Source organism: Flavobacterium sp. R1_16 (assembly GCF_057652095.1).
The window spans coordinates 1-57,671 of the sequence record NZ_JBYFCG010000003.1; the positions used below are offsets into that span (position 1 = coordinate 1).

General features: G+C 33.5%; 49 protein-coding genes, 3 tRNA genes and 2 pseudogenes. 19 read left to right on the forward strand and 35 right to left on the reverse strand.

Translation table 11 applies throughout. From position 1 onward, the window contains the following. Window positions 1-213: 213 nt before the first annotated feature. A pseudogene (locus AC23L6_RS06145) lies at window positions 214-1,503 on the reverse strand (Sau3AI family type II restriction endonuclease); the annotation flags it as partial. A gap of 188 nt (window positions 1,504-1,691) precedes the next feature. Between AC23L6_RS06145 and AC23L6_RS06150 the strand changes: the two are divergent. Together AC23L6_RS06150 and AC23L6_RS06155 are read left to right on the forward strand one after the other, a co-directional pair. Continuing rightward, the gene (locus AC23L6_RS06150; RefSeq protein ID WP_487561593.1) at window positions 1,692-1,961 is read left to right on the forward strand and encodes a helix-turn-helix domain-containing protein; all 270 of its coding nucleotides are present in this window, start codon (window positions 1,692-1,694) and stop codon (window positions 1,959-1,961) included. After that, the gene (locus AC23L6_RS06155; protein WP_487561592.1) at window positions 1,961-2,431 is read left to right on the forward strand and encodes a hypothetical protein; all 471 of its coding nucleotides are present in this window, start codon (window positions 1,961-1,963) and stop codon (window positions 2,429-2,431) included. Before AC23L6_RS06150 ends, AC23L6_RS06155 begins: the two co-directional genes overlap by 1 nt. Here AC23L6_RS06155 and AC23L6_RS06160 read toward each other — a convergent pair. From AC23L6_RS06160 to AC23L6_RS06170, 3 genes and pseudogenes are all read right to left on the reverse strand, one after another. Continuing rightward, complete coding sequence (locus AC23L6_RS06160) at window positions 2,421-2,657, reverse strand: hypothetical protein (protein ID WP_487561591.1); 237 nt, start codon at window positions 2,655-2,657, stop codon at window positions 2,421-2,423. The genes AC23L6_RS06155 and AC23L6_RS06160 overlap by 11 nt on opposite strands. A 102-nt stretch (window positions 2,658-2,759) precedes the next feature. Beyond that, window positions 2,760-3,191 (reverse strand): annotated as a pseudogene (gene dcm, locus AC23L6_RS06165) (DNA (cytosine-5-)-methyltransferase); the annotation flags it as partial. Beyond that, on the reverse strand, window positions 3,181-3,489 hold the full coding sequence (locus AC23L6_RS06170) for a helix-turn-helix domain-containing protein (RefSeq protein ID WP_395655831.1): 309 nt from the start codon (window positions 3,487-3,489) through the stop codon (window positions 3,181-3,183). The gene AC23L6_RS06170 and the pseudogene dcm, both read right to left, overlap by 11 nt. Before the next feature lie 845 nt (window positions 3,490-4,334). Between AC23L6_RS06170 and AC23L6_RS06175 the strand changes: the two genes are divergently transcribed. The 3 genes from AC23L6_RS06175 to AC23L6_RS06185 all read left to right on the forward strand — a co-directional run bounded on the left by AC23L6_RS06175 (window position 4,335) and on the right by AC23L6_RS06185 (window position 6,212). Beyond that, entirely contained in the window at window positions 4,335-4,823 is a 489-nt protein-coding gene (locus AC23L6_RS06175) for a YdeI/OmpD-associated family protein (protein WP_487561590.1), read from the forward strand. Window positions 4,824-4,916: 93 nt separating this feature from the next. Further along, window positions 4,917-5,270, forward strand: coding sequence for an iron chaperone (locus AC23L6_RS06180; protein WP_487561589.1), 354 nt, complete (start codon window positions 4,917-4,919; stop codon window positions 5,268-5,270). A gap of 6 nt (window positions 5,271-5,276) precedes the next feature. Beyond that, window positions 5,277-6,212, forward strand: a complete 936-nt coding sequence (locus tag AC23L6_RS06185; protein ID WP_487561588.1) for a TolB-like translocation protein — start codon at window positions 5,277-5,279, stop codon at window positions 6,210-6,212. 57 nt (window positions 6,213-6,269) lie between these two features. Here AC23L6_RS06185 and AC23L6_RS06190 read toward each other — a convergent pair whose 3' ends face one another. The 9 genes from AC23L6_RS06190 to AC23L6_RS06230 form a co-directional block, all read right to left on the reverse strand. Next, window positions 6,270-6,665 carry a hypothetical protein gene (locus AC23L6_RS06190; protein ID WP_487561587.1) on the reverse strand — a complete coding sequence of 132 codons (396 nt, stop codon included), beginning with the start codon at window positions 6,663-6,665 and terminating at the stop codon, window positions 6,270-6,272. Between the two features lie 136 nt (window positions 6,666-6,801). Further along, window positions 6,802-7,572, reverse strand: coding sequence for a TerC family protein (locus AC23L6_RS06195; RefSeq protein WP_487561586.1), 771 nt, complete (start codon window positions 7,570-7,572; stop codon window positions 6,802-6,804). Between the two features lie 50 nt (window positions 7,573-7,622). Beyond that, entirely contained in the window at window positions 7,623-7,997 is a 375-nt protein-coding gene (locus AC23L6_RS06200; RefSeq protein ID WP_487561585.1) for a DNA topoisomerase IV, read from the reverse strand. Beyond that, window positions 7,994-8,572: a DUF1572 domain-containing protein gene (locus tag AC23L6_RS06205; protein WP_487561584.1), complete on the reverse strand. Its 579-nt coding sequence runs from the start codon at window positions 8,570-8,572 to the stop codon at window positions 7,994-7,996. The genes AC23L6_RS06200 and AC23L6_RS06205 overlap by 4 nt, the downstream gene beginning before the upstream one ends. 2 nt (window positions 8,573-8,574) lie before the next feature. Next, window positions 8,575-9,147: a pentapeptide repeat-containing protein gene (locus tag AC23L6_RS06210; protein ID WP_487561583.1), complete on the reverse strand. Its 573-nt coding sequence runs from the start codon at window positions 9,145-9,147 to the stop codon at window positions 8,575-8,577. Then, window positions 9,147-9,368, reverse strand: a complete 222-nt coding sequence (locus tag AC23L6_RS06215) for a DUF6095 family protein (RefSeq protein ID WP_487561582.1) — start codon at window positions 9,366-9,368, stop codon at window positions 9,147-9,149. The genes AC23L6_RS06210 and AC23L6_RS06215 overlap by 1 nt, the downstream gene beginning before the upstream one ends. A gap of 276 nt (window positions 9,369-9,644) precedes the next feature. Next, window positions 9,645-10,460, reverse strand: a complete 816-nt coding sequence (gene murQ, locus AC23L6_RS06220; protein ID WP_487561581.1) for an N-acetylmuramic acid 6-phosphate etherase — start codon at window positions 10,458-10,460, stop codon at window positions 9,645-9,647. Between the two features lie 64 nt (window positions 10,461-10,524). Then, on the reverse strand, window positions 10,525-11,193 hold the full coding sequence (locus AC23L6_RS06225) for a ZIP family metal transporter (protein ID WP_487561580.1): 669 nt from the start codon (window positions 11,191-11,193) through the stop codon (window positions 10,525-10,527). Then, the gene (locus tag AC23L6_RS06230) at window positions 11,193-11,957 is read right to left on the reverse strand and encodes a class I SAM-dependent methyltransferase (protein ID WP_487561579.1); all 765 of its coding nucleotides are present in this window, start codon (window positions 11,955-11,957) and stop codon (window positions 11,193-11,195) included. The genes AC23L6_RS06225 and AC23L6_RS06230 overlap by 1 nt, the downstream gene beginning before the upstream one ends. Before the next feature lie 139 nt (window positions 11,958-12,096). Between AC23L6_RS06230 and AC23L6_RS06235 the strand changes: the two genes are divergently transcribed. Further along, entirely contained in the window at window positions 12,097-13,263 is a 1,167-nt protein-coding gene (locus AC23L6_RS06235; protein WP_487561578.1) for a THUMP domain-containing class I SAM-dependent RNA methyltransferase, read from the forward strand. A gap of 20 nt (window positions 13,264-13,283) precedes the next feature. Beyond that, window positions 13,284-13,520 carry a hypothetical protein gene (locus AC23L6_RS06240; protein ID WP_487561577.1) on the forward strand — a complete coding sequence of 79 codons (237 nt, stop codon included), beginning with the start codon at window positions 13,284-13,286 and terminating at the stop codon, window positions 13,518-13,520. Here AC23L6_RS06240 and AC23L6_RS06245 read toward each other — a convergent pair whose 3' ends face one another. From AC23L6_RS06245 to rlmD, 3 genes are read right to left on the reverse strand one after another with little or no spacing between them, the layout of a single operon-like run. After that, on the reverse strand, window positions 13,521-14,261 hold the full coding sequence (locus AC23L6_RS06245) for a DUF6048 family protein (protein WP_487561576.1): 741 nt from the start codon (window positions 14,259-14,261) through the stop codon (window positions 13,521-13,523). It lies immediately after the preceding gene. Then, window positions 14,233-14,757 (reverse strand): DUF6452 family protein, encoded by a 525-nt coding sequence (locus tag AC23L6_RS06250; RefSeq protein WP_487561575.1) that lies wholly within the window; start codon window positions 14,755-14,757, stop codon window positions 14,233-14,235. The genes AC23L6_RS06245 and AC23L6_RS06250 overlap by 29 nt, the downstream gene beginning before the upstream one ends. 13 nt (window positions 14,758-14,770) lie before the next feature. Then, window positions 14,771-16,186 (reverse strand): 23S rRNA (uracil(1939)-C(5))-methyltransferase RlmD, encoded by a 1,416-nt coding sequence (rlmD, locus tag AC23L6_RS06255; protein ID WP_487561574.1) that lies wholly within the window; start codon window positions 16,184-16,186, stop codon window positions 14,771-14,773. 105 nt (window positions 16,187-16,291) lie between these two features. On the opposite strand from rlmD, the gene AC23L6_RS06260 reads away from it, so the two are divergent. Next, window positions 16,292-17,407 (forward strand): sensor histidine kinase, encoded by a 1,116-nt coding sequence (locus AC23L6_RS06260; protein WP_487561573.1) that lies wholly within the window; start codon window positions 16,292-16,294, stop codon window positions 17,405-17,407. On the opposite strand, the gene AC23L6_RS06265 is transcribed toward AC23L6_RS06260, so the two are convergent. Both AC23L6_RS06265 and AC23L6_RS06270 read right to left on the reverse strand, forming a co-directional pair. After that, entirely contained in the window at window positions 17,382-17,804 is a 423-nt protein-coding gene (locus tag AC23L6_RS06265) for an FKBP-type peptidyl-prolyl cis-trans isomerase (RefSeq protein WP_487561572.1), read from the reverse strand. The two genes, AC23L6_RS06260 and AC23L6_RS06265, sit on opposite strands and share 26 nt — an antisense overlap. Before the next feature lie 170 nt (window positions 17,805-17,974). Next, window positions 17,975-18,565: a hypothetical protein gene (locus AC23L6_RS06270; protein ID WP_487561571.1), complete on the reverse strand. Its 591-nt coding sequence runs from the start codon at window positions 18,563-18,565 to the stop codon at window positions 17,975-17,977. Between the two features lie 159 nt (window positions 18,566-18,724). Here AC23L6_RS06270 and AC23L6_RS06275 point away from each other — a divergent pair, with 159 nt between their 5' ends. Next, entirely contained in the window at window positions 18,725-19,591 is an 867-nt protein-coding gene (locus tag AC23L6_RS06275) for a winged helix-turn-helix domain-containing protein (protein WP_487561570.1), read from the forward strand. Window positions 19,592-19,741: 150 nt separating this feature from the next. On the opposite strand, the gene AC23L6_RS06280 is transcribed toward AC23L6_RS06275, so the two are convergent. Beyond that, the gene (locus tag AC23L6_RS06280; RefSeq protein WP_487561569.1) at window positions 19,742-20,257 is read right to left on the reverse strand and encodes a hypothetical protein; all 516 of its coding nucleotides are present in this window, start codon (window positions 20,255-20,257) and stop codon (window positions 19,742-19,744) included. A gap of 265 nt (window positions 20,258-20,522) precedes the next feature. On the opposite strand from AC23L6_RS06280, the gene AC23L6_RS06285 reads away from it, so the two are divergent. Together AC23L6_RS06285 and AC23L6_RS06290 are read left to right on the forward strand one after the other, a co-directional pair. Further along, window positions 20,523-21,371, forward strand: a complete 849-nt coding sequence (locus AC23L6_RS06285; RefSeq protein ID WP_487561568.1) for an NAD(P)H-hydrate dehydratase — start codon at window positions 20,523-20,525, stop codon at window positions 21,369-21,371. 91 nt (window positions 21,372-21,462) lie between these two features. Then, entirely contained in the window at window positions 21,463-22,254 is a 792-nt protein-coding gene (locus AC23L6_RS06290) for a hypothetical protein (RefSeq protein ID WP_487561567.1), read from the forward strand. Between the two features lie 68 nt (window positions 22,255-22,322). Here AC23L6_RS06290 and thrC read toward each other — a convergent pair whose 3' ends face one another. The 3 genes from thrC to thrA form a co-directional block, all read right to left on the reverse strand. Further along, a complete protein-coding gene (thrC, locus tag AC23L6_RS06295; protein WP_487561566.1) occupies window positions 22,323-23,609 on the reverse strand; it encodes a threonine synthase in 1,287 nt (428 codons plus the stop codon). Between the two features lie 50 nt (window positions 23,610-23,659). Beyond that, complete coding sequence (locus tag AC23L6_RS06300; protein WP_487561565.1) at window positions 23,660-24,580, reverse strand: homoserine kinase; 921 nt, start codon at window positions 24,578-24,580, stop codon at window positions 23,660-23,662. A 79-nt stretch (window positions 24,581-24,659) separates the two neighbouring features. After that, the gene (gene thrA, locus AC23L6_RS06305; RefSeq protein ID WP_487561564.1) at window positions 24,660-27,107 is read right to left on the reverse strand and encodes a bifunctional aspartate kinase/homoserine dehydrogenase I; all 2,448 of its coding nucleotides are present in this window, start codon (window positions 27,105-27,107) and stop codon (window positions 24,660-24,662) included. Window positions 27,108-27,532: 425 nt separating this feature from the next. Here thrA and hutH point away from each other — a divergent pair, with 425 nt between their 5' ends. Further along, window positions 27,533-29,038 carry a histidine ammonia-lyase gene (gene hutH / locus AC23L6_RS06310; RefSeq protein WP_487561563.1) on the forward strand — a complete coding sequence of 502 codons (1,506 nt, stop codon included), beginning with the start codon at window positions 27,533-27,535 and terminating at the stop codon, window positions 29,036-29,038. Here hutH and AC23L6_RS06315 read toward each other — a convergent pair. Further along, window positions 29,035-29,550 (reverse strand): DUF421 domain-containing protein, encoded by a 516-nt coding sequence (locus AC23L6_RS06315; RefSeq protein WP_487561562.1) that lies wholly within the window; start codon window positions 29,548-29,550, stop codon window positions 29,035-29,037. The genes hutH and AC23L6_RS06315 overlap by 4 nt on opposite strands. Before the next feature lie 35 nt (window positions 29,551-29,585). Further along, window positions 29,586-32,129 carry an ATP-dependent Clp protease ATP-binding subunit gene (locus AC23L6_RS06320; RefSeq protein WP_487561561.1) on the reverse strand — a complete coding sequence of 848 codons (2,544 nt, stop codon included), beginning with the start codon at window positions 32,127-32,129 and terminating at the stop codon, window positions 29,586-29,588. 263 nt (window positions 32,130-32,392) lie between these two features. Between AC23L6_RS06320 and gyrA the strand changes: the two genes are divergently transcribed. Together gyrA and AC23L6_RS06330 are read left to right on the forward strand one after the other, a co-directional pair. Next, on the forward strand, window positions 32,393-35,014 hold the full coding sequence (gene gyrA / locus AC23L6_RS06325) for a DNA gyrase subunit A (RefSeq protein ID WP_487561560.1): 2,622 nt from the start codon (window positions 32,393-32,395) through the stop codon (window positions 35,012-35,014). A gap of 15 nt (window positions 35,015-35,029) precedes the next feature. Further along, on the forward strand, window positions 35,030-36,313 hold the full coding sequence (locus AC23L6_RS06330) for a tetratricopeptide repeat protein (protein WP_487561559.1): 1,284 nt from the start codon (window positions 35,030-35,032) through the stop codon (window positions 36,311-36,313). Between the two features lie 52 nt (window positions 36,314-36,365). On the opposite strand, the gene AC23L6_RS06335 is transcribed toward AC23L6_RS06330, so the two are convergent. Together AC23L6_RS06335 and AC23L6_RS06340 are read right to left on the reverse strand one after the other, a co-directional pair. After that, window positions 36,366-37,127, reverse strand: coding sequence for a C40 family peptidase (locus AC23L6_RS06335; protein WP_487561558.1), 762 nt, complete (start codon window positions 37,125-37,127; stop codon window positions 36,366-36,368). 96 nt (window positions 37,128-37,223) lie between these two features. Further along, complete coding sequence (locus tag AC23L6_RS06340; RefSeq protein ID WP_487561557.1) at window positions 37,224-38,402, reverse strand: acetyl-CoA C-acyltransferase; 1,179 nt, start codon at window positions 38,400-38,402, stop codon at window positions 37,224-37,226. A 286-nt stretch (window positions 38,403-38,688) separates the two neighbouring features. Here AC23L6_RS06340 and AC23L6_RS06345 point away from each other — a divergent pair. From AC23L6_RS06345 to AC23L6_RS06355, 3 genes are all read left to right on the forward strand, one after another. Then, window positions 38,689-38,775: transfer RNA gene (locus tag AC23L6_RS06345), tRNA-Ser, on the forward strand. A gap of 14 nt (window positions 38,776-38,789) precedes the next feature. Then, window positions 38,790-38,864: transfer RNA gene (locus tag AC23L6_RS06350), tRNA-Pro, on the forward strand. 6 nt (window positions 38,865-38,870) lie between these two features. Next, window positions 38,871-38,944, forward strand: a tRNA-Arg gene (locus AC23L6_RS06355). Window positions 38,945-39,047: 103 nt separating this feature from the next. Here the strand turns inward: AC23L6_RS06355 and AC23L6_RS06360 are convergent. Further along, window positions 39,048-40,754 carry a DUF4397 domain-containing protein gene (locus AC23L6_RS06360; protein WP_487561556.1) on the reverse strand — a complete coding sequence of 569 codons (1,707 nt, stop codon included), beginning with the start codon at window positions 40,752-40,754 and terminating at the stop codon, window positions 39,048-39,050. A 324-nt stretch (window positions 40,755-41,078) separates the two neighbouring features. On the opposite strand from AC23L6_RS06360, the gene AC23L6_RS06365 reads away from it, so the two are divergent. Further along, window positions 41,079-41,816: a M15 family metallopeptidase gene (locus AC23L6_RS06365; protein WP_487561555.1), complete on the forward strand. Its 738-nt coding sequence runs from the start codon at window positions 41,079-41,081 to the stop codon at window positions 41,814-41,816. Here AC23L6_RS06365 and AC23L6_RS06370 read toward each other — a convergent pair whose 3' ends face one another. The 8 genes from AC23L6_RS06370 to tsaD form a co-directional block, all read right to left on the reverse strand. Beyond that, window positions 41,817-42,386, reverse strand: a complete 570-nt coding sequence (locus AC23L6_RS06370; RefSeq protein WP_487561554.1) for a hypothetical protein — start codon at window positions 42,384-42,386, stop codon at window positions 41,817-41,819. A 2-nt stretch (window positions 42,387-42,388) separates the two neighbouring features. Further along, window positions 42,389-43,570 (reverse strand): THUMP-like domain-containing protein, encoded by a 1,182-nt coding sequence (locus AC23L6_RS06375; RefSeq protein ID WP_487561553.1) that lies wholly within the window; start codon window positions 43,568-43,570, stop codon window positions 42,389-42,391. A gap of 33 nt (window positions 43,571-43,603) precedes the next feature. Further along, window positions 43,604-47,827, reverse strand: coding sequence for a T9SS type B sorting domain-containing protein (locus tag AC23L6_RS06380; protein ID WP_487561552.1), 4,224 nt, complete (start codon window positions 47,825-47,827; stop codon window positions 43,604-43,606). A gap of 376 nt (window positions 47,828-48,203) precedes the next feature. After that, window positions 48,204-49,295, reverse strand: coding sequence for an AI-2E family transporter (locus AC23L6_RS06385; protein WP_487561551.1), 1,092 nt, complete (start codon window positions 49,293-49,295; stop codon window positions 48,204-48,206). 74 nt (window positions 49,296-49,369) lie between these two features. Further along, window positions 49,370-50,323: a zinc metalloprotease gene (locus AC23L6_RS06390; protein WP_487561550.1), complete on the reverse strand. Its 954-nt coding sequence runs from the start codon at window positions 50,321-50,323 to the stop codon at window positions 49,370-49,372. Window positions 50,324-50,496: 173 nt separating this feature from the next. Beyond that, on the reverse strand, window positions 50,497-51,135 hold the full coding sequence (locus AC23L6_RS06395; RefSeq protein WP_487561549.1) for a DUF4159 domain-containing protein: 639 nt from the start codon (window positions 51,133-51,135) through the stop codon (window positions 50,497-50,499). Window positions 51,136-51,139: 4 nt separating this feature from the next. Next, window positions 51,140-51,847, reverse strand: a complete 708-nt coding sequence (locus AC23L6_RS06400; RefSeq protein ID WP_487561548.1) for a 16S rRNA (uracil(1498)-N(3))-methyltransferase — start codon at window positions 51,845-51,847, stop codon at window positions 51,140-51,142. A 3-nt stretch (window positions 51,848-51,850) separates the two neighbouring features. After that, window positions 51,851-52,873, reverse strand: a complete 1,023-nt coding sequence (tsaD, locus tag AC23L6_RS06405) for a tRNA (adenosine(37)-N6)-threonylcarbamoyltransferase complex transferase subunit TsaD (protein ID WP_487561547.1) — start codon at window positions 52,871-52,873, stop codon at window positions 51,851-51,853. 229 nt (window positions 52,874-53,102) lie between these two features. Here tsaD and AC23L6_RS06410 point away from each other — a divergent pair, with 229 nt between their 5' ends. Continuing rightward, window positions 53,103-57,518, forward strand: coding sequence for a translocation/assembly module TamB domain-containing protein (locus tag AC23L6_RS06410; protein WP_487561546.1), 4,416 nt, complete (start codon window positions 53,103-53,105; stop codon window positions 57,516-57,518). The last annotated feature ends 153 nt before the right edge of the window (window positions 57,519-57,671 follow it).

Consider the following 57,671-nt stretch of genomic DNA (forward strand, 5'->3'; position numbering starts at 1 on the left):
TTGCAACGGTAAACAGAGGAACACCTTATGTAGAAATGAGTAAATTTTGTGCTTAAAAATTTGGATTTGATCTTGGACGTTCCCACGCTTGGCGTCAGTTGCGAACTTCGGAACCGATTATTTTCTGTTAAAGATAATATTTCTTGCGAAACGTAAACGTGAACTTACTACAAAATTCGCAATTGCGCCAAACGTGTGTTGTGTGAAGTGCCATTATTTCAGATAAATTTCATTTTTAACATAAGTATTATTTAGCCAAAAACAATGTTTAGTATATTCATTCTGTTTTGTTACTTTATCTTTTTTTGGTAATTCATAAGTGTCAGTAGCATCTTTAGCGTGAGGACGAACGTGAGAAATAGAACTAAACTTTTTGCTAGGAAAATTCGTGAAACGAATTTCCTTGCCTTTTTTATTAGTTTTTATTTCTTTTACAATTTCTCCTTTAGCAACAATTTGCTTTGTTTTTGTCCAAACTTTTTCAACTTCGATTAAGTCTAAATATGGCATATTCCAAAATTTAACCTTTCTTAAAACAAGCTTTTCGTTTTCAAATTGGAAAAAGACAAAAAGGAATTTATGTTCCAAAATATCTTTAAAATCAGAGTTTTCCCAATCTTCACTTACAATTTCTTCATATTTGAAATTAGGAAACGAAATATCTTCTTTTGGTAAATTATTTTCTTTTAAGCGAACAGTTTTTACTAATATTTCAGCTTTCTCAAACTCTTCAATTTCTTTATCAAGTTCAATTCCAAGAATTGCTTTTGTCAAATTTGCGTAAAAACTTTTTGCTTTTGTGTTAATTTTTATGTTCAAAATTTTCACAATTTCCTCTTCAGTTTTTCCGTAAAAAGGTTTGAATTTAGAAATTACAATATCTTCAATAGTTTGCTTTTTAGCAACTTGAACGTTTGGAATTAATTTTCCATAAGTTTCTGTACTTTCATTTGCAATTGATGCAATGATATGATTTACATAGCTTTGCTTAAAAGAATATGCTCTTTGTTTTGCAGGAATTTCAGAAAAAGGTTGTTTTCTAACAGATAAAGCGTTTGCACCTTTAGTACAAGCACCAAGATAAAAAGTGTCGCCTTCCGAAAGTTCGTGAGCTTTTCCGTTTGCAATTTTCTCATTAATTGTTTGCCAATCCTTTTTAATTATTTCCAAGTCTGTTGATGGAAAACTCCATTCATCGACAAGTTTTATCAAATAATCCAAAATGTCAAAACCTGCATTATGAAGATAGAAAATTAAAAGAATGCTTGCATTCTTTTTAAAGAAATCACTATTTTCAAAATTCTGATTGACAACATTAACGTAGTTAATGATGTTTAAAACCAATCGCTCTTTAGAGCGAAATTCGTCATTTTTTAGTTGCTTTAATGGTGAGGATTTTAATTCCATTCCAATTTGTGCAAAATCTGCTTCAGAATTAGAATTAGGCTCATAACCAAAATAAAACTTTTCCAAAACTTGCCCAAAGTTTCCTTTTCCCGAATATGAATGCTTTAGTTTTTTTGGCGTTCCCTAAAGGTCGGGCTTTCCGTTCCAATCTTTTTTGGCAGAAAAAGCCAAAAAAGGATTTCCTCTTCAATCCCTAACGCAAATAATATTAATCGAGATAAGCATCTTTTTAATGATACATATTGTCGGTTGATCAAAACATACAATATGTATAGTTTTGTTTTATGATAAACGAATTTTTATTAAAAGAATTTGGAGATAGAATTAAGCAATTAAGACTTCAAAAAAACATAAGCCAAGAAAAATTATCTTTTTTAACTGGTTTCCATCGAACTTATATTGGAATGATTGAAAGAGGCGAAAGAAATATCTCAATTTCAAATATGGCAGTTTTTGCCAAAGTTTTTGAATTAAATATTTCAGAATTAATTGATTTGAAAATTGTAAATCCTAATCATAGTTATAAGAATTATGAAATAAAATCTGATAAATAATGTCAAGAAAACACTCGTTTGTTATAACAGTTTCTAATAATGTAACTGAAAAAGAAGGTGTTAATTTTTTGATAGAAAATTACACAGGTTTTTTTAAAATAGATTTAACTACAAAAAAAGAATTATTAGATTTATTAAAAATCGAACATCGATATTTACAAGCATTTGATTTAATTTATGTTCCTGAAATGGTTGGAAAGATTGCTGATGCTAAATTTATTCAAACTTTTTTAGAAGATATAATTCTTGTTGAATTAAAAACTACAAAAAAATATTTGCCTGAAAATCCCAAAGGTTTCTTTTTTGGAGCAACAGAAAATGAATTTAATTTTGGTAAAATTCTTGGTTCAAGATTTAGATTTTGTTTTGTTAGTTTAAATGAAAAAGGTTCTTCTTATGCATTTCTAACTTTAGAAGAATTAGAAGAAAGAATTAAAAACAGAAGAATTCAATATCAAATTAATTTATAAATTCTTCAATTTTATAGTTTGAACCTACAAATTCTGAAAGTAATTCGGATTCAGTGTAGCAATATTCTTTTGTAAACTCAATTTTTTGATTAATATCGAAATAGTAGTATTTGTCTTTTCGTTTATAAATTAACCAAGTTGATTTTAAAACACCATTCTGTTTTTCAATTTGCATACCGATTGAATTACTTTTTTGTAAATTTTCAATTATAAGTTGAATGTTCATATTTATCACGGTTTTGCGTTAGGGATTGAAGAGGAAATCCTTTTGTTTTTTTCTTAAAAAAACAAAAGATTGGAACGGAAAGCCCGACCTTTAGGTAACGCCCAAATTATCTACATTTTCTAAAAATAGATATTTTGGTTTGTTTTCTTTTTCACTTAATATTTTGTGAATTGACCACCACAAAACTCCTTTTTTTCCGATTAATCCTTTTGAGTTTTTCAAAGTTGTTGCTACAGAATAATCTTGGCAAGGAAAACCTCCAACCAATAAATCGTGATCTGGAATTTCAGAAATTTCTACACTTGAAATATCGTTATTTGAATGTTTTGAATTTTTCCAACGGCTTTCATAAACCATTGAAGCGTGTTGAACTTTGGTTGATGGTTCCCATTGATTGCTCCAAACTACTTCGTATGGACTTTCAAAATCTTCTTTGTAATTTGATGATGCGGATTTATTGTTCCAACCTTCTAAACCAAGTCTGAAACCTCCGACACCTGCAAATAATTCTACAACTTTTATTTTATTTTCCATCGTGAATAGTTTTTAAGTAAATTGCTTTTTCTTCTGCTACTTTTAGAACTTCTCCGATATTTTCTTCATAAAGAATTGTATTTGCAATTTGATCGCTTAACCAACTTGTAATCAATTTATTTTTGTCTAAATCGTAAAATTCAGCAAATTTTTCAACTTGTTCTTTTGATGGTTTTCTTTCTCCACGTTCAAATTTACTTACAATAGCTTGATCAATGTCAAGTGCAGAAGCAACTTGTCGTAATATTAAGCCTTTGCTTTCTCTTTTGTTTTTAATAATATCTCCAAATGTTTCCATAAGACAAAATTTGTTTTGACAAAAATAGTCAAATTAATTTTAGAAACAATTTTTTTAAGAAATATTTTCTTAAGTGCAGTTTTTTCAGCGTCTCGCAAGGCATTTCACACAATGGGGCGCGCGCTTGACGAAGTCGCTTGATTTCTTCAAGCGTCGAGTTAGCGGAAGGGCGCGCCCCATTAGCGTAAAGGCGCACAGCACCTTTACGCTAACTAGTTTATATAAGCATAAAATCGACTACTTTTATACCTATTTGGCATGTTATGCGCAAGTTTTGGCTAATTTTCTTGCGACAATATTTAGTCTTGTTTTAGCGTAATGTTCTCAAATATACTATTTTTTCTCAATTCCTCAAAAGCACTTAATTACAACTAGCCATTACCCATCAACCACTAACAAAGAGGTGCTGAATAAAGCCTGAAACTATTGTATATCCAATAAAATCAAGCATTTTCGCGTTTTTTTCAGTAAAAAAAGATTGCTGCCAGGATGCTCCCCCAAGCTTTCGGGGAGCACCCCAGAACTCTCGGGGTCAATCCCCAAGCCTTCGGGCTGTACCCCAGAACTCTCGGGTTCAATCCCCAAACTCTCGGGCTGTACCCCGTAACTCTTGGGTTCAATCCCCAAGTTCTCGGGGAGTATCCCCAAGCTTTTGGGGTGAATACCCAAACTCTTGGTATCAATACCCAAACCCTTGGTATGAATACCCAAACTCATGGTAAGAATACCTAAACCATGGGTAGACAGCACTATCCTATACTTTCTTTTGTATATTTGAATGGTGATTAGGAGCGCAAAATGGTTTACAAACAAATCGTTTGGTCTCGTTAATGGATGTTTTGGCAATGAAAAAACCTTTAGTACAAGACGAATTTTTGTTACAAAAAATGCCAGGCAAAGGCGGTTGGACTTTTGTTTTGTTATCTGGTATTGTCATCGATAGCAAGAAACCCTCACTTTGGACCAATGTTACAGGAACTATTGACCACCATCCATTTGAAGGGCTTAGTTTGGCAAAAACGGCAAACGGAAATTACTTTTTTCCTATTAAGGCAGCCATTCGAAAACAAATCCAAAAACAGGCTGGCGATTATGTGCATCTTGTTCTTTATGAAGACCACTCGCTATTTACCATTCCTGAGGAACTTTTAGATTGTCTCAAAATAGAGCCAGAAGCCCATCAAAAGTTTCTGCAATTGAAGGAAAACCATCAAAAGGAATTTGTACATTGGATTTATGCCGCCAAACGAGAGGAAACCAAAGCGCAACGCATCAATAGCACTATTGATAAGGTGTTGAGAGGAGAAAGAGTACATCTGAAAATAGAAGAATAGGGAAAACAAGACATTATAGTACCAATGACACTCAATCCCCAAATACGATAGCATTTGTAATTAGTATGTCGATTTTTTTAAAACAATGAGGCTATGGATACAAAAGAAGCAACAGTAGAAGAATACATTTCGCGTTTTCCTAAAGAGGTTCAGGATAGGCTGCGGTTAATTCGTAATGTCATTAAAGAAAATGCTCCTGATGCCATGGAAACAATCTCTTATGGAATGCCAGGATACAAGTTGAATAAAAAGCCGTTGGTGTATTTTGCAGGCTATGCTAAGCACATTGGCTTGTATGCTACACCATCTGGGCATGAACACTTAAAACAAGAATTATCGGTGTACAAACAAGGAAAAGGGTCGGTACAGTTTCCTTTAGACCAGCCTTTGCCTGTAGATTTAATTGCTAAAATAGTACGATTTAGAGTGTTAGAAAACACAAAATAATTTCAAATGAAACAAGTTATTAGATTGCTTATCGCCTTGGCGTTTGCCCATGCATCCTTGGGTCAGCATGCGCCAAAAGTGGAACTTGCCCATGAAAAGTTTAGTCATTTTCTGAACCTTAGAGATTTCTGTATTTCAAAAAACAATGATGAAATCTATTTTACAGCTCAAAGTCCGTCGCAGGAAATTTCACAAATTTTATACATGAAAAAAGTAAAAGGCAAGTGGTCTGAACCTGAATTGATGCCCTTTTCAAATGTGTATTCTGATTTGGAACCCTTTCTGTCCTATGATCAAAATACGCTATATTTTGCTTCTAATAGACCAACAACAGCAGCGTCAGAATCAAAAAAAGATTTTGATATTTGGTTTGTTAACCGACAGAATAAAAATGTCGATTGGTCTAAGCCTCAAAATATGGGCGCGCCCGTTAATTCTGAAAACAATGAATTTTATCCCTCACTTTCTAAGAATAACAACCTCTATTTTACTTCAGATGCCACGACGGCTACAACCAAGGACGATATCTATTTTTGCACTTATGAAAATGGTAGGTATCAATCACCCAAGCCATTAGGTGCGACTATCAATAGCACTGGATATGAGTTTAACGCTTTTATTTCTCCAAATGAAGATTTTCTATTATTCACCAAGTACAACAGTGAAGATGGTTTAGGGAGCGGGGATTTGTACATTAGTTACAGCGATAAACAAGGGAATTGGGGTGCGGCTAAAAATCTGGGAATACCTGTTAATACTAAATTTATGGAGTATTGCCCTTTTTATGATGAAACTAACGAGACCTTGTATTTTACAAGTAGGAGAGACAATTTAGTAGCTAAAAAATTCAACAATGTTACCGACTTTAATCACTATATCTCAGGAAGCGAAAACGGATTGAGTAAGATTTATGCGATTAGGTTAAAGTTGCCAACACCGTAAAAAAATAAAAAACCACGAGTGGCGACTACTCGTGGTTTTTGACCAAAATTATATAATTCACTTCATTTTTCCATTCACGACTGCTACAACAGCTCCCACAACAGAAGCAATAACTATTGAAGCAATTACGTCTATTGCCAGTAGTTTTACATCGATGATTTCTTTGTACATATTATAAAAGAAATTATTCGATAAGGCTAAAAATAGTGCTATTCCTGCAGCCATTTTAATGCCAGGCACGCATTTAGAAACGCCATCACCATGCGAAAAAACATAAGCGATTAAAAAACCAAATGTCATGCAACCCAAGAAAATAAAAGTCAGATTTTCAGCACCCGCACCCTCAGGTTTAGGAAAAGTGTCTTTGAGTAGCATACCGTACACAAGCCATCCCATTAAGAAATCGACTAGACCACCTACAATACCAGAAACTAAAAAGTTTTTTACATTCATAGTTTAATAATTTAATTGGTTAATGTGTTAAAATTATTAAATTATTGAGAATGTGTTAATTATTTAAAATTATAGTTATTAACTTTTTAATAAACATGTTTTTTATTGCTATTTTGATAAAAATAGACAACTGGTTTTACTTCTTTCTTGACATTTTCATGTTCAAAACTTCCACCAAAAGAGAAAAGGAAATGGCAAAATACAAATAGCCTTTAGGCACTACATCTACATGATTGCCAAAGAAGGAAGCTTGAGCCAAATGAGCACTTTCAGTGACTAGCATAAAGCCAATTAGGATTAGAAAGGACAATCCTAAAATTTGTATAGAAGGATGTTTGTTGACAAATGTACCTACAGGAACTGCAAATTGCATCATGATTAATACCGAAACAATAACAGCGGTAATCATTATATATAAGGCACCTTCAACGCCATTAGTCATACCAACGGCAGTTAAAATACTATCAAAAGAGAAAACCAAATCGATTAAAATAATCTGAAAAATAACATTGCTAAATGATTTGGTTGCAGCATGTTTTATTTCTTTTTCTTCTTCGCCTTTTTGATCTACTTTTTCATGAATTTCTTTGGTGCTTTTGTAGATTAAAAAAATACCTCCTAGTAATAATATAATACTTTGTCCTGATACCTGCGCTGTGAGCCAATCTAGGTTGATACTAAACCAAGGTTCTTTCATGGCTATTAAAACGCTAATACCTAGAAGAAGTGCTATACGCATAAACATAGCGAGGAACATTCCGATTTTGGTTGCTTTTTTGCGTTTTTCTTCAGGTAGTTTCCCTGTAGCGATTGAAATAAAGATGATGTTGTCTATACCTAAAACAATTTCTAAAAAAGTTAAGGTTAAAAGGGCAATCCAAGCATTCGGGTTTAAAAAAACTTCCATTTGATTCAGGTACTAGGTTTTTAATTTTTAAAAGTGTGTTTTGAAATGAGTTAGAGTTTATAGGCTATCCCTTTTTGTTTTTCAGGACTTCCTACCACTCCAAATTCAAAGGTATAGGAATTTTTTGAGGTAGTCAAAATTTTAATATCAATGGCTTTCTTCTCAGCCATACTTTTGGGATTTACTTTTTGTAGCACGTATTCACAATCGTTAATCCAACGAATAGTAGCCGTATCTGTTTTTCCTTCATAGGTTTCAATTACAATAGAATCGGTCCGTATGGAGATGGTTTGTTTCTTTATTCCATTGATGGTGATTTCAGATTTAAATTTCCCTGTTTTAAAATCGCTGCAATTCTTTTCTGCTTGGTAACAAGAGACGAGTACGAATAGAAAGGGTAGTAGGAGTGCTTTTTTTAAGTTCATTTTTTTAATCGCTTTAGTTCTTCATCAGTAAAATTCCGAATGCCTTTTTCTTGCGCAAATTTTGTGGCATTATAGCTGTTGGATTTATTTTTGGGTATCGATAAACTTTCCCACTCATTGTTTTTTAATTGTTTCGCATAAAAAACAATTTGTCCAATATGATAGGGGTAATGTGCCAACTGTCTATTGATGGCTTCTACAACAGTATGTCCTTCGTTTCGTATGTAAATAATTGTTGAAAGTTGCTCCGGTTGAAGTGCATCAAGAGCATCCAGAAAGCATTTCCAACCTTTATTCCATAAAGCCAATACTTCTTCTTTAGATTGTAAATCATTTTCAAATTCACCATCGCGATTGCGCCATTCTTTTTCACCATCGGTGGTTAAAAAATCTGTCCAGCGCGAAAGCATGTTACCAGATAAATGCTTCACAATTGTAGCAATGCTATTGGTATCCTCATTTACAGCAACAAAAAGTTGTTCTGGTTGTAGTTGTTCCATTGCCTTTTCGCCCAGTGTTTTGTAATATACAAATTGCTTTTTGACGCTTTCTAAATAGTGTTTGTTGATTTCCATAACTATTCAATTTTAATATCGTATTTGTTCAAAAGTCCTAGAATTCCTTGAGTTGAAAATTGTGCTTTTTTCATGGGATTGAATTCAGGGTCAATCGTATAATTGTAAGCCGTTCTAAAATCGGCAGCCGCCAATTGAGTATCATTAAAAATGGCATTCATCAAATTACAATTCTCAAAAACAACATTCGAAAGTTGTGAACCAATAAATGAAACTTCTTTCAAGGAACAAGAATTGAACTTGGTTTTCGGCATTTTTTTATTGGCAAACGATGAATAATCTAAGGTACATTCTTGAAAATCAACATGGAATAAAAAATCGTCACAGCTATGAAATTGAATTCCCAATAATTTGCAATTGGTAAACTCTACTGTTTTTAGACCCGTTTTTATCAATTGAATCATTGACAGATTACAATTTATAAATTCACAATCTGTAAATGTGTTGTTTGAAAAATCACTGCTAGAGAAATCACAGTTTTTAAAAATACAACCGTCAAATTCTCGATGGTTGATTTTTGTATCGATTAGGATAACTTTTTCAAAGGTTTTATGAATGTGAATGAGGTCTTCCATTAGTTATCAAATAAACTACTCATTATAATTTTTAGCCCCATGAACATCAAGTAAACTGCTCCAAAACAAGCTAGGATTCCTATGGCTAAAACCAAATAATGCCAAACGTTTTGTTTGTTAATGAATGCATTATAAATTACAGATGGACCAATAAACAGTAGGGGTAGAGCCCATGCTAAATAACGAACTCCTTTAGAGAGTACTTTGCGGTTTGTTGCCATTTTTAGATAACTTAGATTTGTAATATAAGGCAAAAATAAAATTTGCTAACGTATGAAATAATAGTATAAAGATAAACAAAAATACCTTTTTCAGACCAAGCTGATCGTACTCAAAAAAAGTAATGTTGGAGAAAAGAACAAGGTAGAAGTAGACCAAAAAAACAAGAAGATGAACACCAAAATACCGAAAGTTTCCTTTCCACTTTCGGAGAAGATAAACGCTAATTATCCATAAAATAGGGATGCTAGCGGCTATGCCATACAAAATAAATTCTCTCATGATGCGTTGAAACTATCAACAGCCTTTCTCACACTTCCGAATTTTTTTAATAGAGCCGAACCTTCTTCATAGGTAACAGGAATTTCACTCATAATCATTTTCACGCCTCGGTCAACTAATTTGTTGTTGCTCAGTTGCATATCAACCATTTTATTCCCTTTCACTTTACCCAATTGAATCATTGTGGCTGTCGAAATCATATTCAGTACCAATTTTTGTGCTGTGCCCGCTTTCATTCGAGAACTACCTGTTACAAATTCAGGTCCTACGACTACAACTACAGGAAATTTAGCTGTCAAGGCTAATGGACTACCTTCGTTACAAGTGATGCAACCTGTACTAATGTTTTTTTTATGGCAAGCTTCCAATCCGCCTATTACGTATGGAGTAGTACCAGAGGCCGCGATACCAATCACCACATCATTTTCGTTGATATCATGTTCAGATAAATCTTCCCAAGCTTGAGTGGCATTGTCTTCTGCATTTTCTACCGCCCTGCGAATCGCTTTATCACCACCGGCAATGATTCCGTTTACTAAATCGAATGGAACACCAAAGGTTGGCGGACATTCGGAAGCATCAACAATTCCCAAGCGGCCAGAAGTCCCAGCACCAATGTAGAACAATCGGCCTCCCAATTTCATTTTAGCTACGATTTCAGTAACAAGAGTTTCAATTTGAGGTAAGGCTTTTTCAACAGCTAATGGAACGGTTTTGTCTTCTCTATTGATATTGGATAACAATTCCTGCACCGACATTTTTTCTAAATGTTCGTATTTGGAGGATTGTTCAGTGGTTTTGGTGAAAGTCATTTTGTGAGTTGCATGGATTTAGTGGTTCAAAGTTATAAAGTTTTCTTTGTATGATTGCTTTCAATTACATAAAATACGCCAACCCAATTCCCAAAATAATCATCGAAACCTTGGCAATGTTGAATTTGTGTCCTTCGCTACTTTCAAAAATAATGGTGGACGATATGTGAAACAAAATCCCAATGACTACGGCAGTAATCTCCGTGTAATATACATTCAGAATTTGAAGGTGATTGGCTAACAATGTTCCAAGAGGAGTCATGATTGCAAAAACAAGCATAAAGAAGAAAATCGCTTTTTTATTCAATTGGGCATTGATAAAAAAAGTAGTCAAGATAATTGCAATTGGCAAATGATGTACGGCAATTCCTAAAGCTAATCCTTTGTGATGGCTCACAGGAAGTCCTTCTAAAAGCGCATGAATACAAAGACTAATGAATAGAAGCCAAGGAATGTGAGTTAGGGTATCATGACCGTGAACATGACCGTGTTCGGCTCCTTTAGAGAAAAATTCTAAAACAATTTGGAATAAAATTCCCAGCATAATGAATATCCCAATAGTACTATTGTGGCTTTCATACACTTCAGGTAATAAATGAATCACGGTTAGTGACAACAAGAATGAACCGCTAAAAGCCAATAGCAACTTGAGATTGCTCTTTTTTTTTGGCTTTAGTATCAAGGCAATTCCATATCCAAGAAGTACTGAAAGTAAGGGTAAAATATAATTCATTATTTGAAAAATAGAATTAGGCGTTCACTGTCGGTTTTATGGAATTTTTTCAATTTATAATCCCCAAAAACTTCAAGAAGATAAATTCTAGCTTCGGTCATTAATGCTTCAAAATCGGGAAGGGTTAGGGCACGTACTTTTTCTACAAAGTGATATTTTTCTCCTTGGTCTTCAAAATCAATTTCTTTGAAGATATGATCGTCAATATAATATCGCTTGATGTGAAAATCGATTCCATCGATTGTTTTCGTTTCTTCAGGAACCAAATTAGTAATGACCTGATTTACGTTCATAAAATCGATGACACCAAAACCATGCTCAGTAAGACTTTCTTTCATGGCTTTTAATGTTTTTAAATTATCTTCATCATTTTCAAAATAGCCAAAACTAGTAAACAAATTAAAGATAGCGTCAAATTTCTCTTCAAATGGTTCTCTCATATCATGCACCTTAAAGTGCAAGGTGTCATTGCTGTTTTTGCTGGCAATAGCGATACTATTTTCAGATAAATCAGCTCCAATAACATCAAAACCCAATTGGTTCAAATAAATGGAATGCCTGCCTTTACCACAAGCTAAATCAAGAACTTTTGCTTTTTCGGGCAAATTCAAATAATGGGTTAAATTATCCATGAAAATTTGAGCTTCACGATAATTTCTGTCTTTGTATAAAATATGATAATAAGGGGTATCAAACCAAGAAGCGAACCAGTTTTCAGATTTACAATCTGTTTTTTGGGATTTGAGATTTCTAATTTCTGACATTAATTCTTTGACATTAATTCTGAACGTGCAAATTTAATGTATTTTTGTCGATGTATTTCAATTTCTCAATTGGAAATACTACTTTTTAATGAATTGTAAAAATTGTAAATGTCTGTTGTAATTGACATTTTTATCAAGAATGGAAGATAATTTTAAAATGATTGCCAAAACCTTCTATGGTTTTGAAGAGATATTAGCCAAAGAGTTGCAAACACTTGGAGCACAAAATGTAGAACAAGGGGTGCGAATGGTAAGTTTTAAAGGTGACAAAGGGTTTATGTACAAAGCGAATTTGTCTTTGCGCACCGCTCTCAAAATTCTAAAACCAATTTATTCGTTTAGAGCCAATACTGTTCAGGCATTGTACAAAGGAATTTCAGGAGTAAATTGGTCTAAATATATGAATGCCAACCAAACTTTTGTTATTGATACTACGGTACACTCGGAGTATTTCAATCATTCAGAGTTTGTTTCACAAAAGTGTAAGGATGCTATCGTGGATCAATTTAGAGAACGAACGGGCTCAAGACCTAGTATAGACAAGGCTTTTCCTGATTTACGAATCAATATTCATATTGACAAAGATCAAGTATCTGTGGCTTTAGACACTTCAGGGAATGCTCTAAATCAAAGAGGATATCGCACGGCTACTAATATTGCACCTATCAATGAAGTGTTGGCGGCAGGAATTTTGTTGTTGTCAGGTTGGGAAGGACAAGGGCATTTTTTAGACCCTATGTGTGGTTCTGGAACGTTCCTTGCCGAAGCAGCCATGATTGCCTGTAACATCCCAGCAAATATCAATAGAAGAGAGTTTGCTTTTGAAAAATGGAACGATTGGGACAACGAATTGTTTGACCAAATTATGAATAGCTTATTGAAAAAAGTAACAGAGTTTCGCTATTCTATAAAAGGTTATGATAAAGCTCCAAGTGCTGTGCTGAAGGCGAAAGCCAACATTAAAAATGCCAATTTAGAAGAGTACATTACCATTGAAGAGCAAAACTTTTTTGATACTGAAAAGGAGACTGAAGGGAAGTTGCACATGGTTTTCAATCCGCCCTATGACGAACGTTTGGACATTCATATGGAGGCATTTTATAAAAATATTGGAGATACATTAAAGAAAAATTATCCAGGAACAGACGCTTGGTTCATCACCGCCAATCTTGATGCATTGAAATTTGTTGGATTAAAACCTTCCAGAAAAATTAAACTTTTCAACGGAAGTTTAGAAGCTCGACTAGTAAAATATGAGATGTATGAAGGAAGCAAGAGAACAAAGTTCAATCCAACTAATGGTTAAATTACCGAAACAGTAGCATTATGACTAAATTACAATTACGCGCTTTTATATTCAATCTGCTTTCATTTGTTGTATTGTTTGTAGGTTTCCGCATTCTGGTGGAAAAATATACCAATCTAACAGGAATATGGATTTCCTTGACCGCTTTTGTGATAGGAACTATTTTAGCTCCAAAATTCCAAGCAGTGAAAACCAAAGACGGAGAAAAACTGTTTATGAAATGGTTGTTTATAAAAGGAATTAGAGAAATAGAATAGTTAGTTCTTTTTATTCTCTTTTTTTATTGGAGCAGTTTCAATTTTTTTCTTGTAAAGTGGGAAAAAATAGGAAAGGGTGTAATTAAAACCTGCACCAAAATTTCCATCATAGGTTCTATTAAAACCCGGAATATAGAGGTTGTCAAACGTATTGGGCTTCTTATTCGAGATGAGATGATTGGCTCTAAAACTAAATCCTACATAAAAGTTATTCAACACTTTGGCATTAATACCTACCACAACTTCTGCCCATTGTGCAGACAATCCGCTGAATTTTTCACCTGATGCAATAACAGGAGTATCTGGAAAATAGGGATGCGCATTATAAATTTTATAACTGTTTAAAGTTTGGCTAAAAGTACTTACTCCATATCGCAAACCGATATAAATAAGATTCTCCATATCGAGCCAGTTGTCATAAATATTGTAATTAAAACCCGCTTTGAAATAGCTTCCTTTAGTAGTAAAATTCAATTGGTCGTCGTTGACAGTTTTGTTTTCATTTCCTAATTCGCCTGCCAAATAATACTTTTTTGAAAAACGGTAATCACCCACAACTTCCAATCCTTTATAATTATCTTCATAAAAAGAACGGGCAATTTTAGACAAGTCAACCCCAACACGCAATCCATATCGATTAGTTTTCACTGGAATACTATCTGTTTTTTTTGCCTGTGCCTGCATCAAAAATGACGACAACACCAAGCAAATACTAAAAATATATTTTGATGTGTGTCTCATTTTCGTTTTCTATGTTATAATTCTCAATGGTTAGAAATTTAATCCAGTTGCCTGTAGTTGCAGTTGGGTCATTGTTCAAGATATAAGGATTAGACAAACTAATATCATTATTCAAGTCGAAAATAGTTTTATAGCCACATGCTCTAGATACAAAAACCGTTTTTCGGGAATAATTAAACTCTAAAAAATCAGTAAAAATTAGAGCTGGATTGCTGTTTTTTGAATTTAAAGTAAAACTGTATTTGGTGACATCTTTGGTCAGTTGCAGCGGTACCTGAATTTTGCTTTCGGATGGGAATAAAATTCCAGTACTCATTCCGTCACCAATAATGGCTAAATCGGTTACGTTTTTTGTTTTTGTTGGGTCTTGAATATCATAAAAATCAATAATCAATCGTGGAGTTGTTGGCGTATTTGGGTCACAAATATCATCTTTCTCACAACTAGAAAATAATTGGACAGAAACAACGAGAAGTAGTACAAGTATTTTTTTCATAAAATCTAAAAGACTATTTTCTTTTTTCCAAAAGTACAACATTTTCTACATGATGTGTTTGCGGAAACATATCAACAGGTCTTACTCGTGTAACTTTATATTTCTCATCCATCAGTGCTAAATCACGAGCCTGTGTTGCCGAGTTACAACTTACATACACAATCTTTTCGGGAGCAATTTTCAGGATTTGATCCACAACATCTTTGTGCATTCCGTCTCTTGGAGGGTCGGTAATGATAACATCGGGTTGACCGTGTTGTGCTATGAAATTTTCATTGAACACCACTTTCATATCTCCAACAAAGAACTCACAGTTAGTTATCGCATTGCGTTGTGCATTTGCTTTAGCATCTATAATAGCCTCGGGAACACTTTCAACACCAATAACTTTTTTTGCTTTTTTGGATACAAATTGAGCAATAGTTCCCGTTCCAGTATACAAATCATAAACAATTTCATTTCCAGTTAATCCAGCAAATTCTCTTGTTATTTTGTACAATTCATAAGCTTGAGCTGAATTGGTTTGATAAAAAGATTTGGCATTAATGCTAAATTGTAAGCCTTCCATTTCTTCAAGAATGTAATCACGCCCTTTAAACAATTCGATTTTTTGGTCATAAATGGTATCGTTGGGTTTTCCGTTAATGACATATTGAAGTGATGTAATTTCTGGAAAGCGATTCGCTAGAAAGTTCAACAACAATTCTCTTTTGGATTTGTCTTCTTTAAAAAATTGAATCAAGACCATGATTTCACCAGTTGAAACAGTTCGAATCATTAAAGTTCTTAGGAATCCTTCATGTGCTTTCGGATTAAAAAATTCTAAATTATTCTCATTAGCAAAAGTTCTAATTTCATTTCGAATAGCATTAGACGGATCTTCTTGCAAATGACATTTTTTTATGTCCAATATTTTATCCCACATTTTAGGAATATGAAACCCTAGCGCATTTCGATTGCCCAAATCTTCGGTGCTATCAATTTCCTTTTCGGTGAGCCAACGCGCATTAGAAAATCCAAATTCCATTTTGTTTCGGTAAAAGAACTGTTTTTCAGAACCTAAAATAGGTTCAAAGTCAGGAAGTTCAACTTTACCAATGCGTTGCAAATGGTTTTTTACTTCATTTTGTTTGTAGTACAGCTGCTGACTGTATTTCATGTTTTGCCATTTACAGCCTCCACAAACACCAAAATGTTCGCAAATAGGCTCTGTTCGGTGTTCTGAAAATTCATGAAAACGAATGGCTTTACCTTCATAATAGGCTTTACGTTTTTTAAACGTTTGTACATCTACTATGTCGCCAGGAACGACATTAGGAATGAAGATTACTTTTCCGTCGGGTGCTTTTGCTACCGAAACGCCTTTTGCGCCAGCATCAAGGACTTTTATATGATTGAAAACAATTTTGTCTGTATTTTTCTTTGCCATGGCGCAAAAATAAGGGTTTGGATGGTTTTATAAATCCAAAAGAGAAATTATTTGTAAAAATATTTATTTGTTAGTCCAATTACTGTTAAAAATAGTTTTGAAAACATGAAAATTAAATTTGGAACTTACTTACATTTACAAAAACAACTAAATAAAACTTTTATGAATTTATATCGTAAATTGTCCAAAGTCAGTTTTCTTTCATCCAATTATGCCTACAAATTTCTTTTCGTTGCTTTTATTGGAATTCACATTCCTTTGATAGGTTTGCTTTTTATTATTCTGTTTGGAAAACAACCTTCATTTTCATCCATTTCTATAGCCCTGTTTACTTTATTCTTGACTTTACTGGCAACGGGAATTACATTGTATGTTTTAAAAAAATTGATTAAGCCTATCGAACTGGCATCGAGGGCTCTAGACAATTACAGAAGCAGCAGAACCGTAATCGAACTGCCTATTGGTTACAAGGACGAAGCGGGTTTGCTATTGACCAACATTCATAAAACGATTAATGAAAATGAAAAGTATATTGGCGAGAAACAAGATTTAGTTTACCTGCTTTCACATGATTTACGAACTTTTGCAGGCAATTCGCAATCTTTATCGCAACTTATTTTAGATGAAAAACCCTCAGATACGGTTAGAGAATATGCTTCATTAATTTATCAATCTACAAGCCAACAATTTGAGTTTATAGAAACTTTTATAAACCTGATAAAAGATGAGGATGAAATTTCAAAAAAAGAGCAGCAAGTAAAAAATGTTCAGTTGCTAGCTGTTCTTGATACCGTATCCAAACAAGTTTCGCAAAAATTAGTTGTAAAAAATATTGAGCTCAAAACGGATTTACAAATACAAGAAGCTAAGATTCTAATTAGTGAAGAATTATTAATTCGTGTTTTGGTCAATTTGATTGATAATGCGATTAAATTTTCATTTCCTCAAAGCGAAATTAAAGTCAGAACCTATTCTGAAAATAAAAAGTTGATTGTGATTGTTTCAGATTCTGGTTTGGGTTTTAATCCCGAGTATACGAATGAAATTTTTAAGAAATTCACCAACAGAAGTAAACCCGGAACTGCCAATGAACCATCAACAGGAATTGGCTTGTATCTCTGCAAACGCATCGTGGAAAAATACAACGGAACCTTATCAGCATCTAGTGAGGGAGCCAATAAAGGTGCCACGTTTTCTATTGTTTTTGAGTTGGCTGAATAGATTCCCTCTCAATTCGGTCTAATCTTATTTTGATGACTAAGGTTGAATCGGGTGAAACATTATTTGGATAACTTTTTCGTTTCACTAGATAATGGGGAGCGATTAGTTCTCGAACTTCTCCAATTTGCATTCCTCTTAATCCTTTGTCTACTGCTTCCGTAGCTTGATTTCCACCAATTAAAACCTTTACCGCTGTGGTGGAATTATAGTTTGAATACAAAACAGTGCCATTCCTATAACTTGTAGTTTCGTATATAAAAACTTGATCTCCTGCCTTTGCTTTTATTCCAGTTCCCTTTTCCAATATGCGATAGTGTAATCCAGATTTTGTAGAAACAATTTTATTAGAACAGCTTGTAACTATTATGATGAAAAAGATTATAGCTATTGATTTCATGGTAATTTATTGATTTAGTTTTTTCCGAGCATTTTCATCTAATAAATAGGCTGCATTCTATCAAATACAAACGAATTTTCAAAACTTGTGGCAAAATTTTCAAACTAAAAAAAATGCCACAATTGTTGTGGCAAAAAAATCATTTTGAAAATTTTGCCACAGGTAGTTCCTTAGCAACGGTCTTTGCTGCTAGCTGGTCGTTTGTATACTATTTTACTATCTCGTTCTACATAGTCGCCTGATAGTATTGGATAGGCATACTTGGGCGCTTGCGATATGCTGTGGCTTTTTATACTTATTTTGTCGTTCACTTTCAGGTTACGCAATTGCTGAAATTCATTCGGTTTTTCTGGTCCAAAACTAAGAATATAATCTGCACCATTAATACGTACCATTAAACCGAAACCTAATCTTGAGCCTGGTGGAAGCGAAAGAGAAGTGACCACTCCCTCCATAGTGGTATATTCCCGAATGGATTTACTTATTTTAACGGCACTAGCATGCACTTTTTGACCTGCGGGTGAGGCTTCCCATTTTTTGTATGCTATTCCATCAGGGCTAGCTTCCCATTTTTTCAATGCTACTTTACTTTCAGCCTCCGTGAGAGGTCCTTGGATTGACTTTTTAGAAGTTGTATTTTTAAGTTCATGAGTGGCACCCGAGCCAGAGGCTAGAGGAGCGAAGCTACCCGATGGCTTTAGCCCGAACTGACCGAAGGTAAATACTAGTCCGCTTACCACAACCAGAGGTAAGATGAACACATAGATGATTTTTTTCATATTTTTTATTTTTGAAGATATGGGACAAAGCTATTTACTCTGCATCCAAACCTGACGAAAAAGGTGTAAAAGAAATGTAAAAAAAGTATAAATTTTTAGTAAATCGCTGCTTGATGTGCGATAAAAAAATACTTTTGAAGAATGAAACAAAAATACCTATTCTCTATACTCGCTCTATTATTGGCTTTGTTTGTTGCTTTATTGTATGCAGATATTCAGCAGCAGTCGGCTCATGAGTATCCTAAAAACGAGATACTATTGCGAAAAATAGGAGATGAGGTACTCAAGAATTCCCATGATTCGACTTCAAAAGTCCTGCCGATACAAAAAATAACCGCTAGCGAATTTCATATTGCGTTTGAAAAGCAATTGGCCATTATACCCGATACACTTGTTGCCATTGTGCAACGCAATCTCAACCAAAGCAGTTTTTCAAAGGATTATGCAGTGCAAGTTTTATCCTGTTCAACCCAAAAAGTAGTCTATGGGTTTGTACATTCCGCACAAACCAAAGAAACGGTAATTCCTTGTTTGGGTCGCAAATTGCCTGTGGGTTGCTACACTATAGCCTTGCAATTTATCCCGCAAGAAACTATTTTATCAAGGTACAAAACAATGCTCATTAGCAGTATCGTGTTGGTGCTTTTGGTTTTGCTTTTCCGAATAGGATACATCAAGAAAACGAAAACTGTACCCGAGAGCACAACTGGAGAAACCCTTCAAATCGGGAAATACATTTTTCACTACGAACAACATTATGTAGATTATGAGGGTATTAAAATTCCGTTAACGGTGAAAGAATCGAAGTTACTGTACATTTTTTTTAGTTCACCTAATGTCATCATCGACCGCAACGAACTGCAAAAAGAAGTCTGGGAAAATGAGGGTGTCATCGTCACCCGAAGCCTAGACATGTTTATCTCCAAACTGCGCAAGAAATTGGATAAAGATTCCTCTGTGCGTATTGTGAATAGTCATGGTGTGGGGTATAAGTTGGAGGTGGTTTAGGCTGGGGGATTGTTTAGCTTACAAAATAGTTTGGGTTTTAATGATGATGGTAGCAAGTAACTGAATATAATAGTCTAATGAAGTCGTGAAATAAACGAAAAATCTACGAAAACTAGTTATGAGATTTAGCATTTTGTTAGCAAACTGTTTTTATCCCTTTTTAATCACAAACTCATAGATTAAAATTAAGCCTCCAACTATTCCGACAATCCATGATAATTTTTCTAATATCGATGTCTTTTGTTTATTTACACTTTTATCATTTTGAATTATGGGTCTATGAATTTTACTTTTTGAAGTTTGAATACCATGATTGTTTCCACCGATATAATTTTCTGCAATAATTGTAGTTTTAGTTCTTTCTAATTCTCTTTTTTCAATAAAATCTAAATACTTGAAATGACCTCCTTTTGATTTCACTAAAATTCCTTTTTCAGTCAATTCAAACCATTCTGTCTCTTTTGATATATATTTAAAATATCCAAGTTTAACACCTAAGTTTACAATCCCATCTGTGATGCTAAAATATTCTTCACGTTCTTCTTCAGTTATTGGATTAAGATATTTTTCATGTAAAATGTTCATAGAGCTATTTGGTTCTGAAATTTCAGATTCTGCCAATATAATTTCTAAATATTTGTATAATACATCTTCTTTGATTTTCATGGCTAATTTTTTTAAGGCTATCTAGTAAACTGTTTGCTGACCTTTTCAGTTATATCTCCCTTATTTTCGTATATAAGACTGATAAATGGCAATGTCTATCTTTCCCAAATGTATAAATAAACTTCCAAAACCTGTGACAAAAAATTCATTTTTAAAAAAATGTCACAATAGTAAACTCAACATAGGAAGAATTCTGTGGAGGAAAGTAGTACTCATTTTTCGTACACATTCGTTTAATTTTTGTAACTTTAAACAAAGAAATGTCATGAAAGAGCCTATTCGTAGTACACGTGAAACCATTCTAGCGCTTTACAAACCCATTGCCAAGTGTACCCACAAAGGCATTCAGGGTCACGCCTTGCTTATAGGGGGAAGTTATGGCAAGATGGGTTCGGTATGTTTGTCTAGCAAAGCCGCTATCAAAACAGGTTGTGGCTTAGTGACGGCTTTTATTCCTCAATGCGGTTATGCCATTTTGCAAACTGCTATTCCAGAAGTTATGGTACTCACTGACGACAATGAGACACACATTACTAACATATACTATAATTTTACCCCAAACGCCATAGGGATAGGAGTAGGGATAGGGCAAGATTTGTCCACCCAAAAAGCCTTGCATGATTTTTTATTAGCTAATAAAAGCCCATTGGTTATCGATGCAGATGGTTTGAATATTCTAGCCTTGCACAGTGATTGGTTAAGTCTATTATCACCTAAAACAATACTCACACCCCATCCTAAAGAATTGGAACGACTCATTGGTAGTTGGCATTCCGAGGAAGAAAAGAGACAGAAAACCATCGCTTTTTCTAAAAAGTACAATTTGATTGTAGTTATGAAAGGCGCTCCCACCTATGTTATTCATCACGATAGCATCTATGAAAATACTACAGGAAATCCAGCTCTAGCCACGGCAGGAAGCGGCGATGTGTTAACGGGAATGATTACGAGTCTATTGGCTCAAGGATACCAACCTATTGAAGCTGCACTTTTGGGTGTTTACCTTCATGGACTAACAGCAGATATCGCCTTACCCGAGACAGGCTATCAATCGTTTATCGCTTCGGATATCATCGGGTATATAGGGAGAGCTTTTTTGAGTTTGGAGAAATAATTCTGGCACTAAATTTTAATTTAACACTATTTCAGTAGGGTAAAGAATTCCAATGTTGTTTAATTGTCATAAACCTATAAAAACGTAATTTATGAATCAGTTAAAAAAAGTTCTTGGAATTAGTGCGCTATTGGCTCTATTGACATCATGCTCTAATGATACTAGTAGTGTGAATTCAGACAATGTGATGAAGATTAGTGCTAAGGCAACGTATACTTCCGCAGCCAACAGGCTATCGAGTCCTTCTGCTGCATCTAGCGGTGTGGTACTAACAAGTTTTAAAATTAATATTAAAGAGATTGAATTTAAGCTAGCTGATACTGGAACGGGTGAAGGCGAGGGAGGAGAAGGTATGGACGACCACCAAGATCATCACGGTAAAGGAGATGACAACCATGACGGTATGTACAATGGAGATGATGAAGCACGATTGAATGGTCCTTGGGAACTTGATTTACTGAATCAAACCGCTCCAGTAACCACGGTTACTATTGCCAATGGAACGTATGAAGAGGTAGAATTCAAATTAAATAAAAGTCTAGTGGCCGATTCACCACTTTTCAATAAAACAGTAGAAATTAAAGGAACTATCAATGGTGTACCCTTTGTGTTTTGGCATAATTTTGAACAACAATTTGAAATCGATTACCATGATGCCGCCCAAAACTTAGTAGTGAGTAACAGTTCATTTGATTTAGTATTCAATATTGATTTGAACAAAGTGTTGAGTGCTGTTGATTTAAGTACCGCAGTAGATGGAAATTCAAATGGGCTTATCGAAATAGGTCCAGATGATACCGATGGGAATAATGCATTGGCCTTGCAATTGAATACTCACATGGCACATTCAACAGAAATGGAAGATCACAATCACCATCATTAATTGACAAAAAAGGTTAAACAAGAAAGCCATCCGATTAAGGATGGCTTTTTATTTGGTATTCCATGATTTTAATTTAGAAACGCTTTCAGTTCGTCATAAGTGGCAATTTTGAAGCTCTTTTTTTCTTTGCCCAATACACTTTCTATTTGCGTCGGAATAGGTAATGTAACATTCAAAACAGGTTCGACGATATCCAAAAATTTGATAGGATGTGCCGTTTCAAGGAAAACACCAATTGTGTTGGGATGGTTCTCTAATTCCTTTTTTAGTCCTAAATACCCAACCGCACCGTGAGGTTCGGCTATGTAGCCATTATGGTTGTAGATACTTTTCATAGCTTCTTTGGTCGCCTCATCAGAATAGGTATAGGAGGAAAAATCCTTGCTGAATTCTTTCAAGTCGTTGTTGTACATTTCTTGTATACGCACAAAATTACTCGGGTTCCCCACATCCATTGCATTGGAAATAGTTGTTATGGAAGGTTTGGCCTCGTAAATTCCTTTTTGTAAAAATTGCGGTACCGTATCGTTAGCATTGGTAGCAGCCACGAAATGACTAATAGGCAATCCTAATTTTTTAGCAATAATTCCAGCGCAAATATTACCAAAATTACCGCTTGGGCAAGATACCACTAATGGCTTGTTGTATTTTTTCAATTCTTTATAAGCAAAGAAGAAATAAAACATTTGTGGCAACCAACGCGCAATATTGATAGAGTTGGCAGAAGTTAGATTTTTGTGTTCTAAATCGGAATCGAGGAAGGCCTTTTTAACCATGTCTTGGCAATCGTCAAAAACACCGTCTACTTCAAGAGCAGTAATGTTTTGTCCTAGCGTAGTGAGCTGACGTTCTTGTATGTCGCTTACTTTACCTGAAGGATAAAGGATAACAACTTCAACGCCTTTCACGCCTAAAAATCCACTAGCAACTGCACCTCCAGTATCGCCTGAAGTAGCTACTAGAACTGTATTTTTTTGATCTTTGTCTTTATTGAAATAGGCTAAACAACGGGACATGAATCGTGCGCCAACATCTTTAAATGCCATCGTAGGTCCATGAAACAATTCAAGAGAATAGATATTATCTTCTACTTTTACCAATGGAAAGTCAAAACAGAGCGTTTCTTTGAGAATATGTTTTAATTCCGCTTCTGGGATTTCATCACCTACAAATTGTCGAACGGCTTCAAAAGCGATTGCTTCATTGCTTAGGTTTTCAATAGTTTCAAAAAAAGAAGCAGGAAGCGGTGTTAAAGTTTGAGGAAAGTACAATCCTCTGTCGGGAGCTAGTCCCTGTATAACGGCTTCTTGAAAAGATACTTGGTGTGTTTTGTTGTTTAAGCTGTAATAGTTCATTTTAGATTTTAGATTTTAGATTTAGGATTGTACGTCCTAATTCGTAATTCTTATATTATTTTCATTCCTTGGTCATTCACTTTCGAAACATGAATTTCATAAGGTAATTTCATTTCATCATAGACTTTGCTCATTGCTGTAGCAATTTTTTGGGCAGTGGCTTCTCCTTTGCTCAAAGCAAAAATAGAAGGACCTGAACCTGAAATACCAGAACCTAGTGCTCCGTTTTCGTAGGCTGTTTTTTTAATCAAATCAAAACCCGGAATAAGCACACTTCGCAAGGGTTCTACAATTTCGTCATGCAAAGAGCGTCCTATCAATTCATAATCTTGGGTGTACAATCCAGCTATTAGTCCTCCAACATTTCCCCATTGGGTAATGGCACTTTTCAGCGAAACGGTTTGTTTTAATACAGAACGCGCATCGGAAGTTTTCAATTCAATTTGTGGGTGTACTACTGTAGCATACAATTCAGAAGGGCTTTCTATTTTGATAATATCCAAAGGATTGGAACATCTAACCAATGTAAAACCACCTAAAAGGGCAGGAGCTACATTGTCGGCATGGGCATTTCCACTGGCTAGTTTTTCACCTTGCATGGCAAATTTAACCAGTTCTTTTCTTGTAAAAGGTTGACCCAGTAATTCGTTTATACCAAAAACAGCACCAGCCGAACTTGCAGCACTACTACCAATTCCACTTCCTGCTTTGATGTGTTTATAGATTTCGATTTCAAATCCAAATTCGGTTTCCACTTCTTCTAACAGTGCTAAAGCAGCAACACCAGCCACATTGTTTTCGGTTTCTAAAGGTAAATCGGCACCTATAATTTTAGTAATGTGAACTCCTTTTGTAGCTGATTTTCGAATAATCATTTCATCACCAGCAGTATCCAAACAAAGCCCGAGAACGTCAAATCCGCAGGAAAGGTTGGCTATAGTTGCTGGACAGAATATTTTTATTTCATTCATATTCATTTTGTTTCAGGTTTTGGGTTTAAAGTTTCAAGTTCTGATTAACCTGAAATCTTAAACTTGAAACTGTTTTCTATTATATATTTCCAATTCGGATAACATCAGCAAATATTCCAGAAGCGGTCACTGCAGCTCCTGCACCAGCACCTTTAATTAATAACGGTTGGTCTACGTATCTATCAGTATAGAACAATACGATATTGTCTTTTCCTTCAAGGTTGTAAAAAGGATGGTCTTTTGGGATGAATTGTAAACCTACACTTGCTTTACCATTTTCAAATTGCGCCACAAATTTCAATCGGCTGTCTTTTTGTTTTGCCTCAGCTAAAAGAGCTTCAAAATGGTTGGCATGTGTGAGCAACGATTTGAAAAAGTCCTCATTGTTTTTGGTTTCCATGCAGGTTGCTGGAAGGAAAGATTGGTTGGCAATATCTTCAATTTCCATTTGGTACCCACTTTCACGAATCAAGATTAATATCTTTCGAGCCACATCAACACCACTTAAATCAATTTTTGGGTCAGGTTCTGTAAATCCTTGTACACCAGCTTCTTTTACAACATCGTGAAAAGAATTATTTTCGTCAAAATTATTGAAGATAAAATTCAAACTTCCCGATAAAACCGCTTGAATTTTGTTGACTTTGTCTCCAGATGCAATTAGATTTTTTACCGTATCTATAATTGGTAATCCTGCTCCAACATTGGTTTCAAATAGGAAAGGCGCTTTGAATTGACGTGATAAGTTTTTAAGATTTTTATAGTTGTTGTAAGCTGAGGAACAAGCGATTTTATTACAAGTCACCACAGCGACGTTTTGTTTTAAATACTGCTCATAGGTTTTAGAAACTTCTTCATTGGCAGTGATATCTACAAAAATACTGTTACGTAAATTGAGTGCAGCTACTTTTGAAATAAACCCTTCTTTGCTTGCGGTTTCTCCGTTTTCAATCAATGTTTGCCAATCTTTTAAGCTAATTCCTTCTTCGTCAAAATGCATTTTTCTAGAATTAGAAAGCGCTATAACTCTCAGATTGATTTTAAGGTTTTCTTTCAGGTATTTTCTTTGTTGGTGAATTTGCTCAATGAATTTTTCTCCTACATTTCCAACTCCCATTACAAACAAATTCAACTGTTTGGTGTTTTCCTCAAAGAAGGTTTCGTGTAAGGTATTTAGGGCTTTCTTAACGTCTCTTTCGTTGATTACTGCTGAGATATTTCTTTCAGAAGCGCCTTGAGCAATTGCTCTAATGTTGACATTATTTTTTCCTAAGGTGCTGAACATTCTCCCGCTTAGACCTTGATGATTTTTCATATTTTCACCCACCAATGCAATGATGCATAGATTTTGTTCTACGATGCAAGGTTCGATTTTGTTTTGTAAAATTTCGATTTCAAATGCTTTGTTGATAGCTTGTTCTGCAAGAGCAGCATCAGAATTTAGGATTCCTATACAAATGGAATGTTCAGATGAAGCTTGCGTAATAAAAATGACGTTGATATGTACTAGTGAAAGCACTTCAAATAGTCTTTTTGACGAACCTGCAACGCCAATCATTCCTGGGCCTTCTAAAGTAATTAAAGTGATGTTGTCAATATGACTGATTCCTTTTACAGGATTGCTCTGTGAAGTAATTTCGTTTGAAATATAAGTACCTTCAGTTTCTGGTTCAAAAGTATTTTTGATAAGAATCGGAATGTTTTTTCTCAAAACAGGCTGAATCGTTGGTGGGTATAATACTTTGGCACCAAAATGAGACAATTCCATTGCTTCCTGATACGAAATAGTAGCGATAGGTTGCGCCTGTTTTACTATTTTTGGATTGGCAGTAAACATACCGTTTACATCCGTCCATATTTCTAAATCTTTTGCATCGAGAGCTCCTGCTATAATTGCCGCAGTATAATCGGAACCGCCACGACCCAAAGTAGTGTTAATTCCGTCTAAGGTAGAAGCTATAAATCCGGGCATAACCACCACTTGAGCTTGGTTGTTAGCAAAATAATCTCGGATTAATTGATTGGTAATTTCAAAATTTACAGCAGCCTTACCAAAGTTATCATTCGTCTTTATAAGCTCACGACTGTCTTTGTATCCGCTATTTTTTTGGTTTTGCTTCATTGCCTCGGCAATAATGTAGGAAGACAATAATTCGCCAAAACTTAAAATCGTATCTGTAGTTCTTGGAGATAATTCTCCTAAAAGAAAACAACCATCTAAAAGAGTTTCCAAATGATTGATGATTCTTTTGATATGGCTTAAAAGGCTACTTTGTTCACTTACAGGAATAAGTTCTTTGAGTGCGTCAAGATGTTTTTTTTCTATTTCGGCAACAATTTCTTTATAGCTTTCGTCATTGGCAGCCGCTTTGATAGAAGCAAGTTGAAGCAAATCGGTGACTTTACTGAAAGCGGAAACTACAACTACCAATTGGTCTTGCTTGGCTTTATCCTGAACGATGTTTAATACGAGTTTTATGTTTTGAGCGTTGGCAACCGATGTTCCTCCGAATTTTAAAATTTTCATTATGGCTGATTTAAAATATTTTTTTAGTTATCATAAATTCAAGATTATCCTTTCTTCTAAAAGAAAAAACAAATATAGGATTATATGATTAATTTATACCCCGAATGGGGTTGTAGTTTTTGTAGTCATAACAGTAAATTCAACCAAAGCCTTGGTCGTAGTTGTTATGTGAAATGTATTGCTGTTAAAAAGCATTTTAAAAAATTTGATTTCCAAAAGTAATCTATTTCATTGATTTTCAAAAACAGACTATAATTTTTACGAATATTTTAGATATGAATCTGATGTTTGTATTATTGCTATTTTTAACCACTTTTGGAGATTGATTTCTGATAAAAATGTAATTTAAAATCATAATATTATCAACAAACCTTGTTTATTAATAATTGTTTATTGAATTTTGAAGCCTCAATCAAGCCAAAAAAATGGACAATTTTCATTATGTAAGTTCTGAAGTTTTAAGTTTAGAAACTATACACACCATTATCTCGTATCACAAATCGATAGCCTTATCAGAAGAAGCTAAAGTGAATATTCAAAAATGCCGTGAGTATCTTGACGCGAAAATGATTTCTGAAGAAACTCCAATATACGGAATAAACACAGGTTTTGGTTCGCTGTGTAATGTGAAAATTTCCAATGAAAATTTATCGAAACTCCAAGAAAATTTAGTGAAGTCTCATGCTTGTGGAACTGGGGAAGAAGTACCTTTAACAATAGTTAAGCTGATGTTGCTACTCAAGATACAATCCTTAAGTTATGGTTATTCTGGTGTTCAGTTGGAGACTGTAGAACGTTTAATCGCTTTTTATAATAATGATATTCTCCCAGTGGTGTACAATCAAGGTTCTCTAGGGGCATCGGGAGATTTGGCACCCTTAGCACATTTGGCTTTGCCATTGTTGGGCGAAGGTGAAGTATATTATGAAGGAAAAAAGCAGAACGCTTCAATTGTATTGAAAGAATTGGGTTGGGAACCAATTGTGTTGCAATCTAAAGAAGGATTAGCATTGTTGAACGGAACACAATTCATGAGCGCTTATGGCGCGCATATATTGATGAGATCGGTTAAATATTCCTATTTAGCAGATTTAATTGCTTCAATTTCGCTCGAAGGTTTTGATGGAAGAATAGAGCCTTTTAATGAATTAATACATTACATACGACCACATAAAGGTCAGATAATCACAGCTAATAGAGTTATTGAATTTTTGTCAGGAAGTGAAATAATAGGGCAAAAAAAATCTCATGTTCAAGATCCGTATTCGTTTCGATGCATTCCCCAAGTTCACGGTGCTTCTAAAGATGCGATAGATTATACAAGAAAAATTTTTAAGACCGAAATAAACTCTGTAACAGATAATCCTAATATTTTTATAGAAAGTGACCAGATTCTGTCAGGAGGTAATTTTCACGGACAACCTTTGGCTTTAGCTTTAGATTTTTTAGCTATTGCTTTATCAGAATTAGGTAGTATTTCTGAAAGAAGAACCTTTCAATTGGTGTCAGGTTTGAGAAATCTTCCCGCTTTTTTAGTGGATAATCCTGGTCTCAATTCAGGTTTAATGATTCCGCAGTATACCGCTGCAAGTATTGTAAGTCAGAACAAACAGTTGGCAACTCCTGCAAGTGTGGATAGTATTGTTTCTAGTAACGGTCAAGAAGATCATGTGAGCATGGGGGCAAATGCAGCGACGAAAGCTTTGCGTGTTATGGATAATTTAGAGCGAATTTTAGCCATTGAATTGATAAATGCTTCGCAAGCAGTTGAATTCAGACGTCCGTTAAAGTCTAGTGATTTTATCGAAATGTTTTTAAAATCGTACCGTGAGGAAGTTCCACTAATCAAAAATGATAGAATTTTTCATTATGATATCGAAAAATCGGTTGCTTTTTTGAATAGTTTTATGATAGAGGGATTGGAATATTAATTCCCTCCACTCAAACTTTTATGTTTGCGTTTTCTTTTATAATGAGTTTGTTTCAAGGAAGTATCACCAGAAATGATGCTTATATTGCCGTCAATTTCGAGCATCGCTAATTTTACATCCTTAAAAAATTCTACACCATGTTCTCGCATGGCTTCTTTCAGTTCATCTGAAGTAATGTTCAACTTGCTCAAGTTTTTAAAGTCTAAAGTGCCGTTGTGAATTAAAATTTCGGGTTTTTCCTGCATGAATTCACTGAATCCTTTGTAGCGGTACATTAATTTTTTAAACACAAAATTTATAACAAATAAGACGCTTGCTGCCGCTAGTCCGCCCCAAAGAGTAGTGTTATTTCCTACCATTGCATTTTGTACAGAGTTACTTATCAATAAAATTAAGATTACATCGGCTGTATTGAGTTGTGATAATTCTTTTTTGCCAAAAACGCGAAGAGCGATGACCATAAATAAATAAACTGCTGCGCTTCTCAGGATAATGTCAACGTATGGATTCATAATTTCGATTAAAGTATAAATATAAAAAAAACCTACTAATTAGTAGGTTTTTCAGCTCTTTTTACACTCACAAATAACTCTTGTGATGTATCGTTTAAGTCCATAAAAATTTCATCTCCAGAACTTATTTTAGAAGTTATTATTTCTTCAGCCAAAGCATCTTCAACATATTTTTGAATGGCTCTTTTTAGTGGTCTAGCTCCAAATTGTCTATCAAAACCTTTTTCAGCAATAAATGATTTTGCTTTGTCAGACAGTTTAAGAACATATCCTAATTCTGCGATACGATTGTATAATTTTTTTAACTCAATTTCAATGATTAAGTCAATATGTTCTTTCTCCAAAGCATTGAAAACAATTACGTCATCGATACGATTTAGAAATTCAGGAGCAAAAGTTTTCTTTAGAGCATTTTCAATAATGCTTTTTGAATTTTCATCAGCTTGAGCAGCTTTTGCAGCAGTACCAAAACCAACTCCTTGACCAAAATCTTTCAACTGTCTTGCGCCAACATTTGAAGTCATAATGATAATGGTGTTTTTAAAGTCTATTTTACGACCTAAACTATCCGTTAAATATCCATCATCTAAAACTTGTAATAACATATTGAAAACGTCAGGGTGGGCTTTTTCGATTTCATCTAATAAAACGACGCAATACGGTTTTCTTCTTACTTTTTCGGTTAGTTGACCGCCTTCTTCATAACCTACATATCCTGGAGGAGCACCAACTAATCTAGAGATAGCGAATTTCTCCATGTATTCACTCATGTCAATTCGGATTAGTGCATCTTCAGAATCAAACAATTCTTTTGCCAATACTTTTGCCAATTGAGTTTTGCCAACTCCAGTTTGACCCAGAAAAATGAATGAACCAATAGGTCGGTTAGGGTCTTTTAATCCAGCGCGATTTCTTTGAATAGAACGAGCGATTTTCAACACCGCTTCTTTTTGTCCAATAACTTTATTTTCAATTAGTTCTGGTAAGTGAGCTAATTTATTGCTTTCAGTTTGAGCAATTCGATTTACTGGAATTCCAGTCATCATAGAAACCACGTCTGCGACATTGTCTTCGGTTACTACGATTCGATTGTTTTTAGAATCTTCATCCCATTGTTCTTGAGCTATGGCTAAATCTTTTTCAATACGTTTTTCATCGTCACGAAGTTTGGCAGCTTCTTCGTATTTCTGTTTTTTAACTACAGAATTTTTCAATTCTCGTACTTCTTCCAATTGGCGTTCTAAATCCAAAATTTGTTTCGGTACTTCGATGTTAGTAATGTGAACACGGGAACCAGCCTCATCCATGGCATCAATTGCTTTGTCTGGTAAAAATCGTTCTGACATGTATCTGTTGGTCAATTTTACACAAGCTTCAATAGCTTCTGGAGTATAGGTAACATTGTGATGGTCTTCGTATTTGTTTTTGACGTTATTTAGTATGGTTATCGTTTCTTCAACTGAGGTTGGCTCAACAATAATTTTTTGAAAACGTCTTTCTAAAGCGCCATCTTTCTCTATGTATTGTCGGTATTCATCTAAGGTTGTTGCTCCTATACATTGTATTTCGCCTCTGGCTAAAGCAGGTTTGAACATGTTAGAAGCATCAAGAGAGCCTGTTGCTCCACCAGCACCAACAATAGTGTGAATTTCGTCTATGAAAAGGATGATGTCGTCATTCTTTTCTAATTCATTCATGACCGCTTTCATACGTTCTTCGAACTGACCTCTGTATTTTGTTCCAGCTACAAGACTAGCTAGATCTAGTGTAACCACTCTTTTGTTGAACAAGTTTCGAGATACTTTTTTCTGAATAATACGCAAAGCCAAACCTTCTGCTATAGCAGATTTACCAACTCCAGGTTCGCCTATAAGTAGAGGGTTATTTTTCTTACGGCGGCTCAATATTTGAGAAACACGTTCAATTTCTTTTTCACGTCCAACTACAGGGTCTAGTTTTCCTTCTTCAGCCATTTCTGTTAAATCTCTACCAAAGTTATCCAATACAGGAGTTTTAGATTTTTTGTTGGATTTATTCGCTGGATTGTTAAAGCTTCCTTCTCTAAGGGTGTCATCTTGTCCGGAATCGTCATTGAAAGACTCGTTTCGGGGCAGATTTTCTAAAAAATTTTCTTCGTTTGGTGTCATGTTTAAATATTGTTCTTTAGCTAAATCATAATCAATTTTAAGTTTATTCAATAGCTTCGTTGTGGGATCGTTTTCGTTTCTTAAGATACACAATAACAAATGTGCAGTACTGATTGAGGTGCTTTGAAAAACTTTTGCCTCAAGAAAGGTAGTTTTTAATGCTCTCTCAGCCTGACGTGTTAGATGCAGGTTCTTTTTTTCGTTACTAACTATAACATTAGGATTTGCGGGGCTTAAGACTTCTACTTTTCTTCGTAAATGATCTAAATCAACAGAAAGATTGTTCAAAATAGTAATTGCTTTACCATTTCCGTCTCTTAAAATACCCAACATTAAATGCTCAGTTCCAATAAAGTCATGCCCTAATCGCAAGGCTTCTTCTTTGCTGTAAGTAATAACGTCTTTTACTCTTGGTGAAAAATTATCATCCATAAAATTATATAATTTGTAATGTAAATTTAGTGAATATCTAATGCAATTGCAAAAATCATTCCTTTCCCAAATACACTGTCAGCTAATAGACAAAAAATAATTAAATTTTTTTGTTAAAAGTTGATTAACTTATTAACTTAAAAAGGGCTTAAAATTGTTAATAAATCGAATAAATTTATGTGTATATGATTCAATAAAATTATCTGAAAAGCTTATATTAGCAAGATTTTTTAAACAAGATAATTTTTAAATAAAACTGTAATATGTCTGACGGAGAAAAGTTAATTCCTATTAACATAGAGGACGAAATGAAATCAGCTTACATCGATTATTCGATGTCGGTAATAGTATCAAGAGCACTTCCTGATGTAAGAGATGGCCTAAAGCCAGTACACCGAAGAGTGCTTTATGGAATGTATGATTTAGGTGTAACTTCAAGATCTGCCCACAAAAAATCTGCGAGAATTGTAGGTGAGGTGTTAGGAAAGTATCATCCACACGGGGATATTTCTGTATATGATGCTATGGTGCGTATGGCTCAAGAATGGAGCATGCGATACCTACTGGTTGATGGTCAAGGGAACTTTGGTTCTGTAGATGGAGATAGTCCAGCAGCAATGCGTTATACTGAGGCCAGAATGAAAAGGATTTCGGAGGAAATTATGGCTGATATTGAAAAAGAAACCGTTGACTTCCAATTGAACTTTGACGATACTTTGTATGAGCCAAAAGTAATGCCAACAAGAGTTCCTACCTTATTAGTTAATGGAGCTACAGGTATTGCTGTAGGTATGGCAACTAATATGCCTCCTCACAATTTGACTGAAGTAATTAACGGAACATTAGCTTATTTGGATAATAACGACATCGAAGTTGATGAATTGATGAACCATATTAAAGCTCCAGATTTTCCAACAGGAGGTATTATTTATGGATATGAAGGTGTTCGTGAAGCATTCAAAACAGGAAGAGGAAGAATTGTTATTCGAGCTAAAGTTAACTTTGAAGAGGTTGATGGAAGAGAATCTATTGTGGTAACTGAGATTCCGTATCAGGTGAATAAGGCAGATATGATTAAGCGTACTGCTGATTTAGTAAATGAGAAAAAAATAGATGGTATTGCCAATATTCGTGATGAATCGGATAGAAATGGTATGCGTATCGTTTACATTTTAAAGAGAGATGCAACACCAAACGTGGTCTTAAATACGTTGTATAAATTCACACAATTACAATCTTCGTTCAGTGTCAATAATATTGCATTAGTAAAAGGTCGTCCGCAAATGTTGAATCTAAAAGATATGATTCACTATTTTATCGAACACCGTCACGATGTAGTAGTTCGCAGAACTCAGTTTGAATTGAGAAAAGCGGAAGAAAGAGCCCATATTTTAGAAGGTTTAATCATCGCTTCTGATAATATCGATGAGGTTATAGCTATCATTCGTGGTTCGAAAAACACTGAAGAGGCAAGAGAGAAATTAATGGAACGGTTCAGTTTGTCTGACATTCAATCTCGTGCCATTGTAGAAATGCGTTTGCGTCAGTTAACGGGTCTTGAACAAGACAAATTGCGTGCTGAATACGAAGAATTGATGAAATTAATTGAGCATTTAAAAGCGTTACTTGCAGATGTCAATTTAAGAACCAATTTAATCAAGGAAGAACTTGTAGAAATCAGAGATAAGTATGGTGATGAGCGTCGTTCTACTATTGAATATTCTGGTGGAGATGTAAGTATTGAAGATTTGATTGCCGATGAAAATGTGGTGGTAACCATCTCTCATGCGGGTTATATTAAACGTACGAATCTTTCCGAATACAAAACCCAGAATAGAGGAGGAGTAGGTCAAAAAAGTGCAGGAACGAGAGATCAAGATTTCTTAGAGCACATGTTTGTAGCTACAAACCATCAGTATATGATGTTCTTCACTCAAAAAGGAAAATGTTTCTGGATGCGTGTGTATGAAATACCAGAGGGAAGTAAAACAGCAAAAGGTAGAGCCTTACAAAACTTAATCAACATCGAAAGTGATGATAAGGTAAAAGCGTTTATCTGCACACAAGATTTAAAAGACCAAGAGTACATCAAAAGTCACAACTTGGTTATGGTTACTAAAAAAGGTCAGGTTAAGAAAACTTCATTAGAGAAATACTCAAAACCTAGGGTAAATGGAGTAGCGGCAATAACGATTAGAGAGGAAGACGAGTTATTAGCAGCAAGTTTAACCAATGGTGAAAACCAAATTATTTTAGCTGTAAAATCGGGTAAATTAGTTCGTTTTGAAGAAACGAAAACCCGTCCGATGGGAAGAACAGCATCTGGAGTTCGTGGAATTACATTAAAAGATGATACAGATGAAGTTATTGGTTTAGTAACCGTAAACGACATGAACAGTGAAATTCTTGTTGTTGCTGAAAATGGTTATGGAAAACGTTCCAGTCTTGACGAATACAGAATTACGAATCGTGGTGGAAAAGGAGTGAAAACTTTGAATATCACTGAGAAAACAGGTAAATTAATATCCATAAATGCTGTAACTGATGCCGATGATTTGATGATTATCAACAAATCGGGATTGACTATCAGAATGGCAGTTGAAGACTTGAGAGTTATGGGACGTGCTACACAAGGTGTAAAATTAATCAATATCAAAGGAAACGATTCTATAGCCGCGGTAACTAAGGTCATGAAAGATGATGCTGCTGAAGCTGAAGTTGATGAAGATGGAAATGTAATTGAAACAGAAGCTATAGAAAGAGTAAAACCAGTTCTTGAAATCCTTGAAGATGATGGAGCAGAAGACGACGATGATGACGATGACACTGAAGTAGAGGATGAGATTGACGATGATGATTCCGAAGATGAAGAAACAGATGAATAACTAAAATAGTATAAAATGAAAAATAAATATGTACTACTCGCGTCAGCTTTATTGATTTCAATAAGCACTTTTGCTCAAAAAGATCAAATAAAAGCAGCTGAAAAAGCGCTTAAAAGCGGAAATTCAGCGGAAGCAAAATCTATCTTGCAACAAGCGGAATCAGTAATTGGTGGAGCAACTGATGCTGAAAAAGCACAGTATTATTTTGTAAAAGGAAATACATTAGTAGACCTAGCTACTAAGAATATTGAGGTTTCAAAAAATCAATTGGATGCTGCAAAGGCCTATCAAGAATTAATAGCTGTAGAAAAGATTTCAGGTAAGGCAAAATACACAAGCCAAGCAGAAGCAGCTATTGCTGACATCAAAGGAAAAATATTGAATAGTGCTGTTGAAGATGGTACCAATAAAAAGTATGATGAAGCGGCAAAGAAGTTACGCATCGTATATGATTTAGACAAAACAGATCTTGAAAAATTGTATTATGCGGCTAGTTATGCTGTTAATGCTCAAGATTACGATACTGCACTAGCTTATTACGAAGAATTAAAATCTAAAAATTATTCAGGTGAAGGGATGGCCTATTATGCTAAAAACTTGCTTTCTGAACAGGAAGATTTTTTTGGAACTACTGCTGAAGCTAAAACAGAGCGTGATAATAAGGTTAAATTGAAAGTGTATTCTAATCCAAGAGATGAAAAAATCCCATCTAAAAGAGGAGAAATATATAAAAACATAGCTTTAATTTTGCTACAGAAAGATAAAACGGAGCAAGCAAAAGCGGCACTTAGTGATGCAAGAAAAGCCAATCCAGAAGATCTATCATTAATAATTTCTGAGGCAGACTTGTATCTTAAACTTCAAGATTTTGCAACATACAAAAAGTTAGTTTCAGAAGTTTTAGAGAAAGATCCTAATAATCCAGATTTGTTATTCAACCTTGGAGTTGTATCATCAAAAAATGATGCTGCAGCTGCAGAGTCCTATTATAAAAAAGCTATTGAAATCAAACCAGATTATGTAAATGCGTATCTTAATTTGTCTATCTTGAAATTAGAAGGTGAAACTAAGATTGTGGATGAAATCAATAAATTAGGTACTTCAGAGAAAGACAACAAGCGATATGAAGTATTAAAAAAGCAAAGAGAAGATATTTTTAAAAGCGCACTTCCTTATTTAGAGAAAGCCAATGAACTTGACCCTAAAAATGAAGATGTTGCAGCAACACTATTAAACGTTTACGGAGCTCTAGAAATGACTGATAAAAAGAAAGCTTTAAAAGCTAAAATGGGTAAATAGTTATTATAAACTCTGTTTAAAAAAGGCGTTTCAACTAGTTGAAACGCCTTTTTTATATCACTTTTTTTATCACCCTCAATTTATGAGTATGTTTATTGACTTCAGCATTATAAATTCCAAGATGATCTAATCGATCAATTCTAACTTTGCCGCTAGCATGTATAATGTAATTGTCTTTCATTATTATGCCAACATGAATTATTCTACCTTCTTCATTGTCGAAGAAAGCCAAATCTCCTGGCTCACTTTCTTCAATAAAACTGAGAGCTTCTCCTTGTAATGCTTGTTGTGAAGCATCTCGTAATAAATGATACCCATTTAATTTATAGACCATTTGAGTAAAACCAGAGCAATCAATTCCGAATGGTGTTTTTCCACCCCACAGATAAGGTGAGTTTAAATACATAAAAGAGGTGTCAATTATGTTAGTCTTAGCTTTAACACCGCTAATTTTCATCCCTTCAAAATCATAATTATTAATATTTATTTCACTATAATTCAAGAATGAAAGAGAGGATCCTAATGGAATAGGCATTAGGAAATTGTTCGGACCAGTTACATATTCTATTAAATCTGAATTTAATACAATCACCTCTTCGCAAAGTTGTTTGTAACTAGACTCTGAAAGAATTTGGTATTGTTTTGTGTCTACCCAACCTTCATAATCATCAAAATGTAATTTTATTTTTGACCATTGTTTATAAACTTCTAAAACTTGAAAATGTTCCCCAAATAAAACTTGTGAAACAATTTCACTCTTGTCACTAGGTTCAATTCGTAAAGGAATAATAGATAAATTACAAATGCCAAACATCAAGGTTGATTTAGAATATAAAAAATGAAATCAAGGATTATTTACAATAGTATAAAAAATCATCTGTAATTCAAAATTCATTATTTAGAAAAAAGATTATGCTCTTTCAATTACAATTGCCGAGGCACCGCCACCTCCGTTACAAATTGCTGCTGCTCCAATTTTCGCATTATTTTGTTCAAGAACATTAATTAGAGTGACAATAATTCTTGCTCCTGAGCAACCCAGTGGATGACCTAGCGAAACTGCTCCACCATTTACGTTAACTTTTTCAGGATTAATGTTTAGAATTTTTGTATTTGCAATTCCAACTACAGCAAAAGCCTCATTAAACTCAAAATAATCAACATCATTAATGGTGAGACCACTTTTTTCTAGGGCTTTTGGTAATGCTTTTGAAGGAGCTGTTGTAAACCATTTGGGTTCATGAGCTGCATCAGCATAACCTTTTATGTAAGCAAGTGGTTTTAAGTTCAATGATATAGCTGTTTCTTCACTCATAATTATCATTGCAGCTGCTCCGTCATTTATAGTAGATGCATTAGCTGCAGTGACTGAACCTTCTTTAGTAAAAGCAGGGTTTAATGAAGCTATTTTGTCTAACTTTACATTCGTATATTCTTCATCTTTAGAAACGATGATTGGTTCACCTCTTCTTTGAGGAACGCTAACAGGAATAACTTCAGTGTCAAATTTACCACTTTCCCAAGCTGCTGCTGAACGCTCATAGGATTGAATAGCAAATGCATCTTGTTCTTGTTTAGAGATTTTATATTCTGAGGCACATAAATCGGCAGAAACCCCCATAGCATTATTATCATAAGCATCAGTCAATCCGTCTTTTTGCATACCATCAATCATGGAGACTGAACCAAATTTTTGTCCATTTCTCATTTGAACATAATGAGGAATTAAACTCATGTTTTCCATACCACCTGCAATAACAATTTTGGCATCTCCACTTTTTATAGATTGAACACCTTGCATTACCGCTTTCATTCCCGAAGCACATACTTTATTAACTGTTGTAGCAATTACTGTATTTGGAAGTCCAGCTAACAAGGCAGCTTGTCTTGTGGGAGCTTGTCCAACTCCAGCTTGAATAACATTGCCCATCAGTACTTCGTCTACCAAATTAACATCTAAATTTATCTTTTCTAATGCACCTTTTATTGCGATGGCACCTAATTGAGGTGCAGTAACAGTTGATAAAGTACCCATAAAACTTCCTATAGGTGTTCTTGCAGCAGCAACAATAACTACTTTTTTATCCATAATTTATTTAGTGTTAATTTACAATGCTAAAGTAATGATTTTAGATAAATCTGAATTACATAATCCCAACATTATGTTATCTAAATTCGATTTTATTTGAATTTTGAAGTTGTTTTTAAATTACATTTTTAAATTAGTATAAAAGCATAAGTGTTTTTTTGGAGCTATACATTTGATTGTTAATGATTTTAAATTACTATCAAAAAAAACAATGTATTTATTTGTAAAATATAGAATAGAAACCTACATTTGCAACCGCTTAAATAAAGATTAGTTCATTGAGCTTGGAGAGTTGCCTGAGCGGCCGAAAGGACATGTTTGCTAAACATGCGTATGGGAAACTGTACCAAGGGTTCGAATCCCTTACTCTCCGCTTTTTTAAGTTCTCGGGGTGTAGCGTAGCCCGGTTATCGCGCCTGCTTTGGGAGCAGGAGGCCGCAGGTTCGAATCCTGCCACCCCGACAAAATGGACGCATAGCTCAGCTGGATAGAGCACCTGCCTTCTAAGCAGGCGGTCGAAGGTTCGAATCCTTCTGCGTTCACACAAAAGCCTACTGATTGAAGTAGGTTTTTTTGTTTTAAAAAATAAATAAAAAGGCTGAAATTATTAATTTCAGCCTTTTTGTAATTATAGGATTTAATTTGCTAGTTAACAGTAAATTTTTTCACTATTGAATTTTCATCTACTTTTAAATCAAGAATGTACATTCCTTTTGATAGTCCTGACACATCAATTTTTGAGTCTATTTTCTCTAAATTTTTCAAAACTCTACCATTCATATCAATTATCTTTCCGTTAATTTTGTTGAAGCTGTAAGGGATATCGATATTTAGAACATTTGAAGTTGGATTTGGATATAATAACAGTTTAGATGTTTTAAAATCAACTGTACTCAATGGAGCTGTAGGCAAAGGAATTAAATCACCACCAGTTGCTAGAGCTGCATATAATCCAAACGCAGGTCCGTCACTATTTTGAGCTGGGTCTAGAAATCCACTTGCAATAACGCTTAACGCTTGTCCTTGTAGTCCTAATGTTTGTAAAGGAGCAGAGTAGGAAGCAACCACTACAGAACCAGTAGCATCAGTTACATTCAATACATAATCGGCAGTAGGCAATTCTAAATAATTGGTAGTAAACGATGGATAAGAAATATCATTTATAACTGTTCCAGCTGGTACACTTGTTTCAACCACATCCACAGTTGGAGCATCAGGAGAACCATGGTTTACCAATATATCAGTATTTCCAGCATTGGAAGCAACTTCTCTACCTTGAGCAAAAACATTTAACCCAAAAGCAGGAGCAGGGCTGTAACCAGATGGACTAACAATACCATTGGCAACAATTATATAAGTTTCCCCTTCTGCTAGTGTTGGAGAAACGGTGTATATACTCTCTGCGCTAGAAGTACTGCTGGCAGGAGCAATGTCAATTTTTAAAGCAACACCTGCAGGAACAGTTGTAAACGGTGTTGCAGTTCTAAATTTGAAATTATCTAATAATATTTCGTCATTCACATAGACGTCAACTTCAGCAGCAGCTGCATCTGGAGAGTTGTGAATGATTTGGACTCTTGCTAACGGAAGAGGTTCTTCAGCTAAAGGCAGCGGAATCAAATCACCACCAGTTGCTAGAGCTGCATATAATCCAAACGCAGGTCCGTCACTATTTTGAGCTGGGTCTAGAAATCCACTTGCAATAACACTTAACGCTTGTCCTTGTAGTCCTAATGTTTGTAAAGGAGCAGAGTAGGAAGCAACCACTACAGAACCAGTAGCATCAGTTACATTCAATATATAATCGGCAGTAGGTAATTCTAAATAATTTGTAGTAAACGATGGGTAAGAAATATCATTTATAACTGTTCCAGCTGGTACACTTGTTTCAACCACATCCACAGTTGGAGCATCAGGAGAACCATGGTTTACCAATATATCAGTATTTCCAGCATTGGAAGCAACTTCTCTACCTTGAGCAAAAACATTCAACCCAAAAGCAGGAGCAGGGCTGTACCCAGATGGACTAACAATACCATTGGCAACAATTACATAAGTTTCGCCTTCTGCTAGTGTTGGAGAAACGGTGTATATGCTCTCTGCACTAGAAGTACTGCTGGCAGGAGCAATGTCAATTTTTAAAGCAACACCAGCAGGAACAGTTGTAAATGGTGTTGCAGTTCTAAACTTAAAATTATCTAATAATATTTCATCATTCACATAGACGTCAACTTCAGCAGCTGCAGCATCTGGAGAGTTGTGAATAATTTGGACTCTTGCTGTTTGAGCAAATCCATAACTTGTCATTAAAATAAAAAACAAGTACTTGAGTTTTTTTGTAAATTTTTTCATGATATTTAGTTTAATGTTTATTTTCAAATTTAGTTTAACTTTTTAATAAAAATATTAAACAAAATATTTTTAACATATTTTTTAACGTTCGTTAAAGTTTATAACTATTTGGTTTTCATGTTTTAACTAATTTATTCTTTGTTTTGTTCTTTGAATTGGATTATATGGTAGTTAATATTTGTTTTATTGTTTTTAAATTATGTTAAACAATTTTTTATGATGAAATTTAGATAGATAATTTTTTTAAATAACTATGCAAATAATACCCTGAATACAGATTTATTGGATAATATTTTCTATTTTAGTTGAAATGATTTGTTTGTTATGATATCTAAAAAAATCTTTTTAGTACTTCTATTAGCATTTAGTATACATTCTTGCTCTTCAAAAAAGAATGTATTAAATACTGCTGAAGTTACTACAGCTGTAAAAAAAAGTGAAAATAAAGAGAGCGAAATCCCAGCTGATTCTAAGAATGGGGTTGTTCTTCAAGATAACATGCGAAAGGTAATAAGCGATACTACTTTTGTCAATCTCAAGGATTTTAGCAATGATTTTTTATACGATATGAAATATGCTACAGCTGATAATTTTTTGAAGACTAAGGTTTATGATTGTGAAGCTTGTTATTTGAGATACAAAACTGCTAGAGCTTTGATTAAGGCGAATGAGCGATTTAAGAGGAAAGGATATCGCATTAAGTTATTCGATTGTTATAGGCCTTTGGATATTCAAAAGAAAATGTGGTCTATAGTTTCAAATCCAGATTATGTAGCCGATCCCAAAAAAGGGTCAATACACAATAAAGGCGGGGCTGTCGATATTACTTTAGTCGACGGTTTAGGAAATGAACTTGATATGGGAACTGATTTTGATTATTTCGGAATTGAAGCTAGTCATAATTATCGTCTATTATCTGATGAGATTCAAAAAAACAGAAAACTATTACGCAATGTGATGCTACAAAGTGATTTTAGAATTTTTGAAAGTGAGTGGTGGCATTACAATTTAAAAAATTCAAAAAAAGATAATTTATCCAATTTTAAATGGGAATGCAACTAATTATTCAATACAGTGTAGATAATTTTTGAAATAGTTTTCAGGTTCATAGGTGTTTCCATTTAATTCAGACTTGAGTTCTTTTTTTAAGATATAATCTTCATTTTCAGTACTAAATTTAATTCTCATTAGGCTAATTGATGAACTTTTTAAATCTTCGTAACTATCTTTTTTAAATAAGAAATAGCCAGTTAAAATTCTATTATTAAAGCCATTATCATCCCGAACCATATTTGGACAATTGTCTTTATCAATGTGTATGAGGGTAACAATTTTTCCATTAATTAATTGGAGGTATATTTTAGAATTTTTATCAAAACATTTAACTTTAATGAACTCCATACTTTTTTCAATAAATTGAAGATTTAATGCTGGTGTTCCGTCTGCAAGAACTAAAGAGGCAAAAATATAACTTGATTTACCATTAAAAATTTTCTCATATAACAAGTAGTCTTTTGTGGCTTTATAATTACCTAGGGAATCAGTTAAGTTGACACTGATTTCACATGGTTTTTGTGCACGAATAGTTGTATTTAAGAGGAGAATGATTACTAGTAATAAGTACTTCTTCATAGTTATTTTATTTTGGTGCAAATTAAAACTATTTTATGATTGTTTGTATCAGTTGTAAAAAAACAATACTTATCTCCACCCTCTTTTATTTTCCATTTTTTTCGAATAGTTTCTACACTCTCGGGAAAATTTCGGACAGTTATGTTCATTTTTTGATGTTCTAGGTGCTGTTTCATATTGGCTTTATTGTAGATAAAGCAATTTTCAATTCTAAAAATTCTACCAGGAAAGTCAATGATGGTATTTGAAGTATATAGATGCGAATGATTATGTAATTTTTTTAGATTAAAAACCAAACTAATTTCATCAAAACCTCCTGATTTCATTATCGCGCTATTGGGTTCAAAAAGGAATTTTTCTGGTAAGCTAAATGTGGGTATTCCTTTGTTTTCACCGAGGATAAATTCAAATTTCGACATTTCTTTTTTGGCAATATTTACTGTTTTTATTAAAATTTCACCAGAATAATCCTTTGATACAAGCCATAGTAATTCTTTTACTTCATTTTCTATTGCAACTATGTGAATAGCTTTGACATTTTTTAACTCGGTTATACCCGCGGTAATGTCTAGAATTGGAGCGGTTTTGATTAAAATATTTTCAGAGTAGTCAAGATAAAAGTCTAATAATTCGATGACATTTGGTGTACAATCTTTGAACATGAAAACTTTTCCTTTAGCTTCATTTCTTCTTGAAGGATCTATGTAAATCCAACTGAATTTTTTATCTAGATTTTGTAGAATTGTATAGCTATCACCATTGATACAACTAATATTTTTTATATCAAGTTTCTCAAAATTATGCTCTGCTATTTCTGATAATTCAGAGTCAATTTCGCAGTGAACAACAGAATGTATTCTCCTCGAAAAGAAATAAGTATCAATTCCAAAACCTCCAGTGAGATCAATTAGATTATCTCCTGTAACAAGCGAAGATTTGTAACTTGCCGCTTCTTCTGATGATGTTTGTTCGATAGAGATTTTAGTTGGATAAAATATATCTTTGGTTTTAAACCAAGTAGGTAATTTATTTCTCGCCTTTGATTTTACTAAGATTTGATGTACTATTTCAATCCAATTTACTTCAGGAAAAGGGTTTTTTTGTAGTGCAAGTTGGGATATTTCTTTATCAACATTTATAGTAATAAAGTTTTGTATTTCACTATTTAATAATTTATGATTCAATTATAAATTGTATTTAAAGCGATGCGTTTAAAATTAACGTTTCAAAGAAAAGTGACTTTTAAATTCTTTAGCCAGACCGTTTTCTTCATACAATACATTGAACCAATAATCTGATGAAGGAAGTTGGCGACCATTATAAGTTCCATCCCATCCAACACCTGAAGGTTTAATCTGTTTTAATAATTTTCCATATCTATCATAGATATAGACTATAGAATTGGCTTGTCGTTCTAAACCAACAATATTCCAAGTATCATTATAACCATCAGAATTAGGCGTGAAATATTTAGGATAGTTAATTAATGTGATTGATTTAGTAGCTGAACCGCATCCATTTTTATCTCTTACAGTAAAAATATGTTCTCCAGCAGGAATATTTGTAAAATTTGGACTGTCTTGGAAAGGACCAAAATCTAATTGATATTCATAATCACCTCCATTTCCAGTTGCTATGACAGTAACCATTTGGTTGTCATCAAAAGCCTCGCTAGATTTAAAGTCTATGTTTATTGGTGCACTAGAGCCAATTACATCAACAGCGATTATTTTTGATGAACAATTGGTAATGTTGTCAATAGCTCTTATTCCATAAGTGTCAGGTATAGTTACAGAAATAGAATTACCAGTTTCAAAAGGCATTAATGTTGACGCATTGTTATTGTACCATTCAAAGGTATAATTAGTAGAAGATAAACCGCTATTAATACCAAATGGGATATTCTTATCAACACATATAAAACCACCTTTGGGATTTGGTTCTGGAATTTTGCTAACAACAACATCAACGTTCCCAATATCGCTAAAACAAGTAGGGGTAGCTTTATTATATATTCTAAAAAATATTTTTTGTGATTTTAGTCTAAAAATTGGATTTGTGCCAAGATTAGCGTCCGTTGAATTGTCAAAATAATCAACATTATAATCGGTTGGGGGCAATGGTAATCCAGACAATATATCCTCAGTTAATGTGGTAGTGACTATATCTGTTTCTCCATCGTTAATTCCATCTTCATCACATAATATTCTTGGTTGTGGTGGTGCGAATAAAATAGGTTTGGCTACGGTTACAAAAAAACTACTCTCATCAATACATGGACCATTCCTGTTATTAAAGATATTATAAATATATATTTTTTGACTTGTTAAAATAACATCTCCTGCATTTAATATCTGACCAGTTGCTCCAGATCCTGTATAATAGTTTCCACTGCTTAGAGTGGGCAATATATATTGCTCGCAAACAACACCAGGATTCAAAACGTCAACCCTTGGTGTAAAATTGATAGTAAAATAATTCTCAACTGGACAAGGTGGATCGGAATTAGTTGTAGCGTATATCCATATAGTTTTAGTTGTTTTAATTACATCACCAGCTTTTAACAATTCTACAGTTCCTCCTGGGCCTCCATAGTAATTTCCTACCGAACCAGGTGACATTGGAGTTAAAGCATATTCGACTCCTCCGCAAAATTCTAAGTCAGCTCTATTGTCAACTACGGGTAGTTTATTAATTTTTATAGTAAAAGGAATTTCATTTTTGCACGCACCAATACTCACATAAATGTATATAGTTTGTGTTGATTTTATTTCATAACCTGCATTCAATAGAGTACCTCTTCCTCCAAAACTTGTGTAATAATTACCATTTGTTAGAGGTAGTAATTTATAGCTTCCGCAGTATGAAATTTTATCATTATTTGGATTTGAAAGTGTAGGCAATATAATAGTCACCTCATAAGGAAAATCAATTTTAGGACAATTAGTTGTAGGATCAGCAGGGACATATATGTATAGCGTTGTACTTTCAAATATTTCTGTTCCCGCAAGAACTATTCCACCAGTTCCATTTGGTCCCCTATAGTAATTACCTACTTCTAAAGGAGGAAGTATTTTTTTTATGCACTCAAATTTGTTATCAGGTTTTGGAAATTCCCCAATAAAAACCTTAAATGATTTTGAATCAAAACAATTAGGTATCGTTCCAGTCTCTTCATATACATAAATAGTTTGTGTAGACGTAATGACTGTTCCAGGAGCCAAAACATTACCCGTTCCATTTGGTTGGTCATAATATTTCCCTACACTTAAAGCTGGTAAAGTGTAAGAAGCACAATCATAAACATTTTCAAATGATGGTAATATTGGTGCATCGATTATGCTTACATCAAAACTTGAAAATGTAATACACGTCGGGTCGTCTTTAGATTTGAAATAGGTGTAGATAGTTTGAGGTGTTTTTACAGATGTTCCAAAAGGAATTTCAACTCCTGTCCCGTTTGGACCATCAGGAGCAGTATAATATTTTCCATAAGCTAAACCAGGTAAAGTAAAGCCAATATTACTGCAGTAAGTACCACTTTTTGGGGTTATTTTTGTTAAATCGACAAAAGTAATTGTAAACGTATTTTGTGGCGTTGGTTTACAAAGAATATTTGGATCATAAATATATAATGTTTTTACGTTATTAAGAGGGTCAATGGAAGTTTCATCTATTTGATTTCCAGAAAAATACTGTTTTCCTTTACCCAAAGGAGCATCATAATAATTTCCATGTGTTAATGCCTTTAAAGTAAATGGTTTACAAACAAACTTTGGGTTTACTGTATCTAAACGTTGTATAATATCAACAAATACTTGAAAGTTAGTTGTATTGAAACATGAAGCATCATCTTTATTTTGAATTCTTGTATATATAGTTTGACCAGAAGATAAAAAAGCATTTGAATTAACAAAACCTACTCCAACATCTGCCTCATTTTGAGATTTGTAATACGTTATAATATTTATTGTTCCTGATTGCCCATTTAATATTTCAGTTCTTGTTGAATTTAAATTAAAACTAGTTGTTGGTGATTCTGAGCACTGTGTTATATCTTTTGGTTTGGTGGCAGTGGGCTTAGGTGTTGTTAATAATTTAAATGTTTTTATAACATAACATTTAGTAATTTGATTTTCAACTCTTGAATATATTGTTGTGTTTTCGGGACCGTTATACACTAGTGGAAGAGGATTAATATTGTCTTCAGCGTCTGATAAGGATATGTGATATGATACTTCAAAAGGAATTGTTGGGCTGCCAGAACCAGTTAATAGAACATTTGTATTTGTGTCTAAATTATATGAGTAGGTTGCCGACCCTGAATCACATCTGTAAATATTGTTTGGATTACCAGTATTGAATGAGGGGTAATTTTCTATTATGATTTCATCGGTGATTGGTTGACAAATATTAATAAAATTAGTATATGTAACCGAATAGGTTCCTGCTGTAACTCCACTTAAAGTAGGACCAGTTTGTCCGACAATAACATTGGGGCCTTTTTTCCATTCAAATGTATATACTGCAGGGTCAAGATTAGTATTTAAATCAGGTGCTGAACTACCAGTACAGATTGCCGTTTTATTAGCAACAGTTAAGTCAGGTCCTAAAACATTTTGACTTAAATTAAAACTTTGGGAAGATAGGAAAATGGCAGAATCTAAACCAGAATTGAGTCTATCTGCTATTACTAATTTAATATGATACATTACATTAGGAGTAAGTACAGCGGAAGCAGTCATTTTAACGGTATTGCCATTAAAGTTTGTTGCCGCTTGTGAAGCTAATGCACCTCCATAATAATTATCAAAAAAATCACTATTACTAGAAGAACACGTTCCAAGATAGGCAGAATCTCTAACTGTAAACACAGAAATTGGTGTATTTGTTGATGGTACAACTGCTAAATTAGTAGTTACACCTGTAGAAGTGTTAGTCAGTAAATAAGCAAATGCATCTGAAAAATTACATTGTGAATTACCATATTCTTCTGAAGCAAACAAGAAATCAAAACTAAAATTTGAAGATATAGGTATGAAATCAAATTCAAGAACAGTAGCATTTGTTGAAATCATAGGTATACCAGCAGCTGCCATTGTGTTTTCCAAATCAGCATCTCCTGGCCAAGCAGCGCTTCCTCCATTTTGAACAGTTGTGTTTGGTCCTGCTGCATCACTTACATTTCCTGTGCTTAAAATGACTCCTTTTTGAATAGGAAAATTAGGGTTTGTAGATTCAAAATAGCCAATACCATTACTAGACCCATAATTTGTTCCAGTACTCCAACTAATATTTGTAGTTTGGAGACAAGGTGAGTTTATCAATATTTCAGAAACGAGTTGAGGAACGGTGTAAGTATTTGTGTCTACAGTAATAGCTTGTGAGAAACTATCTATACCGTAGAACAACATTAATATATGAAATATTTTTTTTATCATTTTCAATGGGTTATTTCCCATAAATTAAATCTGCCTAATGGAAAATTTACTCTCAATATTAATTTAGATATTTAACCTAAAAAAATAACAACAAAAATACAACTAATTAACCATAACTGCAATCACCAATTACAGTGATTTTATACGATTATGCCAATTAACAGTTGTATAGACTATAAATATTTTAAAATAATTTTAATATCAATTTACTCATACCAACGACACAGAAATATGTCATATTTTGGGTACAAAATTAGGTAAAAATTTTAACTCAATTTGTGAAAAAATTGATAAAAGCGATTAAAATCTATATTTTAACGTTTAAATGAAAGAGAATCTTCAAATTTGAATAGAATTCAAAAAAGAATATTTGAAATTAAATGTTTCTTGTAAACAATTGGATGATTTTATTTTCAGGTAAAAACTCTTTTCCAATCACTTTTAAAATGGTCAATAAGGGTATCGCAACAATCATTCCTAGTATACCAAAAAGAAAGCCACTAATAAGAACTATAAGAAATATTTCAAGTGGGTGAGAACTAACACTTTTAGAAAAAATTAATGGTTGACTGATATTATTATCAATAATTTGAACCACACAAAATCCCACGAGAATGTAGATGGATTTAGGTAAAATTTCCGTTTGAAAATCTCCTCCAATTGAATCTATCATTGTTAGAATTGTTGCTAAAAATGTTCCTATGATGGGACCGACATAGGGAATAATATTCAATACGGCGCATATAAAAGCAATGATGAAAGCATAATGAATTCCAAAAACGAGTAAGACTGTAAAATACAAAACGAAAACAATAAATAGCTGTATTAGTAATCCTATAAAATATCGAGATAGAAAATAATTTATTTTTTGAATGGAATTCAAAATTTTATCTTTTTGATTGTATGCAATAAGCTTTTTGGCATTTTCTAAAAAAACATTTTGATCTTTGAGAAAAAAAAATGTTATAAATAAAACCGAAGCTAATCCAATTCCAAAATTACTAAGAGTCTCAAGAAGAATGTTTAGAAAATTTGGAATAAATCCGAAATCAATACGAGAAGAAAGGTCAATTTCTTTTAATAAATTTCTGGAATTTATATTATGATTCTCAAGAAAAAGAGCAATTTGATTGATTAGTTCAATACTATTTTTTTCAATTTCATCTGTTTCAAGTAATGATAGACTCTGACTTTGTGAGGATATCAAAGGAATAAACATCATTATGAATCCCGTTATAATAAAAATAAAAAGAAGTAAAGTAAAAATAGAGGCTAACGTATTATTAAATTTTAACCGTCTCTTAAGAAAAGATAAGATGGGATTTCCTATTAATGTGAGAATAAAAGCAGTTATTAAATAAATTAGAACAGTACTAATTTGATATATGACATAAACCGATAGTACAATGGCGGATAATATGCCAACAGCTTTTAAGATACCTAACGCAATAATCTTTGAAGTAATCATTGTTTTTTTATACAAAAATATAAAAAAAGACTCGCTATACTTAGCGAGTCTTTATAATAATTAAAGAATATGTTTTACAATCCAAAACCGGCTCTTGCTCCTCCTGAAACAAAGATAGCAGCCATTCTATTTTTTTGACCTAAAGTAAACATATACATACCTCTATCATCAGTATAATCCATGTAATTCATTGTCATTTCGTTGTGTGCTGGCAAACAGGTACTAGGATAAGGATATGTAGGCACACCATAGTTAGCAGTTTTGTGAACTGGCGTATCCGAAACTTGATCGTTTCCACAGGAAGCATCTCCCCAAATATGGCGTAAATTCATCCAGTGGCCTACCTCATGTGTGGCGGTTCTTCCTAAATTATAGGGATAACTAGCAGCACTAGACAAACCAAAATATTTTGTGTCTATAACAACTCCATCAGTAGTCGATGATCCTCCAGGAAATTGTGCATATCCTAAAATTCCTCCTCCAATTGTACAAGCCCAAAGATTAAGAGTGTTGCTGGGGGATGTGGGATTAATTCCTCCTTGTTTTGATTTTTTCATAGCATCTTTGGTTCCCCAAGATGTTTTTGTTGTTGATTTTCTGACGATATTAACTAATTCAAATGAAATTCCAACATTTGCCTTTACTCCATTAAATTCTGCTGGTATACCTGAAGCAAATTCAGAGTTTGCACCATTAAAATCTTTATTCAAAACGTCTATCTGTGATTGTATTTGAGCATCGGATAGTTTTGTCTCAGACGTACGTTGTAGAACATTTACAACAACAGGGATTACTATTTTTCCATTTACTAATCTTTTTTGTCTAATAGCAGTTTCTGTGAAAGACTCAATTTTATTCATGCGAATAGCAAGACTAGGGTCTTCTCTTAGTTGTCTGTCTAAAACATCTTGCGACGCACAGCTTCTTCTTGCCAATGGCGTTGAAGACGTGCTTGTAACTTCTGTCTCTTCTCTTTGGCATGAAAAAACAAACAACAATCCAATAGCTGATAATACTAATTTTTTCATTTTACATTTTTTTGTTTAGGTTAATGATGCAATTTTATAAAAAAAATTAAACATAATAAAGTAAAAACACCATTTTTTATAAAAATAGTTCATAAAAAACACAAAATGTTTAGATAAATAATAATTAGTGAATAGGTAAACAAATTTTCACCAATCGTTTTCTGAGTTTTAAACTAATTGGTGAAAGCATAATTTAATATGTTGGCGCCCATTTTTAATGCTTTTGTTCTTATTTCGATAGGGTCATTATGGACTTCTGAATCTTCCCAACCATCTCCTAAATCTGTCTCAAAAGTGTATAGTAGTGAGAGTCTTCCATTGATGAATATACCAAAAGCTTGAGGCTGTTTTCCATTGTGCTCGTGGATTTTTGGGATACCAGATGAAAAAAGAAAAGGTTTTTGAAAAATACTATGAGTAGAAGGGATTTCAATGAGTTCAGAAGTTGGAAAAATTTTTTTTATTTCTCTTCTCACGTACTCATCCATTCCAAAGTTATCGTCGATATGAAGAAATCCTCCTGAGTTAAGATAATTTCTCAAATTTATAACATCTGAATCGCTGAAAACTACATTTCCGTGACCTGTCATGTGAATAAAAGGGTAGGAAAATAAGTCTGGACTACTGGGTTCTACTACGCTAGGCTTGGGGTGTATTCTAGTTTTGTTGTTTTGATTACTGTATTTTATTAAATTAGGTAAAGCGGTAGGGTTTGCATACCAATCACCGCCACCGCTATATTTTAGTAATGCAATTTGCTGACCATTTGCTAAAAATGAAATTAAAAAAAACAGGTAAAAAACTTTTTTCATAAAATTAAAATTCATTCACAAAAGCAACTTGACTACAAGCAATGATGGCTGCAGTTTCCGTTCGTAATCTTGTATTTCCTAATGATATAGGAATGTATTCATTTTCAAGTGCTATTTGTATTTCTTTTTTCGAAAAATCACCTTCAGGTCCTATAAGTATGGTTGTATTTGTGCTAGGTTCTAGACTTTGCTTTAATGATTTTTTGTTAGTTTCCTCACAATGAGCAATAAATTTTGCAGTACTATTATTAGTTTTAATGAAATCTTTAAATGCAATAGGGTCATTTAATTTTGGAAGATACAATTGATTAGATTGTTTCATGGCTGATTGAATGATTTTAGCGAACCTTTCGGTTTTAATACTTTTTCTTTCAGAATGTTCGCAAATAATCGGGGTTATTTCAGAAATTCCTATTTCGGTCGCTTTTTCTAAAAACCATTCGTAGCGTTCATTCATTTTTGTAGGAGCTACAGCTAAATGCAAATAGTATTGAGATGGCTTTACTTGTTCAATTGAAACAATTTTAACTGTACATTTTGATTCGGAAGCAAGAGTGATTTCTGTTTTATATATATAACCTAAACCATTCGTTACAAATAATATATCTGAATCTTTCTTGCGTAATACTTTAATAATATGCCTGCTTTCTTCTTTGTCAAAAGAAAAGAATTCTGAGTTTTCGTTTAGGTTTGGATTGTAAAATAATTGCATTGTTTAAAATTGTATTCTAGCCTTAGAAACAACATCAGAAGTTTCAAAATTACCAGTTAAAAACTTTTGATAGCCAACAATTCCAATCATTGCGGCATTATCAGTTGTGTACTCAAATTTAGGGATATATGTTTTCCATCCGTATTTTTGTTCTGCTTCTTTCAATGTATTTCTAATACCTGAATTTGCTGAAACTCCTCCGCCAATTGCTATTTGCCTTATTCCAGTTTCAGCTACTGCTAATTTTAATTTATCCATTAAAATTTCAATTATTGTATGTTGAATAGAAGCACAAATATCATTTACATTTTCTGAAATAAAATTAGGATTATTGAGAGTTTCTTTTTGCAGAAAATATAATATGGCAGTTTTTAAACCTGAAAAACTAAAATCTAATCCTGGAACTTTGGGTTTTGTAAATGTGAATGCTTTTGGATTTCCTAATTGTGCATGTTTATCAATTAATGGACCTCCAGGATAGGGAAGACCAAGTATTTTGGCACTTTTATCAAAAGCTTCTCCTACAGCATCGTCAGTTGTTTCACCAATGATTTCCATGTCAAAAAAACTATTGACTTTTACAATTTGAGTATGACCTCCAGATATAGTTAAAGCTAAAAAAGGAAAACTTGGTTTCTCAAATCCTACTTCATCAATAAAATGAGCCAAGATGTGTGCCTGCATATGGTTTACGGCTATTAAAGGAATGTTTAAAGCCAGCGATAATGATTTTGCAAATGAACTCCCAACGAGTAGTGACCCCATTAAACCTGGACCTTGTGTGAATGCAATAGCCGAAAGCTGTTCTTTTTTTACGTTGGCTTTTCGAAGAGCAGCGTCAATTACAGGAACAATATTTTGTTGATGTGCACGCGAGGCTAGCTCTGGAACAACACCTCCATATTCATTGTGAATGAGTTGATTTGCGACAACGTTTGATAAAACGGTATCGTTTTGTAATACAGCTGCTGCGGTATCATCACAAGAACTTTCAATAGCAAGTATAAAAACTGCTTGGTGTTGCATAAAAGAGCACGATTTTTGATTTATATTTGATAAACCGGTTTAAAAATTTTATTTTTACAGCGATGCCAAAATTAAAGAAATTTTATTTAAAGTGCTGCTCTTTCTTGACCTTAAATCAAATTTCAGTTAAAATTTAAATAGTAAACGTATCAAAAAAATTAAAAAAATAGTACTTCGTTCTATTCTTGGACTAATCCTCTTTTTATTAGTACTTGCTGTTGTGCTTGCAATGCCTTTTGTTCAAACAAGAATTGCCCAATATGTCACTGCCGAAATAAACAAAAGTTATGGAACAGATATCACTATTGAACAAGTCAGCATTACTGTTTTTGGCGGAGTGAAATTGAAAAAAGTACTGATTAATGATTATAAAAAAGACACATTAATTTACGCTAATAGAATAACTACCACAATTTTAGATTTCAAAAAATTAACTTCAGGAGACTTGATTTTTGGAGATATACGATTGGATCAGTTGTTGCTGAATATGAAAACGTACAAGGGTGAAAAAGACACCAATCTGGATAAATTTATCGCCGCTTTTGATTCCGGAAAGCCTTCTACGAAAAAATTTTTGCTAACGGCTAACAAGGTTTATTTAACCAATAGTCATTTTATACTTACTGATGAAAACCGTGAAATCCCTAAAGATGTTGATTTTACTAAATTAAATGCAGTAGTTGGTGATTTTAAAATTTACGGTCCTGATGTTACGACAAATATAGAAAGAATGTCTTTTTATGATCATAGAGGACTGTTTGTTAAAGATGTATCATCTCAATTTACATATACCAAAAAGAACATTTTATTAAAGCAATTGAATGTGCTGACTAATCACTCATTCTTGAAAGGAGATGTAGGTTTGTATTATGCAAGAAAGGATTTTGCCGATTTTAATAACAAGGTTCATTTTGACATTCAATTGGACGAAGCAAAATTGGCAACAAATGATATTTGGTTTTTTTATAAAGAGCTAGGAAAGAATCAACTTTTTGATCTCAAAGGTCATATTTCGGGCACTTTGAATAATCTTTTTGTTAAAAAGTTAGCATTAACCGATGGGGAAAAATCACAGATTTTTGGTGATGTGAATTTTAGAAATCTTTTCGGAAAAGACAATCAACATTTTTACATGAAAGGGAATTTTAGTAAGGTAGAATCTAATTACAAGAATCTTATCAAACTACTTCCCAATATTTTAGGAAAAAAACTTCCGTCTTCACTCGAAAAAATTGGACAATTCAATTTAAGAGGAAAATCAGAAATAACTACGACCTACATTATTGCCGATTTCTACATGAGTACCGCATTGGGAAATGTACAGTCTGATTTGACAATGACAAATATCAACGATATTGATAATGCATCATACAAGGGAAATATTATATTAGAACAATTCAATATTGGTTCATTTTTGAATAAAAAAGACTTAGGAAAAGTATCTCTAAATATAGATGTTGACGGCAAAGGATTTAAACAGAAAAATCTGAATACAGCCTTTTCAGGGGATATTTATAAGCTATTTTACAAAGGCTATAATTACACTAAAATTATAGTAGACGGTAGCTTTAAAGATCCAATTTTTAAAGGAAAGTTTTTTGTAAATGACCCTAATTTGTTCATGGATTTCGAAGGTTTAGTCAATCTAGGAAAAAAAGAAATTGCTTACGATTTTCATACAGAAATAGATTATGCAAATTTGAAAAAACTGAACTTTGTAAAGAGTGACACCATCGCTGTTTTTAAAGGAGATATAAAAATGAACGTTTCCGGAAATAATTTAGATAATCTAAAAGGGAACATATACATTAATCAAACTTCATATCAAAACAATAAAGACACCTATTATTTTGATGATTTTACTATCAATTCCAGTTTTGATGACAACAAATTAAGAACCATAACAATAAATTCTCCAGATATTATTGAAGGAAAAATCGTTGGGAAGTACAGGGTGAATCAATTGCAAAAAATGCTCGAAAATTCACTAGGAAGCCTTTATGCTAACTATAACCCAAATACTATTAGTAAAGGACAATTCTTGAAATTTGATTTTAAAATTTACAACAAAATCATAGAGGTTTTTTTTCCAGGAATAGCCATCGGGAAGAATACTTCATTTAAAGGAAACATCAATTCAGATAATGATGAATTTAAATTTAATTTCAATTCTCCTGAGATTGATGCTTATGCCAATTCTTTCCACAATATCGATTTGAATATTGACAATAAAAATCCACTGTACAATACCTATATTCAAATAGATAGTATTAATACTAAACATTATAAGATTAAAGATTTTAGTTTGATAAACGTAACCACAAAAGATACCTTGTTTTTGCGTTCGGAATTTAAAGGCGGAAATCAAAAGCAAGATTATTACAATTTGAACCTATACCATACCATAAATAGTGAAGGCAAAAATGTGATAGGCATTAAAAAATCGGAGTTAAAATTTAAGGACTATTTATGGTTTTTAAATGAATCTGAAAATGTCAATAACAAAATTGTATTTGATAAATCTTTAAAAAATTTCTCTATTGAGAGCATAATAATGTCTCATGAGAATCAAAAAATGGAGTTGGTTGGACAATTGAAAGATTTAAAAAACAAAGACATAAAATTAGATTTTCAAAATGTCGAGTTGGGTAAGGTTTTACCCACTACCGATAAGTTTATCATAAACGGTAGGTTGAATGGTGGAATTAATCTAAAGCAAACCAATGCAATATATCAACCCGTGTCATCAGTTAGAATTGATAGTTTGAATATAAATGATATTGATTTAGGAAAATTGAATCTTGACATTAATGGAGATAATAGTTTCAAAAAATTTAATTTGAATTGTGTTTTAGAGAACGAAAATGTTGAATCTTTTTCTACAAAAGGAACCATTGAAATTGTTGACGAGAAAACGAATTTAGACTTAGACTTAAATCTAGAAAAATTCAATTTAGGAATTTTGAATCCTCTTGGAGGTGATGTTTTATCCAATATAAGAGGTTTTGCATCAGGAAGAACGAGTATTGGCGGTAACATTAACGAGCTAGAAATTAATGGACGACTCTTTGTGAGTGATGCGGGGCTAGGCATTCCCTATCTCAATACAAATTATACTATAGCAAATAATACCGTTGTCGATGTCACGGAGAAAAAGTTTTTAATTAGAAATGCATTAATTAAAGATATAAAATACGAAACTGAAGGAAGATTGAATGGTAGTATTGAACATAAGAATTTTGGTGACTGGAGACTGGATTTAAATATTAATTCAAACAGATTATTAGCTTTAGATACTAAGGACAGTGAAGATGCTGCTTATTTTGGAACCGCTTTCATTGATGGATATGCAACTGTAAAAGGGCCTACAAATGGATTATTTATTAAGGTAGTAGCAAAATCAGAAAAGGGAACATTTATGAAGATTCCCATAAATGATTCTGAATCAACAAGTTCAAATGGAGCCATTCACTTTGTTACTTCTTCAGAAAAATACAACTTAAAAAATGGTATTAAATCGCAAACTAGAAATTACAACGGATTAGAATTAGAATTCGATTTTGACATCAATCCTAATGCAGAGGTAGAAGTTATACTTGATAGAAATTCAGGTCATGGAATGAAAGGAAAAGGATTTGGGTCGTTATTATTTAAAATAAACACCTTAGGAAAGTTCAATATGTGGGGCGATTTTCAAGCCTATGAAGGAACTTATAATTTTAAATACGGCGGTTTAATCAACAAGAAATTTGATATTAAAAAAGGAGGTACAGTGGTATGGGAAGGGGATCCAATGAGAGCCATACTAAATATTGATGCTATTTATCAAACTACTGCTAATCCAGCCGTTTTACTAGACAATGCATCATCTTCATTAAATAAGAAAGTTCCAGTCGAAGTAGTTATTGGTTTGAAAGGAAATTTAAGTAATCCAGAACCAGATTTTAATATTGATTTTCCCACTGTAAATTCGGTTTTGAAGTCTGAAATTCAAACCAAATTAGATGACAAAGATGTAAGACAAAAACAGGCTTTGATTCTTCTTGCGACAGGTAGTTTTCTTAGTGTAGATGGATTAACTCAGTCTAGCGTAACTAATAATTTGTATGAAAAATTTGGAGATGTTTTTGGTAACATATTTAATGACGATGAGGCTAAGATTTCTGTAGGCGTAAATATTGTTTCTGCAGATAAAAGACCAGGAATGGAAACCGAGGGTAGAGTGGGGGTTACCGTATCAACAAAAATAAATGAAAGAATTTCTATAAATGGAAAGCTAGGCGTACCCGTAGGTGGTATTAATGAATCAGCGATTGTGGGAGATGTCGAAATTCAATATAGAGTTAATGAAGACGGTAGTCTTTATTTGCGTGGGTTCAATAGAGAGAATGATATAAGTTACATAGGTCAAGGAATAGGTTACACTCAAGGTCTTGGAGTTTCGTATGAAGTTGATTTTGATACTTTTAAACAGTTGGTTGAGAAAATTTTTAAAAACCAAAAGATTGAAAAAGCTCCTAAGTCTTCTGGAGATGTCGAAGATTCAAATATGCTTCCAGAATACATTAATATTAAAGGTAAAGAGAAGAAAAAACCAGCGCCTTTAAAAATTAATAAAGAAGCAACACCTCCAAATGAAGATTAAATCATTAAGGATGCAAAATTTACATATTTGATATTTATAAGCTATTTAAATTTATTTTTAGATAAAATATCACCTAAAAATAAATCAACATAACAAAAACTTATCAACAAAAACGTTTGAAATTAGTATTAGTAAACAAAATATCAAAGACTC

Coding starts and splice junctions, on each gene's coding strand:
- AC23L6_RS06150 (WP_487561593.1), top strand. CDS start 1,692: ATGATAAACGAATTTTTATTAAAAGAATTTGGAGATAGAATTAAGCAA.
- AC23L6_RS06155 (WP_487561592.1), top strand. CDS start 1,961: ATGTCAAGAAAACACTCGTTTGTTATAACAGTTTCTAATAATGTAACT.
- AC23L6_RS06160 (WP_487561591.1), bottom strand. CDS start 2,657: ATGAACATTCAACTTATAATTGAAAATTTACAAAAAAGTAATTCAATC.
- AC23L6_RS06170 (WP_395655831.1), bottom strand. CDS start 3,489: ATGGAAACATTTGGAGATATTATTAAAAACAAAAGAGAAAGCAAAGGC.
- AC23L6_RS06175 (WP_487561590.1), top strand. CDS start 4,335: ATGAAAAAACCTTTAGTACAAGACGAATTTTTGTTACAAAAAATGCCA.
- AC23L6_RS06180 (WP_487561589.1), top strand. CDS start 4,917: ATGGATACAAAAGAAGCAACAGTAGAAGAATACATTTCGCGTTTTCCT.
- AC23L6_RS06185 (WP_487561588.1), top strand. CDS start 5,277: ATGAAACAAGTTATTAGATTGCTTATCGCCTTGGCGTTTGCCCATGCA.
- AC23L6_RS06190 (WP_487561587.1), bottom strand. CDS start 6,665: ATGAATGTAAAAAACTTTTTAGTTTCTGGTATTGTAGGTGGTCTAGTC.
- AC23L6_RS06195 (WP_487561586.1), bottom strand. CDS start 7,572: ATGGAAGTTTTTTTAAACCCGAATGCTTGGATTGCCCTTTTAACCTTA.
- AC23L6_RS06200 (WP_487561585.1), bottom strand. CDS start 7,997: ATGAACTTAAAAAAAGCACTCCTACTACCCTTTCTATTCGTACTCGTC.
- AC23L6_RS06205 (WP_487561584.1), bottom strand. CDS start 8,572: ATGGAAATCAACAAACACTATTTAGAAAGCGTCAAAAAGCAATTTGTA.
- AC23L6_RS06210 (WP_487561583.1), bottom strand. CDS start 9,147: ATGGAAGACCTCATTCACATTCATAAAACCTTTGAAAAAGTTATCCTA.
- AC23L6_RS06215 (WP_487561582.1), bottom strand. CDS start 9,368: ATGGCAACAAACCGCAAAGTACTCTCTAAAGGAGTTCGTTATTTAGCA.
- murQ (WP_487561581.1), bottom strand. CDS start 10,460: ATGACTTTCACCAAAACCACTGAACAATCCTCCAAATACGAACATTTA.
- AC23L6_RS06225 (WP_487561580.1), bottom strand. CDS start 11,193: ATGAATTATATTTTACCCTTACTTTCAGTACTTCTTGGATATGGAATT.
- AC23L6_RS06230 (WP_487561579.1), bottom strand. CDS start 11,957: ATGTCAGAAATTAGAAATCTCAAATCCCAAAAAACAGATTGTAAATCT.
- AC23L6_RS06235 (WP_487561578.1), top strand. CDS start 12,097: ATGGAAGATAATTTTAAAATGATTGCCAAAACCTTCTATGGTTTTGAA.
- AC23L6_RS06240 (WP_487561577.1), top strand. CDS start 13,284: ATGACTAAATTACAATTACGCGCTTTTATATTCAATCTGCTTTCATTT.
- AC23L6_RS06245 (WP_487561576.1), bottom strand. CDS start 14,261: ATGAGACACACATCAAAATATATTTTTAGTATTTGCTTGGTGTTGTCG.
- AC23L6_RS06250 (WP_487561575.1), bottom strand. CDS start 14,757: ATGAAAAAAATACTTGTACTACTTCTCGTTGTTTCTGTCCAATTATTT.
- rlmD (WP_487561574.1), bottom strand. CDS start 16,186: ATGGCAAAGAAAAATACAGACAAAATTGTTTTCAATCATATAAAAGTC.
- AC23L6_RS06260 (WP_487561573.1), top strand. CDS start 16,292: ATGAAAATTAAATTTGGAACTTACTTACATTTACAAAAACAACTAAAT.
- AC23L6_RS06265 (WP_487561572.1), bottom strand. CDS start 17,804: ATGAAATCAATAGCTATAATCTTTTTCATCATAATAGTTACAAGCTGT.
- AC23L6_RS06275 (WP_487561570.1), top strand. CDS start 18,725: ATGAAACAAAAATACCTATTCTCTATACTCGCTCTATTATTGGCTTTG.
- AC23L6_RS06280 (WP_487561569.1), bottom strand. CDS start 20,257: ATGAAAATCAAAGAAGATGTATTATACAAATATTTAGAAATTATATTG.
- AC23L6_RS06285 (WP_487561568.1), top strand. CDS start 20,523: ATGAAAGAGCCTATTCGTAGTACACGTGAAACCATTCTAGCGCTTTAC.
- AC23L6_RS06290 (WP_487561567.1), top strand. CDS start 21,463: ATGAATCAGTTAAAAAAAGTTCTTGGAATTAGTGCGCTATTGGCTCTA.
- thrC (WP_487561566.1), bottom strand. CDS start 23,609: ATGAACTATTACAGCTTAAACAACAAAACACACCAAGTATCTTTTCAA.
- AC23L6_RS06300 (WP_487561565.1), bottom strand. CDS start 24,580: ATGAATGAAATAAAAATATTCTGTCCAGCAACTATAGCCAACCTTTCC.
- thrA (WP_487561564.1), bottom strand. CDS start 27,107: ATGAAAATTTTAAAATTCGGAGGAACATCGGTTGCCAACGCTCAAAAC.
- hutH (WP_487561563.1), top strand. CDS start 27,533: ATGGACAATTTTCATTATGTAAGTTCTGAAGTTTTAAGTTTAGAAACT.
- AC23L6_RS06315 (WP_487561562.1), bottom strand. CDS start 29,550: ATGAATCCATACGTTGACATTATCCTGAGAAGCGCAGCAGTTTATTTA.
- AC23L6_RS06320 (WP_487561561.1), bottom strand. CDS start 32,129: ATGGATGATAATTTTTCACCAAGAGTAAAAGACGTTATTACTTACAGC.
- gyrA (WP_487561560.1), top strand. CDS start 32,393: ATGTCTGACGGAGAAAAGTTAATTCCTATTAACATAGAGGACGAAATG.
- AC23L6_RS06330 (WP_487561559.1), top strand. CDS start 35,030: ATGAAAAATAAATATGTACTACTCGCGTCAGCTTTATTGATTTCAATA.
- AC23L6_RS06335 (WP_487561558.1), bottom strand. CDS start 37,127: ATGTTTGGCATTTGTAATTTATCTATTATTCCTTTACGAATTGAACCT.
- AC23L6_RS06340 (WP_487561557.1), bottom strand. CDS start 38,402: ATGGATAAAAAAGTAGTTATTGTTGCTGCTGCAAGAACACCTATAGGA.
- AC23L6_RS06360 (WP_487561556.1), bottom strand. CDS start 40,754: ATGAAAAAATTTACAAAAAAACTCAAGTACTTGTTTTTTATTTTAATG.
- AC23L6_RS06365 (WP_487561555.1), top strand. CDS start 41,079: ATGATATCTAAAAAAATCTTTTTAGTACTTCTATTAGCATTTAGTATA.
- AC23L6_RS06370 (WP_487561554.1), bottom strand. CDS start 42,386: ATGAAGAAGTACTTATTACTAGTAATCATTCTCCTCTTAAATACAACT.
- AC23L6_RS06380 (WP_487561552.1), bottom strand. CDS start 47,827: ATGATAAAAAAAATATTTCATATATTAATGTTGTTCTACGGTATAGAT.
- AC23L6_RS06385 (WP_487561551.1), bottom strand. CDS start 49,295: ATGATTACTTCAAAGATTATTGCGTTAGGTATCTTAAAAGCTGTTGGC.
- AC23L6_RS06390 (WP_487561550.1), bottom strand. CDS start 50,323: ATGAAAAAATTAGTATTATCAGCTATTGGATTGTTGTTTGTTTTTTCA.
- AC23L6_RS06395 (WP_487561549.1), bottom strand. CDS start 51,135: ATGAAAAAAGTTTTTTACCTGTTTTTTTTAATTTCATTTTTAGCAAAT.
- AC23L6_RS06400 (WP_487561548.1), bottom strand. CDS start 51,847: ATGCAATTATTTTACAATCCAAACCTAAACGAAAACTCAGAATTCTTT.
- tsaD (WP_487561547.1), bottom strand. CDS start 52,873: ATGCAACACCAAGCAGTTTTTATACTTGCTATTGAAAGTTCTTGTGAT.
- AC23L6_RS06410 (WP_487561546.1), top strand. CDS start 53,103: ATGCCTTTTGTTCAAACAAGAATTGCCCAATATGTCACTGCCGAAATA.